Annotated in this window: 54 protein-coding genes (1 of these 54 running past the window's edge); 18 read left to right on the forward strand and 36 right to left on the reverse strand. The window is 59.3% G+C overall.

The features are described from left to right. From IEX40_RS04235 to IEX40_RS04245, 3 genes are all read left to right on the forward strand, one after another. Positions 1-928, forward strand: a 928-nt coding sequence (locus IEX40_RS04235) for an electron transfer flavoprotein subunit alpha/FixB family protein (protein WP_188745873.1), incomplete at its 5' end; no start/stop codon positions are given. 31 nt (positions 929-959) lie between these two features. Further along, on the forward strand, positions 960-2,615 hold the full coding sequence (locus tag IEX40_RS04240) for an electron transfer flavoprotein-ubiquinone oxidoreductase (RefSeq protein WP_188745874.1): 1,656 nt from the start codon (positions 960-962) through the stop codon (positions 2,613-2,615). Positions 2,616-2,784: 169 nt separating this feature from the next. After that, positions 2,785-3,753 carry a helix-turn-helix transcriptional regulator gene (locus tag IEX40_RS04245; protein WP_188745875.1) on the forward strand — a complete coding sequence of 323 codons (969 nt, stop codon included), beginning with the start codon at positions 2,785-2,787 and terminating at the stop codon, positions 3,751-3,753. A 106-nt stretch (positions 3,754-3,859) separates the two neighbouring features. On the opposite strand, the gene IEX40_RS04250 is transcribed toward IEX40_RS04245, so the two are convergent. Then, the gene (locus IEX40_RS04250) at positions 3,860-4,948 is read right to left on the reverse strand and encodes a hypothetical protein (protein WP_188745876.1); all 1,089 of its coding nucleotides are present in this window, start codon (positions 4,946-4,948) and stop codon (positions 3,860-3,862) included. Positions 4,949-5,374: 426 nt separating this feature from the next. Between IEX40_RS04250 and IEX40_RS04255 the strand changes: the two genes are divergently transcribed. From IEX40_RS04255 to IEX40_RS04265, 3 genes are all read left to right on the forward strand, one after another. Beyond that, a complete protein-coding gene (locus tag IEX40_RS04255) occupies positions 5,375-6,535 on the forward strand; it encodes a cytochrome P450 (protein ID WP_188745877.1) in 1,161 nt (386 codons plus the stop codon). 76 nt (positions 6,536-6,611) lie between these two features. After that, positions 6,612-6,932: a 2Fe-2S iron-sulfur cluster-binding protein gene (locus IEX40_RS04260; RefSeq protein ID WP_188745878.1), complete on the forward strand. Its 321-nt coding sequence runs from the start codon at positions 6,612-6,614 to the stop codon at positions 6,930-6,932. Between the two features lies 1 nt (position 6,933). After that, the gene (locus tag IEX40_RS04265) at positions 6,934-8,154 is read left to right on the forward strand and encodes an NAD(P)/FAD-dependent oxidoreductase (RefSeq protein WP_188745879.1); all 1,221 of its coding nucleotides are present in this window, start codon (positions 6,934-6,936) and stop codon (positions 8,152-8,154) included. A 206-nt stretch (positions 8,155-8,360) separates the two neighbouring features. On the opposite strand, the gene IEX40_RS04270 is transcribed toward IEX40_RS04265, so the two are convergent. After that, positions 8,361-8,678, reverse strand: coding sequence for a DUF1840 domain-containing protein (locus IEX40_RS04270; RefSeq protein WP_188745880.1), 318 nt, complete (start codon positions 8,676-8,678; stop codon positions 8,361-8,363). A gap of 193 nt (positions 8,679-8,871) precedes the next feature. Between IEX40_RS04270 and IEX40_RS04275 the strand changes: the two genes are divergently transcribed. Together IEX40_RS04275 and IEX40_RS04280 are read left to right on the forward strand one after the other, a co-directional pair. Further along, a complete protein-coding gene (locus IEX40_RS04275) occupies positions 8,872-9,468 on the forward strand; it encodes a LysE family translocator (protein ID WP_188745881.1) in 597 nt (198 codons plus the stop codon). A 15-nt stretch (positions 9,469-9,483) separates the two neighbouring features. After that, the gene (locus tag IEX40_RS04280) at positions 9,484-10,290 is read left to right on the forward strand and encodes an AraC family transcriptional regulator (protein ID WP_229680573.1); all 807 of its coding nucleotides are present in this window, start codon (positions 9,484-9,486) and stop codon (positions 10,288-10,290) included. Positions 10,291-10,294: 4 nt separating this feature from the next. Here IEX40_RS04280 and IEX40_RS04285 read toward each other — a convergent pair whose 3' ends face one another. Next, entirely contained in the window at positions 10,295-10,474 is a 180-nt protein-coding gene (locus tag IEX40_RS04285; protein ID WP_188745882.1) for a PLDc N-terminal domain-containing protein, read from the reverse strand. 147 nt (positions 10,475-10,621) lie between these two features. Between IEX40_RS04285 and IEX40_RS04290 the strand changes: the two genes are divergently transcribed. The 5 genes from IEX40_RS04290 to IEX40_RS04310 all read left to right on the forward strand — a co-directional run bounded on the left by IEX40_RS04290 (position 10,622) and on the right by IEX40_RS04310 (position 17,192). Then, positions 10,622-11,251 carry a YbhB/YbcL family Raf kinase inhibitor-like protein gene (locus IEX40_RS04290; RefSeq protein WP_188745883.1) on the forward strand — a complete coding sequence of 210 codons (630 nt, stop codon included), beginning with the start codon at positions 10,622-10,624 and terminating at the stop codon, positions 11,249-11,251. Positions 11,252-11,339: 88 nt separating this feature from the next. Continuing rightward, positions 11,340-13,841, forward strand: a complete 2,502-nt coding sequence (locus IEX40_RS04295) for a cation:proton antiporter (protein ID WP_188745884.1) — start codon at positions 11,340-11,342, stop codon at positions 13,839-13,841. Positions 13,842-14,126: 285 nt separating this feature from the next. Continuing rightward, positions 14,127-15,236, forward strand: a complete 1,110-nt coding sequence (locus tag IEX40_RS04300; protein WP_229680575.1) for a methyl-accepting chemotaxis protein — start codon at positions 14,127-14,129, stop codon at positions 15,234-15,236. A gap of 5 nt (positions 15,237-15,241) precedes the next feature. Further along, positions 15,242-16,099, forward strand: coding sequence for a nitrate- and nitrite sensing domain-containing protein (locus IEX40_RS04305; protein ID WP_188745886.1), 858 nt, complete (start codon positions 15,242-15,244; stop codon positions 16,097-16,099). Between the two features lie 487 nt (positions 16,100-16,586). Beyond that, entirely contained in the window at positions 16,587-17,192 is a 606-nt protein-coding gene (locus IEX40_RS04310; protein ID WP_229680577.1) for a TetR/AcrR family transcriptional regulator, read from the forward strand. A gap of 7 nt (positions 17,193-17,199) precedes the next feature. On the opposite strand, the gene IEX40_RS04315 is transcribed toward IEX40_RS04310, so the two are convergent. From IEX40_RS04315 to IEX40_RS04395, 17 genes are all read right to left on the reverse strand, one after another. Next, complete coding sequence (locus IEX40_RS04315; protein WP_188745888.1) at positions 17,200-18,030, reverse strand: AraC family transcriptional regulator; 831 nt, start codon at positions 18,028-18,030, stop codon at positions 17,200-17,202. Between the two features lie 188 nt (positions 18,031-18,218). Beyond that, positions 18,219-19,499 (reverse strand): TRAP transporter large permease, encoded by a 1,281-nt coding sequence (locus tag IEX40_RS04320; protein ID WP_188745889.1) that lies wholly within the window; start codon positions 19,497-19,499, stop codon positions 18,219-18,221. 24 nt (positions 19,500-19,523) lie between these two features. Continuing rightward, positions 19,524-20,021 carry a TRAP transporter small permease gene (locus tag IEX40_RS04325; RefSeq protein ID WP_188745890.1) on the reverse strand — a complete coding sequence of 166 codons (498 nt, stop codon included), beginning with the start codon at positions 20,019-20,021 and terminating at the stop codon, positions 19,524-19,526. Between the two features lie 88 nt (positions 20,022-20,109). Continuing rightward, the gene (locus IEX40_RS04330; RefSeq protein ID WP_188745891.1) at positions 20,110-21,153 is read right to left on the reverse strand and encodes a TRAP transporter substrate-binding protein; all 1,044 of its coding nucleotides are present in this window, start codon (positions 21,151-21,153) and stop codon (positions 20,110-20,112) included. Between the two features lie 228 nt (positions 21,154-21,381). Next, entirely contained in the window at positions 21,382-22,389 is a 1,008-nt protein-coding gene (locus IEX40_RS04335; protein WP_229680579.1) for an FAD-binding oxidoreductase, read from the reverse strand. Further along, positions 22,389-23,417, reverse strand: coding sequence for a 4-hydroxy-2-oxovalerate aldolase (gene dmpG / locus IEX40_RS04340; protein ID WP_188745892.1), 1,029 nt, complete (start codon positions 23,415-23,417; stop codon positions 22,389-22,391). The genes IEX40_RS04335 and dmpG overlap by 1 nt, the downstream gene beginning before the upstream one ends. 22 nt (positions 23,418-23,439) lie before the next feature. Further along, entirely contained in the window at positions 23,440-24,366 is a 927-nt protein-coding gene (locus IEX40_RS04345) for an acetaldehyde dehydrogenase (acetylating) (protein WP_188745893.1), read from the reverse strand. A 14-nt stretch (positions 24,367-24,380) separates the two neighbouring features. Then, positions 24,381-26,222 carry a feruloyl-CoA synthase gene (locus IEX40_RS04350; protein ID WP_188745894.1) on the reverse strand — a complete coding sequence of 614 codons (1,842 nt, stop codon included), beginning with the start codon at positions 26,220-26,222 and terminating at the stop codon, positions 24,381-24,383. A 47-nt stretch (positions 26,223-26,269) separates the two neighbouring features. After that, entirely contained in the window at positions 26,270-27,061 is a 792-nt protein-coding gene (locus IEX40_RS04355; protein WP_188745895.1) for a 2-keto-4-pentenoate hydratase, read from the reverse strand. Next, positions 27,062-28,000 (reverse strand): NAD(P)H-dependent flavin oxidoreductase, encoded by a 939-nt coding sequence (locus IEX40_RS04360; RefSeq protein WP_188745896.1) that lies wholly within the window; start codon positions 27,998-28,000, stop codon positions 27,062-27,064. A gap of 35 nt (positions 28,001-28,035) precedes the next feature. Then, positions 28,036-28,818, reverse strand: a complete 783-nt coding sequence (gene hcaB, locus IEX40_RS04365) for a 3-(cis-5,6-dihydroxycyclohexa-1,3-dien-1-yl)propanoate dehydrogenase (RefSeq protein ID WP_188745897.1) — start codon at positions 28,816-28,818, stop codon at positions 28,036-28,038. 20 nt (positions 28,819-28,838) lie between these two features. Next, positions 28,839-29,390 (reverse strand): 3-phenylpropionate/cinnamic acid dioxygenase subunit beta, encoded by a 552-nt coding sequence (locus tag IEX40_RS04370; RefSeq protein WP_188745898.1) that lies wholly within the window; start codon positions 29,388-29,390, stop codon positions 28,839-28,841. Then, positions 29,391-30,737, reverse strand: coding sequence for an aromatic ring-hydroxylating oxygenase subunit alpha (locus IEX40_RS04375; protein ID WP_188745899.1), 1,347 nt, complete (start codon positions 30,735-30,737; stop codon positions 29,391-29,393). Between the two features lie 13 nt (positions 30,738-30,750). After that, positions 30,751-31,092 carry a non-heme iron oxygenase ferredoxin subunit gene (locus IEX40_RS04380; RefSeq protein ID WP_188745900.1) on the reverse strand — a complete coding sequence of 114 codons (342 nt, stop codon included), beginning with the start codon at positions 31,090-31,092 and terminating at the stop codon, positions 30,751-30,753. A 27-nt stretch (positions 31,093-31,119) separates the two neighbouring features. Beyond that, a complete protein-coding gene (locus IEX40_RS04385) occupies positions 31,120-31,959 on the reverse strand; it encodes a DODA-type extradiol aromatic ring-opening family dioxygenase (protein ID WP_188745901.1) in 840 nt (279 codons plus the stop codon). Positions 31,960-31,965: 6 nt separating this feature from the next. Continuing rightward, positions 31,966-32,250 (reverse strand): extradiol ring-cleavage dioxygenase, encoded by a 285-nt coding sequence (locus tag IEX40_RS04390; RefSeq protein WP_188745902.1) that lies wholly within the window; start codon positions 32,248-32,250, stop codon positions 31,966-31,968. A gap of 20 nt (positions 32,251-32,270) precedes the next feature. After that, complete coding sequence (locus IEX40_RS04395) at positions 32,271-33,089, reverse strand: alpha/beta fold hydrolase (protein ID WP_188745903.1); 819 nt, start codon at positions 33,087-33,089, stop codon at positions 32,271-32,273. 424 nt (positions 33,090-33,513) lie between these two features. Between IEX40_RS04395 and IEX40_RS04400 the strand changes: the two genes are divergently transcribed. After that, positions 33,514-34,278, forward strand: a complete 765-nt coding sequence (locus IEX40_RS04400) for an NAD(P)-binding domain-containing protein (protein ID WP_188745904.1) — start codon at positions 33,514-33,516, stop codon at positions 34,276-34,278. A gap of 130 nt (positions 34,279-34,408) precedes the next feature. Here the strand turns inward: IEX40_RS04400 and amtB are convergent, their stop codons facing one another. The 11 genes from amtB to purU form a co-directional block, all read right to left on the reverse strand. Beyond that, positions 34,409-35,671, reverse strand: a complete 1,263-nt coding sequence (gene amtB / locus IEX40_RS04405; RefSeq protein ID WP_188745905.1) for an ammonium transporter AmtB — start codon at positions 35,669-35,671, stop codon at positions 34,409-34,411. Between the two features lie 35 nt (positions 35,672-35,706). Continuing rightward, a complete protein-coding gene (folD, locus tag IEX40_RS04410; protein WP_188745906.1) occupies positions 35,707-36,591 on the reverse strand; it encodes a bifunctional methylenetetrahydrofolate dehydrogenase/methenyltetrahydrofolate cyclohydrolase FolD in 885 nt (294 codons plus the stop codon). 82 nt (positions 36,592-36,673) lie between these two features. Further along, entirely contained in the window at positions 36,674-38,002 is a 1,329-nt protein-coding gene (locus IEX40_RS04415) for an FMN-binding glutamate synthase family protein (protein WP_188745907.1), read from the reverse strand. A gap of 35 nt (positions 38,003-38,037) precedes the next feature. After that, positions 38,038-38,721 (reverse strand): GltB/FmdC/FwdC-like GXGXG domain-containing protein, encoded by a 684-nt coding sequence (locus tag IEX40_RS04420; RefSeq protein ID WP_188745908.1) that lies wholly within the window; start codon positions 38,719-38,721, stop codon positions 38,038-38,040. Between the two features lie 27 nt (positions 38,722-38,748). Continuing rightward, entirely contained in the window at positions 38,749-39,648 is a 900-nt protein-coding gene (locus IEX40_RS04425) for a class II glutamine amidotransferase (protein ID WP_188745909.1), read from the reverse strand. Between the two features lie 81 nt (positions 39,649-39,729). Beyond that, positions 39,730-41,064, reverse strand: a complete 1,335-nt coding sequence (gene glnT, locus IEX40_RS04430; RefSeq protein ID WP_188745910.1) for a type III glutamate--ammonia ligase — start codon at positions 41,062-41,064, stop codon at positions 39,730-39,732. Beyond that, on the reverse strand, positions 41,061-41,558 hold the full coding sequence (locus IEX40_RS04435; RefSeq protein ID WP_229680581.1) for a hypothetical protein: 498 nt from the start codon (positions 41,556-41,558) through the stop codon (positions 41,061-41,063). Before IEX40_RS04435 ends, glnT begins: the two co-directional genes overlap by 4 nt. Before the next feature lies 1 nt (position 41,559). Continuing rightward, positions 41,560-44,529 (reverse strand): 2Fe-2S iron-sulfur cluster-binding protein, encoded by a 2,970-nt coding sequence (locus IEX40_RS04440; protein WP_188745911.1) that lies wholly within the window; start codon positions 44,527-44,529, stop codon positions 41,560-41,562. Further along, entirely contained in the window at positions 44,513-44,779 is a 267-nt protein-coding gene (locus IEX40_RS04445; protein WP_188745912.1) for a sarcosine oxidase subunit delta, read from the reverse strand. Before IEX40_RS04445 ends, IEX40_RS04440 begins: the two co-directional genes overlap by 17 nt. A gap of 11 nt (positions 44,780-44,790) precedes the next feature. Next, on the reverse strand, positions 44,791-46,032 hold the full coding sequence (locus tag IEX40_RS04450; protein WP_188745913.1) for an FAD-dependent oxidoreductase: 1,242 nt from the start codon (positions 46,030-46,032) through the stop codon (positions 44,791-44,793). Between the two features lie 17 nt (positions 46,033-46,049). Further along, a complete protein-coding gene (purU, locus tag IEX40_RS04455) occupies positions 46,050-46,922 on the reverse strand; it encodes a formyltetrahydrofolate deformylase (RefSeq protein ID WP_188745914.1) in 873 nt (290 codons plus the stop codon). A 445-nt stretch (positions 46,923-47,367) separates the two neighbouring features. Here purU and IEX40_RS04460 point away from each other — a divergent pair, with 445 nt between their 5' ends. Continuing rightward, a complete protein-coding gene (locus IEX40_RS04460) occupies positions 47,368-48,507 on the forward strand; it encodes an aminomethyl transferase family protein (protein WP_188745915.1) in 1,140 nt (379 codons plus the stop codon). 131 nt (positions 48,508-48,638) lie between these two features. Here IEX40_RS04460 and eutC read toward each other — a convergent pair whose 3' ends face one another. The 5 genes from eutC to IEX40_RS04485 form a co-directional block, all read right to left on the reverse strand. Next, positions 48,639-49,442 carry an ethanolamine ammonia-lyase subunit EutC gene (gene eutC / locus IEX40_RS04465; protein WP_188745916.1) on the reverse strand — a complete coding sequence of 268 codons (804 nt, stop codon included), beginning with the start codon at positions 49,440-49,442 and terminating at the stop codon, positions 48,639-48,641. A 14-nt stretch (positions 49,443-49,456) separates the two neighbouring features. Further along, positions 49,457-50,842, reverse strand: a complete 1,386-nt coding sequence (locus IEX40_RS04470; protein ID WP_188745917.1) for an ethanolamine ammonia-lyase subunit EutB — start codon at positions 50,840-50,842, stop codon at positions 49,457-49,459. A gap of 104 nt (positions 50,843-50,946) precedes the next feature. Further along, a complete protein-coding gene (locus IEX40_RS04475) occupies positions 50,947-51,111 on the reverse strand; it encodes a hypothetical protein (protein WP_188745918.1) in 165 nt (54 codons plus the stop codon). A gap of 84 nt (positions 51,112-51,195) precedes the next feature. Further along, positions 51,196-52,524: an ammonium transporter gene (locus tag IEX40_RS04480; protein WP_188745919.1), complete on the reverse strand. Its 1,329-nt coding sequence runs from the start codon at positions 52,522-52,524 to the stop codon at positions 51,196-51,198. 291 nt (positions 52,525-52,815) lie between these two features. After that, entirely contained in the window at positions 52,816-55,167 is a 2,352-nt protein-coding gene (locus tag IEX40_RS04485) for a DUF1989 domain-containing protein (RefSeq protein WP_188745920.1), read from the reverse strand. 306 nt (positions 55,168-55,473) lie between these two features. Here IEX40_RS04485 and IEX40_RS04490 point away from each other — a divergent pair, with 306 nt between their 5' ends. The 3 genes in view from IEX40_RS04490 to IEX40_RS04500 are tightly spaced (each overlapping or abutting the next) and all read left to right on the forward strand, a layout consistent with a single transcriptional unit that may run on beyond the window. Continuing rightward, a complete protein-coding gene (locus IEX40_RS04490; RefSeq protein ID WP_188745921.1) occupies positions 55,474-56,664 on the forward strand; it encodes a sensor histidine kinase in 1,191 nt (396 codons plus the stop codon). Beyond that, positions 56,661-57,374 carry a response regulator gene (locus tag IEX40_RS04495; RefSeq protein ID WP_188745922.1) on the forward strand — a complete coding sequence of 238 codons (714 nt, stop codon included), beginning with the start codon at positions 56,661-56,663 and terminating at the stop codon, positions 57,372-57,374. The genes IEX40_RS04490 and IEX40_RS04495 overlap by 4 nt, the downstream gene beginning before the upstream one ends. Next, on the forward strand, positions 57,371-57,455 hold the 5' end (the start) of the coding sequence (locus tag IEX40_RS04500; protein ID WP_188745923.1) for a PAS domain-containing protein. The gene runs 698 nt beyond the window's last position; 85 of the gene's 783 nt are visible here — the first part of the coding sequence; it begins with the start codon at positions 57,371-57,373; the stop codon falls past the right edge of the window. Before IEX40_RS04495 ends, IEX40_RS04500 begins: the two co-directional genes overlap by 4 nt.

A 57,455-nucleotide genomic window follows, 5' to 3' on the forward strand; every position in this document is an offset into this window, starting at 1 on the left:
GAGCATTCTACTGATCGCCGAACACAACAATCAGGCCCTCAACCCCGCCACCCTGAGCGCCTTGAACGCCGCCCAGCAGATCGGCGGCGACATCACCCTGCTGGTCGCCGGCAGCGGCTGTGGCGCCGTGGCCGATGAGGCCGCCAAGGCTGCCGGTGTCGCCAAGGTGCTGCTGGCCGATGCCCCGGCCTATGCGCACGGCCTGGCCGAGAACCTGTCACAGCTGATCGTGGAGCTGGCCACCGGCTACAGCCACCTGCTGGCCCCGGCCGGCACCACCAGCAAGGATGTCATGCCGCGCGTGGCCGCGCTGCTCGACGTGGGTCAGCTGTCCGAAATCATCAGCGTCGAGTCCGCCGATACCTTCAAGCGCCCGATCTACGCCGGGAACGCCATCGCCACGGTACAGTCGCAGGATGCGATCAAGGTGATCACCGTGCGCGCCTCGGCGTTCGACAAGGCTGCGGCCGAGGGCGGCAGAGCCGCCATCGAAACCCTGAGCCAGACCTGTGACGCTGGCACCTCCGCCTTTGTCGGCGAGGAGCTGGTCAAATCCGAGCGTCCGGAGCTGGCCAGCGCCCGCGTCATCATCTCCGGCGGTCGCGGCATGGGCAACGGCGACAACTTCGCCCTGCTCGAGAAAGTGGCCGACAAACTCGGCGCGGCGATCGGGGCGTCGCGTGCCGCGGTCGATGCCGGCTTCGTCAGCAACGATATGCAGGTGGGCCAGACCGGCAAGATCGTCGCCCCCGAACTCTACATCGCCGTCGGCATCTCCGGCGCGATCCAGCACCTGGCCGGGATGAAGGAGTCCAAGGTGATCGTGGCGATCAACAAGGACGAGGAGGCGCCGATCTTCCAGGTCGCCGACTATGGCCTGGTGGCAGACCTGTTCCAGGCCCTGCCGGAACTGGAAGCCAAGCTTTGATCTGACGCTTGGCTGTTAAGGAGTCGTTGTGATGCGCGAATCGATGGAGTTCGATGTGGTGATCGTCGGCGCTGGCCCGGCCGGTCTGTCGGCAGCTTGTCGCCTGATGCAGCAGGCCCAGGAAGCAGAACAGGAGCTGACCGTCTGCGTGGTGGAGAAGGGCTCCGAGGTGGGCGCGCATATCCTCTCCGGTGCAGTGATCGAGTCCCGTGCTCTGGATGAGCTGTTCCCGGATTGGAAGGCGATGGGCGCACCGCTGAACACCCCGGTGACCGCCGATGAGCTCTATCTGCTCAAGAGTGAGGCAGGGGCGAAGAGGTTGCCCAATGCACTGATCCCCAAGACCATGCACAACACTGGACACGGGCTGAACAACTACGTGGTCAGCCTGGGCAACCTGTGCCGCTGGCTGGCCGAGCAGGCGGAGGCGCTTGGCGTTGAGGTGTTCCCCGGCTTTGCCGCCGCGGAAGTGTTGTACAACGATGATGGTTCGGTGAAAGGCATCGCCACCGGCGATATGGGTATCACCGCGGCCGGTGAGCAGGGCCCCAACTACACCGAGGGGATGGAGCTGCACGCCAAGTACACCCTGTTCGCCGAGGGCTGTCGTGGCCACCTGGGCAAGCAGCTGATTGAGCGCTTTCAGCTCGATACGCAAGCCGATGCCCAGCACTACGGCATCGGCATCAAGGAGCTCTGGGATATCGACCCGGCCAAGCACAAGCCGGGTCTGGTCGTGCATGGCTCCGGCTGGCCGCTCGAAGGCGACACGACCGGCGGTTTCTTCCTCTACCACCTGGAGAACCATCAGGCGGTGGTCGGCCTGATCGTCGACCTGAACTATACCAACCCCTGGCTCAGCCCGTTCGACGAGTTCCAGCGCCTGAAACACCACCCGGTACTGGCCCAGCACTTGGAGGGCGGTACCCGCGTATCCTACGGCGCCCGTGCCATCGCCAAGGGCGGTTTCAACGCCCTGCCGAAGATGGCATTCCCCGGCGGGCTGCTGATCGGCTGCGATGCCGGCACGCTGAACTTCAGCAAGATCAAGGGCACGCACACGGCGATGAAGTCGGGGATGCTGGCGGCGGAAGCGGTGTTCGAGGCGATCGGTGCTGAGCAGGCCAACAGCGAACTGACCAACTTCGCCGACAAGTTCGAGCAGAGCTGGGTCTACGACGAGCTGTTCCGCTCGCGCAACTTCGGCCCGGCAATGCACAAGTTCGGTCCGATCCTTGGCGGGGCGTTCAACTTCATCGACCAGAACCTGTTCAACGGCAAGCTGCCGCTCACCCTGCACGACGACAAGCCGGATTACGCCCAGCTGAAGCCGGCGGACCAGTGCCCGAAGATCGAGTATCCGAAGCCGGACGGCAAACTGAGTTTCGACAAGCTCTCCTCGGTGTTCCTGTCCAACACCAACCACGAGGAGGACCAGCCCAGCCACCTGCAGCTGAAGGATGCCAGCATCCCGATTGCGCAGAACCTGCCCCGATTCGCCGAACCGGCCCAGCGCTACTGTCCGGCGGGGGTGTATGAAGTGGTGGAGGACGAAAACGGTCCGCGGTTCCAGATCAATGCGCAGAACTGCGTGCACTGCAAGACCTGCGATATCAAGGATCCGGCGCAGAACATCACCTGGGTGGTACCGGAGGGCGGCGGCGGGCCGAACTATCCCAATATGTAGTCCGGCCCTACCTGTAAATGGACCTCATATGTGATCGCCCTGAGCGAAGAATGAAAGGGAAGCACCTTTCCAGTATCGAGGCCCAAAAATAAAATTCTTATTTTTAGTATTTACTAACGGCGAAATACCCCACTATTACATAAAAATAATAATTAAAATGAGGTGCTAAATGCCATTTAAGCTTTCAGCCTGTGATCATGAGATCACAGGCGTTTCTCCCTATGTACTCGCCAAATTTTTAATTCAAAAAAAATTTGGTGAGCACCATATCCTTTATAAAGAATCGGCCTCGCCAACATCCAATCTGAAATTTAAAACCTTTGGCCGCTTGTCGATTTCCGAACTGAACTATGGATCGGAGATTCAGCTCAAGATCCCCCCACTGGGAAATTTCTATCACCTTCATGTCATCCTCAGCGGAAGCTGTACCTGGCAACACAACGATCGGCAGCAGCACCTGCGCTCAGGAGACTCGATTATCCACATACCGAGCTCGGAGTACTCCACCACCTACTCTCCAGACTGTATAAAATTGATCGTTCAGATACCGAAGGACCTGCTACAACAAAGCGCAAGGGAGTTTGGCTATCTGACCTCCAACGCACCGATACTGTTTAGAAGCAGCCCCATCTCCTTCCCCAGCTCGGGACCCGCGTTCAATTTGCTGCACGATATTCTTGAGCAGGACGGCGCCAAACTGGGTGAACGTGCTGAACTCTACTACGCGAAGCTGTTTAGCAATGCGATTCTGAATACGTATGACAGCAACCTGAGCCTAAGCGCGTCGCTATCAGGCCCGCATCATCGACATATCGAGCTGATTCGTGAGCATGTACTGGACAACCTGACCACGGATATACCAGTCGATGAACTCGCCCGTATATGCCGGATCAGCCGCAAATCGTTATATAACCTGTTCGAACGGGAGACCGGACTGACACCCTCTTCCTACATTCGCCGGCTGAAGCTGGAGACGATCCACTCGGAACTGAGCCATAACCATAGAGTACGCAATGTGACAGAGGTCGCGTTGAAGTATGGTTTCACCAATCTCGGCCGTTTTTCAGCGCAGTATCGCGAATATATAGGTGAGTTGCCTTCTGAAACCTTGCGCCGCCTTGAACGACAGCCGTTCTAGAGCAGATTTTTCAATCAGTCCGTGTGATATATCAGCGGGATCGGCAGATAAAAAACAACCCGGGGAAGGGGGGCCCGGGTTGTCTTAATAGTCCGATTCAGCCGGATCAGAACTTGTACATAGCCATCACTTCGACCTGCTGACCGGCCGGACGCAGCGAGCTGCCTGCGGAGGACGGCGGGCGGTTTGCGGCGTTCTGGTCACGCCATTCGATACCGATATCCAGGTTCGGCAGGTAGGTGTAGATCAGGTTTACGGCAGTCTGCTTCAGCGTGTCTTCGTCCATGGAGGCCGCGACCTCGTCTGACTCTACCTGGCCATAACGCAGGTTACCGCGCAGCTTGTCGCTGAACTTCTGGCTGATACCTGCCGAGAAGCCTGTCAGGGTTACCAGATCACCGGAAGCGTTCACCTCGGTCACACCGGAGGCACCGGTAGCACCCAGGTAACCCCAGCCAGCATAGACGCCCGCGCCTTCACCGCTGAATGCGCTCAACGCCAGGCTGGTGTTGCCAAACTTGAACTTGCCCGCGACAGACAGCGCAGCACCGAACTCGGACTCACCGTCACCGCTGACGGCCGGAGTAGTGTCCACTTCACGACCGGTGAGCGCCACGTTAAATGCGTGCCCACTCTCGGTACGGTAGGTGTAGGCTGCCACCATATCGGGGAAGTCTGCATCGCTGTAAACCGGATCCTGCAGCGTCAGGCGGAAACCACCATTGGTGTAATGCATGACCAGGTCCGGTCGAATCACCGCACCGTTACCGGCGACGGTACCGATCCCCAGCCCCCAGAAGTTCAGCGTCTCCACATCGAACGGTGCGTTGGCGAAGAACTGGCCGTTCCAGGTCTGGCCCAAGGTCACATTATCGATACTGACAGTTGCGTGACGCATACGCCAAGCGTAGGTGCTGTCGGTCTCGGTATTGTTGTCCCAGAAATCCCCTTCCAGGAAAGCGCGAATCTTGTGCCCCTCGACCATCTTGGTCGCAGAAAAGTTGATACGTGACTGCCGGGCACTGCCTTCAAAGGAGTCTTCGCCATCGTCCGGCATGGTGAAAACGCCTTCAGCTTTGACGTAACCACCGACACTGAAGGTGGTTCCGTTGAACTCTCCCAGCTCAACCGCAGATACCTGCGAAGAGATACCAGCCACCATCACGGCAAGCGCCAGTTTATTTCGAATCGTCATGTTTTTTCAGCCCCTCGTTATTATCTTTTATAAAGGTTGATCTAATATCTCAAAGGGCCGATTTTGCTGATATACAAATAGTGTAATCTTTGTACACAGAGTGAAACAAAACCGAATTCACATAACACACTCGAAAAAACTTATAGACGCGTCATATTTCTTATATCAAAGGAGATAAAAATCCTACGATAACCCAATTCAAATTGAACACCTTAAATATTTAATAAATAAATATGGGTTAAATACCCGTAGCAACAGGTGGCGGAAGCGCCAGCTAGCAGGTAGCGCCCACAAAAACCATACAAAAAATACGTTTCTGTTCGATTTGTACAAGCCATAGGCGTTGAAATGCATTCTTGGACCGAATCACTGCTCATAAAATGAAACCTCGTATCGAATAACAACGACTAAACACGAGGTTGATCAATGTTCAGATTCGACCCTTTCTCCCCGGAGATCGACGCCAATCCCTTCCCGGCGTACAAGACCCTGAGGGATGAATACCCCTGTTTCTGGAGCGAAGAGGCCAATATGTGGGTGCTCTCCCGCTACCAGGATATCGTCATGGCGCTGAACGACTGGGAGACCTTCTCCTCGGCGAAGGGCAACCTGATGTCGGAGATGCCGGGGCGCGCCGGTGCAACCCTGGGCACCTCCGATCCTCCCCGCCACGACCGTATGCGCGCACTGATCCAGAAAGCGGTGATGAAGCGTGCGCTGGACCACATCATCGAGCCCGCCCACGCCGCGGCACGCACTCGGCTGGAAGCGGTCAAGGATAAGCAGCCGTTCGATTTCGTCGAGGACTTTTCCGCCAACTACACCGTCGATCTGATCGCCTACCTGTTCAACCTGCCGGCTGAAAACCTGGAAACGGTGCGCGAGAAGGCGGTGTTGATGGTGCAGTCCGACCCGGTTACCCGCACCAAGTCGCCGGAGCACCTGGCGGCGTTCGAGTGGATGCGCGACTACGCCGACACCCTGGTGGAGATCCGCAAACGGGAGCCGGGCGAAGATCTGCTCAGCCAGTTCATCCTGGCCGAGATCGACGGTGAAAAACTGGAAGATCGCGAGATCCAGCTCACCGTCACCACGCTGATCATGGCCGGTATCGAGTCGCTGTCCGGTTTCATGAGCATGCTGATGAAGAACCTGACCGACTTCACCGACGTGCGCGATGCGCTGGTGGCCGATCCGTCCAAGATCCCCGACGCGATCGAGGAGAGCCTGAGGTTCAACACCTCGGCCCAGCGCTTCAAGCGTTGCGTGCAGAAGGAGATCACCCTGCACGGCCAGACCCTGAAGCCCGGCGATTTCGTCTGCCTGGCCTACGGTTCGGGCAACCGCGACGAGCGTCAGTTCGCCAATCCGGACGTGTACGATCTGGAGCGTAAGCCGAAGGGACATCTGGGCTTTGGTGGCGGCGTTCACGCCTGCCTGGGTACTGCTATCGCCCGCTTGGCGTGCAAGGTCGCGATTGAGGAGATCCTGGCAATGTACCCGACGATTCACAGCATCGAGCAGGAGATCCAGTGGATGCCGTCATCCACCTTCCGCAGCCCGCTGCACCTGTGGCTCAAGGCCTGATCCCCGGCCACTCAACGAAGCGCCCCGGTATCCGCCGGGGCGCTTACCGACAACAGAACATCCGGAGAACAAGAAGATGCCTAAAGTGGTATACGTAGACTTTCAGGGTAACCGCAACGAGTTGGAGGTTGCCAACGGCATGACCCTGATGCAGGGTGCGGTGATGAACGGACTCGACGGTATCGAAGGCGAGTGCAGCGGCTCCTGCGCCTGCGCCACCTGTCACTGCTATGTCGACGAGGCCTACCTCGACAAGCTGCCTGAGATGAGCGAGAACGAGGATGAACTGCTCGATGGCACCGCCAGCGAGCGTCTGGGTACCAGCCGCCTGAGCTGCCAGATCCGCATGGCGGATGACCTGGACGGTATCGTCGTTCAGCTGCCCGAGGAGCAGTAAGATGACAGGCGTCGTCATCATCGGCGGCGGTCACGCCGGTTTTCAGTGCGTCGACAGCCTGCGCAAGGGCGGCTATGCAGGCCCAATCGCGCTGGTCGATGCCGACCCGCACCTGCCCTACCAGCGACCGCCACTGTCCAAAGGCTACCTGCTTGAAGGTGCCGATCCCGACACGCTGCTGTTTCGTACCGCTGCCTACTACAGCGAGCAGTCGGTTAACCTGCATCTGGGCGTCGCTGCCGCCGCTATCGACCGGGAGCGTCACACGGTACAACTGTCCAACGGACTCAGCCTGAGCTATGACCAGCTGGTACTGGCGCCGGGCGCCAGCATCCGCCCGCTGCGAGTTACGGATGAGATCGCCGACCAGGTGCACTACATCAAGGCCCTGGGCGATATCGACCGCATCAGCGCGCAGCTCGGTACGGCCCAGGATCTGGTCGTTGTCGGTGGCGGTTTCATCGGCCTTGAGTTCGCGGCCACCGCCCGCAAGCTCGGCAAGAACGTCAGCGTATTGGTGCGCGGCCCACGCATCATGAACCAGAACGTCACCCCGGAGCTATCCGGATTCATGCTGGAGCAACATCGCGCCCATGGCGCCGATATTCAGCTGAACACCAGCATCGAGACGGTTTCACGCCTCGACAACGGCAGTTTCGAGATCTTGACCACCGATGGTCGCACTCTGAGTTGCGACATGCTCGTGGCCGGTATCGGCGTTACTCCCGATACCCGGCTGGCCGAAGCGGCGGGACTCGAGTGCGATGAGGGGATCGTCGTCGACGCCAGCTGCCGCACCAACGACCCGGCGATATTCGCCGCGGGCGATGCCGTCTCGTTTGCACATCCACTGGCGGACAGGCGGATACGAATCGAATCGGTGCAGAACGCCGTCGACCAGGCCAAAGTGATCGCGGCCAATATTTGTGGTGAACGGGCAGAATACGATTCGGTACCCTGGTTCTGGTCCGATCAGTACGAGTTCAAACTGCAGATGGCGGGGCTGCACCAGGGTTATGACCGTGTGGTGCAGCGCGGAACGACCGAGAGCGGCAAGTTTACCCTGTTCCTGTATCGGGGCGAGCGGCTGATCGCCGTGCACACCGTCAACAAGCCCGCCGATCATATGGCGGCGCGCAAGCTGCTGGCCGCCGGCATTTCGCCTAGCTTCGCTGAAGCGGCGGACGAGAGCCTGAAGCTAAACGGGCTATTGAAACGTTAACGACTAGTACCCGAAGCGGGGCGTTACCGATTAAGTCAGGTGAACTATGCGCCTGACTTCAACCCCGCCAAGGGGGGCGTTCTACTGATAAGATACCTAAGCACCCGGTCGCAACACGGATCATTCAGCCTCTGGCGCTGCAACAAGACGCCCAACATCCGCCTATGAAAATCGAGGGCCTGGTTGAGACGTTGATTCACGCTAACTTACGCTTTATCCCACATCAGATCACACTCATCTTTGGCGGCCGCGGCCAGCAGTTCGAGTAGGGGATAGGCGCGGTTGGCAAGACTCACTTTCTGATCTTCATCCTCTTGGCCTTCCGACATCTCGTCGTCTGTGTCAGCAGGTATCGGCTGTTCGTCGAGTGCGCGTTTCAGTTTGTTCAACGCCTCCGGAATATCGGCGGCCAGGATAGCACCGGGCACGACATCGCGGTGTCCCATCATGCGAATCATGGTCAGTGCTACATCGCCCAACATCGTGATATTGGCATAGGCATCGGTTCTAAAGGTAATGAGCATGAGTACCTCGGCTGATAACGGGAGCGAGCCTTTATAGTGTAGTCGAGCCGGCAGCAGCCACTGCCGGCGAATAGACCGGTTGTTTGTCCACAAGGGAGCCGGTCCTACTGACTTCCGCCATGCAATTTCGTTCAATACCCCGATCTCTTCCGTCGCTAGTCTGATCTCTCCCCCGCTATAAACAGGATGAGAGATGCTGTCAGTACTGATCCCAATGATGATATTCGCGCTGGTCGGCGCGATCACGCCAGGGCCCGTGAATCTGGTCGCGACCAGTGCCGGTGCCCGCTTCGGCAGCCTTCGTGCCCTACCCCATGTGCTGGGTGCCACACTCGGCTACACGCTGGTAGTCTACCTGTGCGGCGTCGGCGTAAACGATCTGCTGAAGCGCTACCCCGTGGTACTCGAAGGCTTCAGCTATGCCGGGGCAGCACTGCTGCTTTATCTGGCCTGGAAGATCACCACCGCCTCACCGACCACTCACGTAGACGAAGGCGCACAACAAGCACCGCGCTTGATTCAGGGCGCCCTGCTGCAGATCCTCAACCCCAAAGCCTGGCTGGTGGCGATTACCGGTGTCAGCCTGTTCGTCAGTATCCATTCCGAGCCGGACCTTTATCTGCTATTGTTTTGTGCGGTCTCTTTTTTGGCCTGCTTTATCGGCGTCGGTTTCTGGGCTTGCGCTGGCCAGTTGATCGGCCGTTTTCTCGCCAGTAGCCGTGCACAACTATACTTCTACCGCTCGATGGGACTGCTGCTTGGCAGCACCGTTATTACGCTGTTCATCTAAAAGGGAGGCATAGGTGTGGCAGAGCCGACTCAGTTTTTTACCCGCAGCCGCGCACTGCCGTTTGTCGAGATGCGCCGCGCCAACCGTTCCAGCGCCTGCTACGACAAGCACTCCCACGACGAGTTCTCCTTCGGCGTCATCGACGAGGGCGCGGCGAGCTATCTGAACCTAAACCAGCGACACGCAATCGCCAAAGGTGACACTGTCACCATCAACCCTGGCGATACTCACTCCTGCAACCCTCAAGCGGGAAGCTGGTCCTACCGCATGCTGTTCGTCGATACGCGGTGGATAGCCGGTCTGCAGCAGGAGCTTTGCACCAGTGCCGACGACTATCGACCCTTCGAGCAGGACTACGAGCGTGATCCCCAGCGGTTTCGCCGCTTCGATGCGCTGTTCCAGGCACTGATCCGAGACGATGACCCGCTCGCTGCCGAGAGCGAGCTAATCGACTGGCTGACACCGCTGTTCAACCCAAGCGGTATCACCGAGCGGCGTGATACGGGACTTGGCTCGCTGATCCCGGTGCGGGAGCTGTTGTTGGACAGACTGGACGAGAACCTGCCGTTGGAGATGCTCTGTGCTACCAGCGGCCTGAACCGCTATCAGCTGATCCGCAGTTTTCAGCGGCACTACGGCATGGCGCCGCACGCCTGGTTACTGGATCAACGCATCAAGCGCGCCAAGCAGCTGCTGCGTGAAGGTACGGCGCTGATCGATACTGCCCAGCGCCTGGGTTTTTCCGACCAGGCCCACTTTCAACGCCACTTCAAGCGGCGCACAGCGGTGACGCCGGGGCAATACCAGGCCTGTTTCGTTTGATTGTTCAGCCCTTGGGCCCGAACAGGAACCAGAGAATCAATCCCAACAGCGGCAACAGCAGAATCGCCACTACCCAGATTACCTTGGCCACGGTGCTGGCCCTGCTCTGGATCGTTTTGATGATCGCCATCACATCCAGTACCAGCAGCAGCAATCCGAATACGCCCGTTACCTCGACTCCCATATCTCAATCTCCTTAAATCCATGAATTTGCTGGCTCCATGCATGACCTTCCGCACCGCCAGATGCTACATTTCATCTCAGCCCCGCTATCCAGGGCAAGCCGAAAAATACAAAAACATTCACGGAACAGAACCGCAGGTGACGAGAGATGAAACTGGTCAGCAACAGCTTTAACGATGGTGCCCCTATCCCGACTCGCTACGCTTTCTGTCGCATGGATCAGCAGACCCACGTGGCGCTATCGGACAACATCAACCCTCATCTGGCCTGGAGCGAAGTGCCCGAAGGCACGCGCTCGTTCGCGCTGATCTGCCATGATCCGGATGTGCCGAGCCAGGGCGATGATGTCAATCAGGAGGGACGAACCGTCCCGGCATCCCTGCCCCGTATCGACTATTACCACTGGGTGCTGTTCAACATCCCCGCCGACGTCACCGAAATAGCGGAAGGCAGCCAATGTAACGGCGTTACGCCACGCGGCAAACAGGGACCGGATGCCCCAGGTGGCATGAGCCACGGCATCAACGACTACACCAGTTGGTTTGCCGGCGACGATGCGATGCAGGGCGTTTACTACGGCTACGATGGCCCCTGCCCACCCTGGAACGATGAGATCATGCACCACTACGTGTTCAGTATCTATGCACTGGATACCGATAATATCGAGGTAAATGGGGAGCTCACCGGGCAGAATGTGTATGATGCGATCGAGATGCACGTGATCGATGGCGCCAGCATCTGCGGCACCTACACATTGAACCCGGCACTCGAACCCTGAGCCCAGCAGAGCCGGGCGCCCTTGTCGCCCGGCTGTCAACGCTTCACGCTCACCGCAACCGGTGGGCTTATGCCGAGGAGCACAGGCAGTGGACGCTATCCACCCCGTACCTGAACTGGTCTGGGCTGTTTTCAGCCTGTTGCTGGTTGCACTCGGCGTTTACCTGATTTCACGACGCACGCGGCTGCCGTTCACGGTCATGCTGGTCATTGTCGGTATTGCAATCAGCTACGTTGGCAGCAACGTACCGGCGCTGGCGCAGGTCGAGGAAACCCTGCGCATCTCGCCCGATCTGATTCTGTTCGTGTTCCTGCCCACGCTGATATTCGAATCCAGTTACAACCTGGATGTCCGACAGCTACGCCATAACAGTGTACAGATACTGGCACTGGCGATTCCGGGACTGCTGTTGTCGACAGGTCTGATCGGTGTGATCGTCTGGCAGGCCTTGGATATTGACCTGCTGGCGGCGCTGTTGATGGGCGCACTGCTTAGCGCCACCGATCCTGTCGCCGTGACCGCCTTGTTCCGCCAGATCGGTGCTCCCGGACGCCTGTCGACACTGATCGAGGGCGAGAGTCTGTTCAATGACGCCACGGCGCTGGTGGTATCGAAGATCCTGCTGACCACTCTGGCCATCGGCGCTTTGTCCGCCAATCAACTTGCGGGAGGCCTGCTCAGCTTCATTACGCTGTTTGCCGGTGGACTGGCGTTTGGTGTAATGCTTGGCTACCTGACCGCTAAGGTGATCGGCTGGATCTACTCCGACCCGATACTGGAGATCGGCCTGACCACCGCGCTGGCCTACCTCTCCTTCCTGATTGCTGAAGAGGTGTTCCAGGTCAGCGGCGTCATGGCCACCCTGGGCGCAGGTCTGACTATGGGGACCTGGGGCAAGCTGCGTGTCGCGACTTCGGTGCGCGTCTACCTGGAACACTTCTGGGCGGTACTGGCCTTCACTGCCAACGCCCTGCTGTTCCTGCTCCTCGGTATGCAGGTGGATCTAAACTCATTGGCATCGGTCTGGGACCTGGTGCTCTGGGTTATTCTGGCCATGCTGGTTTCCCGCGCCCTGGTTATCTTCGGCCTGCTGCCACTGGTCGGCCGCCTGCCCAAGGTCGACCCCATCGGGATCGGCTATCGCTTCATCATGTTCTGGGGCGGGCTGCGCGGCGCCATCGCGCTGGCCATCGTGCTCAGTTTGCCGGAGTACCCGTTCAAGGAGCTGTTTGTCGCCCTGGTAACCGGCGCGGTACTGTTCACGCTCTTAGCTCAGGGTCTGAGCATGCAACCGGTGCTGCGCCTGCTAAAGCTTGATCAGCCGCCGCTGGCCGACCGTCTCGCGCTATTGGAGCGAGAGATCATCGCCCATCAACGCGCCATCCGCCGACTACCGGCACTGCATCAGGGCGGCCTGTTTTCCAGCAGGGTTACTCAGCGCCTGAACCACCGCAGCCATCATGCGATCGAGAAGGCTAAAAAAGAGATCCGGCAGCTTCGCAAGACACAGCTCTCTCATGACCAGGAGTTCAACCTGTTCTTTTTAAGAGCACTGACCGAAGAAAAAAGCTACTACCGGGAGATGTTCGAGCGTGGTCATCTGAGCGAGTCGGTCACCCGGCGCCTGCTGATGACCCTGGAACACCAGACCGATACCCTGCGCTATAACGGTCAGTTCCATAACGGTACCGGCCGTCTTCAATATGAGTATATCGAGCACTGGCTATTCAGCCGTTTCAGCAGTACACCTCTGTTGCACAACCTCATCGAACGTATGCGGATCGCACGTATCGGTCGCTACTACGAAACGGTCTGGGGGCATTTCCAGGGCAGTCGACACGTCCTGCACTCGATTGACGAACTCGCGAGCATTGAGTCGACGCCATCTGATATCGTCGCCCGAGTGCGCGAGCACTACACTCACTGGAACCACCTGGCGACCGACAAGCTGCACCGTTTGAACCATGACTTTCCGGAGTTCGCGCTGCTGATGCAGGAGCGGCTGGGGCGGCGCATCGTGTTGCTGTCGGAGGTCGAGACGACCAGGGAGCAGGCACGCCACGGTGCGATACCCTCAGGGGCCGCCGAGGAGATCGAGGCGGAGTTGCTGCATCAGCTCAAACGGCTGCGGGGACAGCCCGTGCAGAAGATTTATGACGATCCTGAGCTACTGCTCAAGCGCGTGCCTCTGTTCGCCAAGCTGCCCGCACGGCTATTGCGTATAATCGCCAACTCTTGCGAACCGATTACCCTGGAAAAACATGATTATCTCGTCCATCAGGGCAGCCATAACGACACCCTCTATATCGTCAGCCGCGGTACCGTGCGCCTGCAACACTACATCAACGGCGAAGAACACCGTCTGAGTACCTTGATCGCCGGCGACAGTTTCGGCGAGTCGGCGCTGCTCGGCGAAGGCCATGCCGACCTGTCGGTGATCGCACAAACCCCCTCCCGGCTTTACGCCCTCAGCCGAGAACAGCTGCAGACGTTGATGGAGCAGGACCCGGAGCTAAAAAGTCTGTTAGCCGACAGTAACGCTCAACAACAGATTATCCACCAACACAACCAGGACATGGCACCAGAATAGGGCTTGCCCATATCTCACCACGCACCAACCAGGCGCAGAATCAGTAAACAAGGACTTGCCGCTCCGCCAACTACTAGGCAAGAACCCATGCGTAGTCCCGCCTTAGGCTTTTTAATTAACGGATTAGGTCCACTGGCATACACCTTGCTTCTAATTGTGGACTAGCAGTAGTTAAAACAGTCATGTAAGGCAACGACGCCTCCAGCCCCTCTCTTTACAACACCAGCGGGGACTGGGGGCGTTTTCTTTTGGAGAAAGGACAGTATGCGGTGGATCTCCTATCCCGTGCTTCTACTTCTGCACCAATTCGGCATCCGCGGCATGCTCGGATTACTGGCCGTTATCGCCGGCAGCAGCGCCACAGCGTTACTCGACACTCCTTGGTCCCTTGGGCCTTTTCTGTTGCTTAGCGCTTATCTCAGTATCGCCAGCCTCTGGCTTGTTCTGAATGAGATCAGAATGCTGGAAGCTCAGAGCCTGACAATGCAGGAGTCCGCAGATCATAGACAGTCAGCCCAAAGGGAGTACCTGTTGCTAGGTAGCATTGCCCAGGGCATTCAGTTGCAGCTGACGCGTGAGCGCCGCGCGCAGCAGTTACTGCAACAGAAGCTCGACGAAATATCCCACTCCTCCCATGAGCTCGAGCAGAGCGCCGTGCAGGTAACCCGCAGCGCGGAACAGCAGCGGGACGCCGCCAGCACCGCCTCAGCCGCGGTCGAAGAGCTCAATGTCAGCATTCTCGAAGTCACCCATCTCGCCGACAGCTCGCGGCAGAGCAGTATCGAAGCGGGCGCCCAGCTCGAGCAAAGCTGTAGTCAACTGATGGCGCTGATAAAGGGCATATCGGAGATGGCTCAGCAGGCGTTGAGCACCAATGAGCTGATGCGCCAGTTGAGTATCAACTCCCAAACCATCAACGAGATGTCGACGGTAATCCAGGGCATTGCGGACCAGACCAATCTGCTGTCGTTGAATGCGGCCATCGAAGCAGCGCGGGCCGGCGAGAGCGGTCGCGGTTTTTCCGTGGTGGCCGATGAGGTTCGCCGCCTGGCCAAGCATAGCCAGGAGTCAGCCGCCGAGATCAGCCGCACTATTGAGGATATCCAGACGCATATCGTGTCGGCCGGCGAGCAGATGTCTGGCCTCTCGAGCATGGCCGAGATCAGCGTGCACAGCTCCCAGGAGGTACGCGCACTGTTGGATAACGTGCGTGACTTGACCGACAGACTGACCGAGCAGGTCGTTCAGGTCGCGGTCAGCACCGAACAGCAGAGCCAGGCAGTCACTGAGATCGCCACCCTTGCCGACCGGGTATCCCAGGGTAATGCAGAAAACCTGCGTGCCGCCGACCAGGCCAAAACCATAGCCCACCATTTAGCCCAACTCACGGAGTAACCACTATGACTGCACTCCTGAATCTGCCACTTGGCGAAATTACGGCACTCGCCCTGGCGACCGGCGTCATCGCGTTATTCTATGCGCTCTACCGCAGCATGAAGCGTGTAAAGCAGCAGCGCATCAGCGACAACCTGGACCAGCTCAAGTTGCTGCGTCTGTTGCTGGCCGACCTGCAGCGCCATCGCGGGCTCAGCACTGGCCTGCTCTCCGGCGATCAGAGCCTGCGCGCGGATGTCGCCAGTGTCCGGGCACGGGTAGATCAGAGCATTGCGCAGGTGCAGTCGCTGCGCACCAACTATCCACAGGAGTGGAAAAACCTGGTCACGCAGTGGAACGCCCTGCGCAACGAAACGGGACGCGACTCGGAAAGCAACATGCTGGATCATCACCGGCTGATCCGCGACACCATCTTCCTGATCGAGGATATCTCTGCAGAAGTGGACCTCGCCGACGGTCGCCAGGAGCTGGGCTACCTGATCTGTATCTGGCATGAGGTGGTGCAAACAACCGAATGGAGCGGCCAGGCGCGCGCACTCGGCACCGGCATCGCGGCAGCACAGAAGAGCAGTGCCGCTCAGCGGGTACGCCTGCGCTTTCTGCACCAGAAGATAGAGCAGCTGTCGAAAACCGCCTTCACCACGCTGCAACAGAGCTTTTCTAGCCGGGAACGTGTCGCCCAGTGTCAGACTGCGGTGGAGGGCTTTCTGCACTGCATCAACCGGGAGCTGCTCTCCAACGACAAGCCGAAGATCGAAGCGAAACACTATTTCGACCAGGCCACTAACGCGATCAACGAGCTTTTGGCCCTGGTCGATACGGCGCTGAGCGATCTGCAGCAGGTGCACCAGAAAAGCCGTTAGAAAAGCCTGAGCATCCGGGCCAGATGGGGGAACGGATTTGCCTAAGCGTCGGCAGTGACAGCACGACCAACGTCATCGCGAACTGTCCATCGATTACTGGGTTATAGAGGCGCTTCACCGGTGAGTCGAATCACTACTCAAGCCGCAGTGCCATCACTACCGGCAGCAGAAGATAGCTGGTCGCGCTGGCATAGTCCCAGCACAGGGGTTTATTAAGCCTGACGCCCCACACTCAATGCCAATCGCCATAACACTTATATGCGCACTGATAAACATAAATGAGCAACCGCTTTTTCGCTTTTTCGCAAGCCGCAAGCTGTTGAAATAAACATTGAATTGTGTACATTAATACACCTCCGGTACCGGCATTTATCAAACGATAATTTCTATTGCGAAGTATCGTTAGCAAGTATCGCTTGATCGATAATCCACCCTTCGATCGCGGCCGGCACCACTTTTTACTCTTTCCACGACCCACTGAGTGACGATGGCAACAAACAAACTTAGCCGCGACGAATGGATCAAGGCTGCTACTCAGGTCCTCTCTACCAGCGGCATCGATCAGGTACGCGTCGATCGGCTGGCGAAAAAGCTCAAGATTACCCGCGGTAGTTTCTATCACCATTTCGAAAGCCGGATGGACCTGCTTGAGGGGATTTTGAAGGCTTGGCGTTTACGCGCCACCGAAGATGTCATCAATCGCCTGCAAAGCGGCGAAGAGAGCCCGCTGGATCAGATTATCTACCTGATGAATCTTCCGATTAAAGGCACGGGATCAATCGAAGCAGCGTCGGTCGAAATATCGATCCGGGCCTGGGCACGCCGCGATAATATGGCCCGCGAAGCAGTTGAAGAGGTCGATAAATACAGACTGTCATTTATTAAACGGATATTCAAGGAGCTGGGGCATACCGATACCCGCTCCAACGATCTGGCCAATCTGGTGTATGCCTATATCGTGTCCATGTCGCTGATCCACTTCGACAGCAATTACGAGGAGCGGCGCAAAATGGCGGAACGGATCGCCGAGTTCCTGACCTCGAACTGCCCGATCATGTCATGCCCCCAGCGTGAAGCTCTCGCCAACCCGTAGAGTTGCCTCAATGGTGATGTAGACGCCCCCCTCTCAACCGCTTTTTTAGGGTCTGGGAGGGCAGTTCGCCTACGTAAGCCTTGTATTGTTGAGAAAAACGTCCCGGATTACTGAAGCCATATTTCAACGCAATATCGGTAATATTCTCCCGGGTCATACAGTTCGAAATTTCTCGATGTACAGCCATAAGCCGGGCTCGCCTAATATATTCACCCGGCGTCATTCCAAACAGATTATTAAAGAGGTTGTACACCTGCCGCTTGCTGATACCGGCACAGCTGGCCAGCTCTTCCAAACTCAAATCCCCGGCAAGATTGTCGGATATATAGCGTTTGATGATCGCTTCATATTGACCGCCCAAACCATTACTACGCTCTTGAATAGAGGGCTTGTAAAACGTTTCGACGATCAGCAGCAGAATAATCGTGTTATAGCAGGCGGCTATTCTTGTACCGGCTTCGCCGCTAGAGCGGGAGATCAACTCTTCGATATACAGGCTAAGACCGGGACGCTGATTCGGTTCAACCGCGCGCGGCCCCAGCTCCCTCAGCAAGAGGTCAGGCATGATATTCAGCTCAAACAGGCCGTTCTTCAGCACCTCATCCGTAAACGACACCAGGTAGCGACGCCCCGCTCCGTTTAGCTGAAGATCGAACTTGTCTCCGGCTGAGAGGATCATCGCCTGCCCCGGCGCCATCAGGAAGGTACAGCCTCCCCGTCGCACCCTGGTATCGACATCGGCCGACAAAACCAAGAGCTGCTGCCCCTCCCGGATACGCAACGCAAAGCTGCCTTCGGCCATCCCTTGCAAACACAGATAGCCCATGTTCTCGGCCATATGGCAGTTGGTGTACAGCTCAGCCTCATACGCGGCTGAGGGCAGCAGCAGATCGGCGCCTGCGTACTGCTCGAAGAGCTGACGCCAGGACTGGCGAGACGCTTTATCCGTTTGCTTAGGTATATTCAGCATAGATAGAACGACTTCTACTTATATTGAACGTGCCCTCCCACCGCGAAGGATGGGAGTTAATGCACCAACAACAGCGAAATTGACGGAAACAGCACGATCACCCCGAGCCGCAGCATGTCGGCGATAACGAAGGGAAACACCCCCTTGAAGATCACCTTCAGATCCAGCTCCGGCAGCACCGACTTAAGCACGAACACATTAAGCCCCACCGGCGGCGTGATCAGGCTGATCTCGGTGGCGACCACCACCACGATGCCGAACCAGACCAGGTCCATCCCCATGCTGCTGACCACCGGATAGAACACCGGCACCGTCAGCAGCAGCATCGAGATCGACTCCAGCACCGCGCCGAGCAGCAGGTAGATCAGGATGATCACGCACAGCACGCCGAGCAGGTTAAATCCCAGCCCCTCGATCCAGTCGACGATCAGGAACGGGAAGTTGGAGACGTTGACCAAGTTGGCAAAGATCAGCGAACCGATCAGGATGGCGATCAGCGACACGGTGGTGGCGGCCGAATCCTGCAACGCTTCGTGGATTCGGGTCAGGTCGAAGCGACCGCGCAGGAAGGTCAGCAGGATGGCACCGACCACGCCGACGGCCGCGGACTCGGTGGGCGAAAAGAAGCCGAGATAGATCCCGCCCAGCACCAGCAGCACCAGCATGGTGAAGGCCCAGATCTGCCTGACCGCCGAGAAGCGCTCGCGCAGGGGCATCTTTTCGCCGGAGGGACAGGAGCCGGGGCGTGCATAGGAGATCAGGATAATGGTCAGGCAGTACATCAGTATGCCGAGCAGGCCGGGAATGATGCCGGCGATGAACAGCTGGCCGATATCGGTCTCGGTGATGATGCCGTAGAACACCAACGCGATGGAGGGCGGGATCAGGATACCCAGCGTACCGCCGGCCGCGATAGTGCCGGTGGCCACCGACTGGGCATAGCCGTAACGCACCATCGGTGGATAGGCGATGCGCGACATGGTGGCAGCAGTGGCGAAACTGGAACCGCAGAAGGTACTGAAGCCGCCGCAGGCGCCCACCGTGGTGATCGCGAGCCCGCCGCGCAGATGGCCGATCAGGGCGTAGGTCGCCGCATACAGCTCATCGGCCAGCCCCGACTTGGCGACGATATTGCCCATCAGGATAAACAGCGGAATCACCGCGAACTCGTAGGAGAGCACCGTTTCGGTGGCGATGGTGCCGAGCTGGGCGAACGCCGCCGACCAACCCTGATACCAGGCCAGCCCCAGCACACCGACAGTGCCGGTAGCCACGGCGATGGGCACGCGCAGAAACAGCAGCAGAAACAGCACCGCAAAAGAGATCAGCATAATCATGTCAAACTACCGCCATTGTTCTTCTTATAGAGAGTCTTCTTGTAGAGAGTCTTCTTGTAGATGGTGCGCAGGCGCCGCCACCAGCAGGCTGACCCAGGCGATAAGCGCCAGAACCGCAATCACCAGGATCACCTTCCACTTGAGCACGCCCAGGAACAGAAACACGTCACCGAACTTGTAGGATTCGTAGGACTGGATAAACACGGTCACCACCAGTGCGGTGAAGAACGTGCACTCGATCAGATACACCATCCAGTAGATGAAGCGCCCGAAAGAGCCGACGAAGTATCTGTCCAGCAGATCGATGGTCACATGACTACGCGTCTTGTGAACGTGATAGAGCCCGGAGTAGAACATCACCGCCAGCAGGATCGAGACCACCTCGTAGGAGAAGCCCAGCGATACCTTGAACAGGTTTCGCCCCAGTACATCCAACACGATGATCAACGCCATCAGCAGCGCCGCCACCACCGCAACCCTCGAACAGACGCTTTCAAGTACTTTCAGTATTGAAAAAGGCATGGCCCGCTCCTTTAACCGGCCCACCGTCCAGGGGGCGGCGGGGTAAAAAGAGCCCTCTGCCCCGATGGAGACAGAGGACTACTGAGGGTTACTGCTGCGCTTCGATCTCGGACTTGTAGAACGCCATTACCGCGTGGCCGTCGACTCCGTTCTCCTTGGCGACATCGAACCACTGCTCGCGCTGCGGATCGAACACCTTGTGCAGGGCATTCATCAGTTCCGGAGACGCCTCGCGATACTCCCCAGCCAGCCGCTCGGTCAGGTAGTTACGCCCCTTGACGTCGTTCTCGTCCCAGAGCCTACCCATGCGGGCGGACAGTTTTTCGCCGGCGATCCTGTCGATCGCCGCGCGATCCTTCTCGCTGATCTGCATCCACTTGTCCTTGTTCACGACCAAGAAAGCGGAGTTGGAGTAGAGGCCGCCGGGTATATGGGTGACGTGATTGATGTATTTATCCACCTTGAACCCTACCAGCAGTTCGTCCGACAGCGCCGTGCCGTCGATCACGCCACGGGAGAGGAACTCACGCAGCTCCACCAGCGAACCGGAGATCGGCGCCACGCCCAGCTCCTGCAGCGCATTGGAGACCACCGGCGTCTGTACGCGGATCTTCATGCCGTTGAGATCTTCCGGCTTGACGATCGCCTTGTCCTTCATGTGCAGGTTACCGCCGGAGGTGACATGCATCGCCAGGGTGTGCACATCGTTCTGCATGCCGGCCGGTTCGAAGTACTGCTTGAATACGCGCCAGTAGGCGACGGAACTCTTCTCGGCATCCTTGTTATCGAACGGGAACTCGACCATTTCGGTCAGCGGAAAGGCGCCCGGCGTATAGCCGTGCGGGCCCCAGGCCAGATCGGCGATGCCGCTGGTGACCGCCTGATAGTTGCGGGTCGGCGGCGCCAGGGGTTTAGCGGAGGGCTGAATCTTGACCCGCCCCTCGGTCACGGTTTCGACCTGCTGGAAGAAATCGAGCAGGCCATCCACCTGTGACCAGTGGGTGGCCGGGAACCATTGGTTGTAGCGGAGCGTGAGGCTCTCCTCGGCCGATGCAGCGCCGGAGAAGCTCAGCGTCAGTGATGTGCAGAGTGCGGCTACCAGACCACGGCCCAGAGTGCGACGTTGTTTCATGTCATTTCCTCTTAATTATTATCGTTAATGAGACCATGCATTGCGCATAATCAAAAGATACACATATGTATCTTTTATGCAATAAATTATTGGTTTAATAATTTTATGCTTTTATTTTTCAATTACTTACTATACGTACATACAATAAATAAATTATTCACATACGTATGTGTATGCAAATATCCCAGAGCAATCCGCCACCGGGCGCCCCGGCCCGACCGGAGCCGATCAGACGAATGCGTCGCTATGGAAGTTGTTCAGATCCAGATTGCACTTGTCGACGAAATCGCGCCGGGCGGAGCTGACCACAATCGGTGCGCCGCAGACATACACCTCATGCGACGAAAGATCGGGGAAATCGTCGACTACCGCCTGATGGACGAACCCCGTACGTCCACCCCATATCCCCTCCTCGTCCGACAGCACCGGGATATAGGTCAGCCAGGGCAGCTCTGCCGCCCAGTCCAGGCACCTCTGGTGGTGGTAGAGGTTTTCCAGACGCCGCCCACCCCAGTAGAGGTGTACCGGCCGCGTATTCCCGTCACGGATCAACTGTTCGACGATCGCCTTGATCGGCGCGAATCCCGTGCCACTGGCGGTGAGTATGATCGGTGCATCGCCATCACGGATGTAGAAGGTGCCGAACGGTCCCTCTGCGGTCAGGATCGCCTTCTCCTTCAGTTCGTCATAGATGAAGCCACTGACCACTCCGCCCGGCATCTTGCGGATATGCAGCTCGATCTGCCCCGAATCGTCGGTGGCGGCCATCGAGTAGCTGCGTGTGTTACCATCCCTCATCTGCAGATCGATATACTGCCCCGGCATGCAGCGGAACTCGACACCCGGCGCCGGCGCCAGCCGTAGCACCACCACGTCGTCGGACAGGATCTGCTTGGACATGACGCGGACCGGAAACTTCTGGATGCTGATCCCCTCCAGCTCGGTCACCTCTGGCGCGTCGATCACCAGATCGCCGAGCGGCCGCGCCTGGCACATCAGGCCGGTACAGCCCTCCCTATCGCTGTCGATCAGCTTGTCCTGCAGCCCTTCCGCGTAATCCACCAGGCCGGAGACGATAGTGGTACGGCACTCGCCACACTGGCCGTCGCGACAGCTGTGCTTGAGGGTGATGCCCGCCTTCAGCCCCGCCTCGAGCACGCTCTGCCCTGCTTCGACACTGAAGCTCTTGCCGGCGGGTTCCACTCTGACCTGGCTCACTCCTTTAAGATCAGCCATCAGATCAGCCCCTTCTGTTTCGCCATGGTCAGTGCCAGGTCTTCAATCATATCTTCCTGCCCGCCCACAGTACCGCGGCGGCCCAGCTCGACCAGGATGTCACGGGCGGAGATGCCGTACTTCTTCTCCGCGCGCTGGGCAAAGAGCAGGAACGAGGAGTAGACACCGGCGTAGCCCAGGGTCAGCGCATCGCGGTCGACACGGATCGGCTGGTCCATCAGCGGCACGATCAGGTCTTCGGCCACATCCATGGTCTTGTACAGGTCGATACCGGTCGCGCAGCCCATGCGATCCAGTACCGCACAGAGCACCTCCAACGGCGTGTTGCCGGCACCGGCACCCAGGCCCGCCACCGAGCCGTCGATACGGGCGGCACCCGCTTCGATCGCGGCCAGTGAGTTGGCCACGCCCATCGCCATGTTGTGGTGGCCGTGGAAGCCGATCTCGATAGTGTCCGGCAGCTCGTTACGCAGCAGGCCGATCTTCTCCGTGACTTCGTCCGGCAGCATGTAACCGGCGGAGTCGGTGCAGTAGATGCAGTTGGCGCCGTAGCCGACCATCAGCCGGGCCTGCTCGAGGATCTTCGCCGCCGGCACCATGTGCGCCATCATCAGGAAGCCGACGGTGTCCATGTTCATCTCGCGGGCCATGGTGATGTGCTGCTGGGACACATCCGCCTCGGTGCAGTGGGTCGCCACGCGGATGGTGGACACGCCCAGCTCCTTCGCCATCTTCAGGTGATCGACGGTGCCGATCCCCGGTAGCAGCAGGGCCGAGACCTTGGCCTGCTTCATCTTCGGGATCACCGCACCGAGGTACTCCTCGTCGGTGTGGGCCGGGAAGCCGTAGTTCACCGAGGCGCCGCCGAGGCCGTCGCCGTGGGTCACTTCGATCAGAGGCATCCCCGCTTCATCCATCGCCGTGGCGATGCTGACCATCTCGTCGACGCTGATCTGGTGGCGTTTCGCATGCATGCCGTCGCGCAGGCTCATATCGTGCAGACGGACTTTCTTACCTTGCAGATTCATTGTGCATTCCTCCGTCTGTTTATCAGCCGCGTGCCGGCAGTGAACGTTCCGGTAAATCGATAGTGCCGTTCGCCGCTTCTTCGGCGAACATCTCGGCGGTGCGCAGGCCCGCCGCGGTCATGATGTCCAGGTTGCCGGCGTACTTGGGCAGGAAGTCACCCAGGCCTTCGACCTCCATGAAGCAGGAGACGCGGTTGCCGTCGAACACCGGACCGTTGACCAGGCGGTAGCCCGGTACATATTTCTGCACCTCTTTCACCATCTGGTGAACGGATTCGGTGATCGCGTCCTGATTTGGCTCGCCCTCGGTCAGGCAGTGCACGGTGTCACGCATGATCAGCGGCGGCTCGGCCGGGTTGATGATGATGATCGCCTTGCCCTTCTTGGCACCGCCCACCTTCTCCACCGCGCCAGCGGTGGTGCGGGTGAACTCATCGATGTTCTGGCGGGTACCCGGTCCCACGGAGCGAGAAGAGACGGTGGCGATGATCTCGCCATATTCCACCGGTTGCACGCGGGAGACGGCGGCGACCATCGGGATCGTCGCCTGGCCGCCGCAGGTGACCATATTGACGTTCATCTCCAGGTTCTGCGCATGGGCGGCCAGGTTGACCGGCGGCACGCAGTAGGGGCCGATGGCGGCCGGGGTCAGGTCGATCATGATCACGCCCAACTCGTTCAGCTTGCGGCTGTTCTCGGCATGGACATAGGCGGAGGTGGCATCGAAGGCGATGCGGATATCATCCTCGACCACATGCTTGAGAATGCCGTCGACGCCCTCGGCGCAGGTCTTGATCCCCATCTCCCGGGCGCGCTTCAGGCCCTCGGACTCCGGGTCGATACCGACCATCCATACCGGCTCGATCCACTCGGAACGCTTCATCTTCATCAGCAGGTCGGTGCCGATGTTGCCGGGCCCAATGATTACCGCTTTCAGTTTCTTGGCCATGCTGTATTCACCCGTTAAATAATGCTGATCACTGTGTCTTGCGCCTTTTCTGCATACAGGCGCTTCACATCCTCACTGCGCGTCTCGAGCAGGCGGCGCTGATTCAGGTTGCCCTTGTCGGTCACCTCTCCCTGCTCCAGCGACGGCGGCGTTTCCAGAATCAATGCCCTGCATACGCGTTGAGCTGAGCCCTTGGCCTGCTTGGCCATCACCACCAGTTCGTTTTCGAGCGCGCTGCGCACGGCGGCACGCGCCATCAACTCACTGCCGCTCAGCTCGCCCTTGGCATCGCCGGCCAGCTTGCGCATACCGGGCCCCGGCACCAGCATCAGCCCCAGATACTCCCGGTCATGCCCGGTCACCACTGCATCGGTGACCAGGTCGCCGAGGTATTTGTGCACATTGGCGCGGATACCGGCGACGCAGACCCAGGTACCGGTGTTGAGCTTGAAGTCCTCGGAAACACGGCCGTTGAACAGGATCCCCTTGGACGGATCCTCGGCATCGACCAGACGTCCTGCATCGCCTATGCGATAGAACCCCTGCTCGTCGAATGCGGTCGCGGTGGTGTCCGGATCGTGCAGATACTCGTTGAAAACGTTCGGCCCCTTGATTCGCATCTCCAGCTTGGAGCCGTTGGGCACGAAGCGGATCTGCACACCCGGAAACGGCACGCCGATATTGCCCGCCCTCTCCAGCCGCCAATGCACGTTGGTGTTGGCCGGCGCGGTCTCGGTCGCTCCCCAGGAGGTGGTGAAGAACACATCGTTGCCGGTCTCGGCGCACATCTGCTTGAGTTCGTCCCATATGGGACCGGGCAGCGCGGCGGCGGCGTAGAACAGCATGTCCAGACTCCCGAAGAAGCCCCGCTTCAGCTCCTCGTCCTCGCGCAGATAGCCCAGCAACACCTCGAACCCCTTGGGCACGTTGAAATAGAGGTTGGGCTTGATCTCCTTCAGGTTGCGGATGCTTTGATCCATCAACCCCGGCACCGGCTTGCCGTTGTCGATATACAGGGTGCCGCCGTTGCGCAGCACCAGGTTGAAGTTGTGATTGCTGCCGAAGGTGTGGCTCCAGGGCAGCCAGTCCAGCACCCGAGGTGCTTCTCGCTCGATGAAAGGATAGTACTGCGCGATCATCTGCTGATTGGCGCACATCATGCGCTGGGTATTGACGACGATCTTCGGCACCCCGGTGGAGCCGGAGGTGAGCATGTACTTGGCATGGGTATCCGGTGTCAGCGCAGCGAACCGCTGCATCACCTCGGGCCCCGCCTGAGTGTCGAGCAGTTGCTGAATCGGCAGCACGCCGTCGCACTCCAGATGGTTGCGCGAGGCGATGAACCGCTCCACTCCGCCCTTCACCGAACGGCAAGCCGCAAATGCCTCGGCAAACTGCAGCGCGTCGTCGGCATAGACGGCACAGGGCTTAAGCCGCTCGATTATCGAACTCAGGCGTTCGTGGGTTTTCGCTACCAGCGAGTAGGCCACCGATACCGAGGTCACGGGGATGCCGATATGCATCGCCGCCATCATCATCAGCGCGTGATCCACCGAGTTACCCGACAGGATCACCAGCGGTCCTGTATCGGCCAGCCCCAGATCGATCATCCCCTGGGCGATACGATGCACCGAGTTGCGAAACTCCCGATAGCCCAGGGCACGCCAGCCCTCGCCCAGGCGTTCGCCGATAAAGATCTGATCGCCGCGCTCCTCGGCCCACTTCTCCAGCCAATCGCCGACGCAACGGTCGTAGGGCAGCAAAGGGGTTTGCGATTCAAGAATAAAGGAGCCATCCGGCAGGTAGTTCGCTGTCGTACGGGTAGCCGGCAGCGAAGCGAAGATATTTTCACCCATAAGATCACCCTTGTTTTTATAATGAGGGGGCGTACCCCCTGGGTCTGTCAGCGTGCAGTCAGCACCAGGCGTTCAAGCCCTGCAAAGTCGAAAGCGATCTCACAACCCGGCGTGATCGGTACCATCGGCGCCATCGCCCCCGACAGCACGATCTGCCCCCGCTTGATCGGCACCTCCAGCTCGTTCAGCTTTTTCACCAGCCAGTGGGTCGCGTAGAGCGGGTTGCCCAGGCACGCCTCGCCCCTGCCCTTCAACTCACCCTGGGGCGCCGAGATATTCAGCTCGATGGCACCGAAATCGACGCCGCGCGGACTGAAGGTCTTGGCACCGACCATGTAGCGTGCCGAAGAGGCGTTGTCGGCGATGGTGTCGACGATGCCGATCTTCCAGTCGCGCACCACGGAGTCGACGATCTCGATAACGGGAAAGAAGAAGTCGATCTCTGCCTGCAGCTCCATAAAGCTCAGATCCGAGCGATCTATATCGTTCTTGAAGGCAAAGCCGATCTCGCCCTCCGCCTTGGGGGCGATCAGTTGGCTGCAATCGACAGCCTCGCCCTGCAGCAGCTCCATATCGGCGAACAGCACGCCGTAGTCGGGTTGCCCGACACCGAGCTGCTCCTGTACCGCCTTGGAGGTGAGGCCAATCTTGTAACCGACCACCCGAGCACCGTTGGAGATGCGTGCCGCATTGACCCGTTTCTGGATCGCGTAGGCATCGTCCATGTCGAACTGTGGATACTCGGCGGAGATCGGATCGATGGCGCAGGCGTCGGCTCTTGCTCTGATTATCCGCTGCGCGACAGCATTGAACTGCTCGTTAAAGGAGGAATGGGACATTCACAGATACCTCTCCGACAGCTGGTTGATCCGCTGCAACGCCGCCACGAACTCGACATGCATCTCATCCACTATCGCCAGGCAATCCTGCACCTGCTTGATCGCACCGACTCCCTGACCGGCGGACCAGACATCCTTCCACGCCTTGTTGGCGGTGGAAATATCGCCGGAGAAGTCGATCGCCTTGCCTTCGCCACTAGCGTCCGGCGAGATGCCGCACCGCTCCAGGCTGGCCTTCATCCAGTTGGCGGCAACACCGCTGACCGCCTTGGTCTCGATGATATCGTCCATGCCGGAACCGACCAGCATCGCCTTGTACTCGTCGCCGGCAAAACTCTCTTTGGCGGAGATGAAACGGGTACCGGAGACCACAAAATCGGCCCCGGCCGCCAGCATGCCGGCGATATCCGCACCGCGGGAGATACAGCCGGCGATCCCCAGCGGACCGTCCCAGAACTCGCGCACCTCGGCGATAAACGCCAGCGGGTTGTAGCGCCCGGTGTGTCCGCCGGCACCCTGAGTCACCAGAATCAGGCCATCGACACCGGCGGCGATCGACTTCTTCGCCATCCCCGGCGTGATCACATCGGCGAACACCTGGCCGCCGTACCCCTTGACCACATCCATCACCCGCGCCGGGGAGCCCAGCGCCGTAGAGACGATGGAGGGCTGATACTTGCGCACCAGCTCGATCTCACGGTCGAAGCGGTCATAGGTGGAGTGCACGATCATATTGAACAGCCAGGGCAGCCCCTCGCCGCTCAAATCGTCGTGTACCTGCGCCATCCACTCATCCAGTGTTTCCACGGTGCGCGCGTTGGCTGCCGGCAGGCTGCCGACCACACCGGCACGCGCGCTTGCCACCACCAGATCCGGCGACGAGACCAGGAACATGGGCGCCACCAGCAGCGGCAGTCGCGTGGTTTCGAAGAGGTTCATTATTCTTATACTCCTTATATTTTTTACCTGGCGGCTTATCTGGCAACCCAACCGCCATCGCTGTGGATAACACAGCCGGTGGTCATCGGCGACTGCTCATTGGAAGCCAGCACAACATAGAACGCAGCATGATCTTCAGGTGAAGCGATCCGCTTCAGCGGCACCGCATTGGCGGCGTTGTCACGAAATCCGTTGATATGGTTCAGCGGCTGGGCACGGTCCGATATTCCGTCCACCGATTTCATCTCGGTATCGGTGGCCCCCGGCGAGACGCCGTTCACCCTGACGTCCGGCGCCATCTCATAAGCCAGTTGTTTGATCAGGCCGACCACGGCGTGTTTGGCGGTGACATAGAGGATGCCGCCGCCCCCCGGATAGAAGCCGGAGTTGGAGACGGTCAGCACGACCGCCCCCTGGTTGCGCTTGAGCTCCGCCATCGCCGCACGCACGCCGTTCATGTAACCCAGCACATTGACATGAAACAGCTTGTCGAAGCTCTGCTCCAACTGCTCCGGCGCCAGCTTGCGCAGCGGTACGAAGTAGTCGAACAGCGCCGCATTGCCGACGAAGATATCGAGCTTGCCGAAGGCGGCGACCGTATCGGCCACCGCCCGGGCGTTATCTTCGTAGCAGGTGACATCGCCGTGCACGGTGATCAGCTCTTCCGGATAAGCCGCCTTCAGTGACTCTAGCTTCGACTCGTTGATGTCGAGCACGGCCACCTTGGCGCCTTCGCGAATATAGCGCTCCACCACCGCGCGACCGATACCGTCGGCTCCGCCGGAGACCATCGCCACTTTAGCCTCGAGCGTTTTCATGACTTTCACAGGAACGGCGCTCACAGGAAAGTGTTGATATTTTTGCAGGTCAGCGTGGCATTGGGGATCAGGATCAAACGCTGCTTGATCTTGAGTTGCCCCGCCTCCTGCACCAGCACATCCGTGCGGCGACCGTAGATAACATACTGCTCATCGAGGCCGCGACTGCGCACACTCTGGATCACCGAGTGCACCAGATATTCACCATCCGTTTCGCCATAGTACACCTCTATATTGGAAACCTGATGCACGTTACGGGTGGCAGGGTTCTCCGCCCAGGCGGAGGCCTGTTTGAAGCGCGACACGCGACGTGTCAGGTCGCGCAGACCGTCATCGAAATAGGCCATGTGATCCCCGGCGTAGAAGCCGTGTTCGAGCAGATTTTCCCGGCGACGGTTCTCGATACCGGGCATCCAGTAGTGGATATCCTCATGCATCAGCGCCAGCCAGTCGTCGAAACGCTCCTCATCCAGCAGACGGTACTCGTAGGCGAGGAAACAGCTGATCTTGTGGTGCTGTTCGAAAGAGACCGGATGCAGCTGTTCAGTCTGGTTGTCGATCTGTACGTTCATTTATTCAGCCTCCTGCTTACCAAAGTTACGGTTGGGCAGCTCTTTCCAGCTCTTCGCGTTCAGATGATCGAACCACTGCTGGTAGTAAGCACGGGCATTGGCTTCGTTGAGCTGACCCTTGAACACGTTACCCGGCAGGGAGGTGTCGCTGGCCCGGCTGTTCATGCCCAGGCCAATATAGAGATCCTGCGCCGCGGTGACGCGTCCCTTGGCGGTCTTGGTGCAGTACTCCCAGTTTTCGCCATCGTCCATCTCGAACACACCGGTGGGCGAGAAGGTCATCATCGCGCCCTTGCGCCACTTCTCCTTGATCTCCTGCGGTGCGCTCTTGTTGACCACCACCCAGGTAAACAGCTCGATCTTGTTCGGCCCGCGCGGCTGCCAGACACGCACGGTGTTCTGCCCCGCCAGGAAGGAGAAGTTGGGGAAGATGGTGCAGGAGGAGACCGCACCGATCATGTTGGAGCGGAACTCGCCCAGGCGTTCTGCCACCGAGGGTTTGATGGTGTGCAGGTACTTGTTCAGCGCGCTCTCGCCCAGTACCGCCACGTTACCGACCGTATCCAGCGCAAACTCGTAGCCGTGACCGTTCCAGTTGACGGAGTAGGACTCCTCGAAATCGCTGACCTTGGCCACCGAACCGCCCAGCATGGCTCGCGCGGCAGAGTCATGGGTCCAGCCCGCGTGCAGGATATCGCCGACGAAGTTCTCCGCCGCGATCTTCCAGTTGCAGTCGTAGGTGGAGCGGATGCAGCCGCCGACAAACTCGGTGCCGCCCTCCTGGTTGTCGAACAGTGCATCCAGGTACCAGGTCATCGGTCCCAGATACTCCTGCAGCGTGGGCGCTTGCGGGTCGAAGGTGGCGAACACCAGCCCCTTCCAGGAATCCACCTGCGCCACCTCTTTCAGTCCCCACTTGGCCTTGTCGAAATCACTGGCCTCGTAGATGCCGGACTCATGCTGACCCACCAGATTGCCCTGCACGTTGAACGACCAGCCGTGGTAGTTGCAGATAAAGCCGCGGGTAGTGCCGGACTCGGCGAAGCAGACCTTGTTGCCGCGATGCGGACAGGCGTTCAGAAACACCTTGATGCCGCCATCCTTCTGGCGGATGACGATCACCTCGTCCTCGCCCATGGTGGTGGTGACGTAATCGCCGGTATTGGGGATCTGTGACTCGTGTGCCACAAACAGCCAGCAGCGGGCGAATATCTTCTCCAGCTCCTGCTCGTAGATCGCCTGGTCGTAAAAGATCTTCCCCGCGATACGGCCATTCTCGATATCGCAGACATCCTTCAGGTTCTCCAGGCTGTCTGTCACATCGATTGTTTTTATTATGTTACTCATCAGTCGTTACCCTTTAGCACTTTGCGATCAAGGCTGATTCGGCTACTTCAACGAGGGCGTAGATCGCATCGCCCTCGACTTCTACCGGGTAGGTGCGCAGGTCTGTTTCGCAAGGGAAGCCCTGTGCCCTACCCGTCGGGATATGAAACTGTCCCCAGTGCACGGGACAGGTAATCATCTCCTCTTCTATATCCCCCTCGGCAAGCGAGGCAGTGGCATGGGTGCACAGATCGGCCGTTGCATAGAAATTGCCGCCCAGGTTGTACACCGCGATATCGCCGTGCTCGCTGTTGTCGATCCTCTTGACCTGGTTTTCCGCCAGCTCCGAGATTTTGCAGAGATATACTTTGTCCATTACCGCCTCACGCTACTTTCAACTCGATTAAACGCGCAGTTCGATCAGGCCCAGCCCGGTGACCCAGGCCGGTACCGGCTGGTACTCCACCAACTCGCCATGCGCCGCGCCGGACGCGGCCATGGCGCAGATAAAATTACGGATCTCCATAGCGCCGTTGCCGCCCTGCTCCAGGATCTCCTCGTTGGTCAGCGACGCCAGGCCATCGATATCCATCGAGCAGCACAGATCGATAACACGACGATCGAACTCCTCGTTTACCTGACCGGACTCCTTGGTGCCGACCCAGTGGCTGATGCCGCCGCTGCCGATAAAGGCCACCTTGTCGTCACTATCGAACGCCAGCACCGCGTCACGGATCTGCTCGCCCAACTGACGGGCACGATGAGTGGTGATAAAGGGATCCACCGCCGCGGCCAGATAGACCGGCACCGCCTTGATCTCACGTCCGCTCAGTTCTGCGGCACGCTTCACAATCAGCTGGTAGGGGATGGAGAAGGCATGATCGGTGGTAAAGGAGCGTGCCACCGCCCAGTCGAAACCGGACTCGGAGCCATGCTCGGCGATCGCCGTGGCCAGCGCCTCGTTGTTGGCGATCTGCTCCTTCTTCAGCCCCGGCAACTGGTCCAGCGGCCCCTCGACATGCCCGGTGGCGATGCAGTACTTGGGCAGGCAGGTGGTACCGAACAGCATGTAGTGGTCGTTACCGACTATGACTACGGTGGTAGCACCACTCGCGGCCAGACGCTCCGCGCAGTTCTCGAACGCGCCCCAAACCTTCTCCGCCTGCTCCGCCGGCGCCGCATCGCGCGCCACGAACATCACCGGATCGTGCGGTACCAGAAAGCCGCCGACTATCTCTGCCATCTTCACTTACCCCTTGATTGAGCCTGAGTACCCGGATTCGGAGCCGAGCTTCTTGTTATAGGTGGACATCTGTCGATCGGGGGACATCTCGATCCAGTACCCCAGGGTCAGCAGCGGACTGACGCCGGCCTCCTGCAGAGCCTTGACGTCGAACTCCAGGATCATGCGGACATCCTCCGCACCCAGCGGAAACCGGCTCAGGTACTGGGTCGGGTTCTCCTTGAATTTCACCTTCGAGAACCGGTCTACCGACAGATTCCACAACACCCTTTCAAGCACATCTCGTTTCATTGAAATCACCCGCCTATCAATCACCCAGCAAGAAAGCCGGTTACGATGTTCAGGAACTTCTGCTTCTGCTCGGTCTGCACCCAGTGGCCGCACTTGCCGAACACATACAGATCGCTGTTGGGGATGTTCTCCGACAGGATGCGACCGCACTGCACCGGCACCACACCATCCTCCCGACCGTGCAGTACCAGCGTCTGTGCGCGGATGTTCTGCACTGCCTTCTCCGGGAACGCCTTCACCATCGTCTCGCCCTCATCCGCAGGCTTCGGGATCAGCTTGCGCAGCGCATCCTGAGCACCGCCGCGGGCACTGGCCTCATAACGGGACTGCACCAACTCATCGGTGATCAGGTTCTTGTCGTAGGGGAAGAGCTCCATCAGCGCGCGCATGTTCTCCAGCGACGGCTCATACAACCAGGCGCCGGCCAGGCCCTTGGTCTGCACAAAGGTGCCGGCCGGCGTACCCAGCAGCACCAGCTTGTCGAGACGCTCCGGGTTGAACAGCGCCAGACCGATACCCACAGCCCCGCCAAAAGAGTTACCCACCAGCGATGCGCGATCGATCCCCAGCGCGTCCATGAACTCAACCAGATGGTTGACCCAGAACTTGATGTCGTAGGTGGTACCGTCCTTGAACTCGGTAAAACCGAATCCGGCGATGTCCGGCACGATGACATGGAACCGCTCGGCCAGCTGATCCATCACACCGCCCCAGTTGGTCCAACCGGATACACCGGGGCCGGAGCCGTGCAGCAGCAACAACGGAGTACCCTGGCCGCATTCGAAGTAAGCCGTATTGTGACCGGCCGCCTGTACGTACTTACGATCTGTCTCGTGCATCGCAAAACCCCATGAACATACACAACTGTATTGCGAATATAATCACACAATTGATATGCGTCAACATGGAATGTCAAAAAACAACCAGCGCCAAAAACACCACAAGGGACAATCCAAAAACAGGAATATTATTTTTTATCATTAATATTCAATTATTTAGTAAAAATAACGACATATTGAATCGACGCAACAGGATGGAGGGACTAGAAATTTTTTTGCTGCTTGATGCTTACATACGAGTTAGCGGAACTGAATCCATACAAATAGATACATACATGTAGCTTTCAGAAAGAGATAGACAGAAGGACTCAGACTCGCCGGACATTCCCCAAATTGAGTTTGAGTGAATACTGCAATTCGTTGTCAGGCTTGGCAGAATCGTCTGAGCACGACTCACCAAGCAACCCAACAAGGATCAACGCCTATGTCTGAGCAACTCGGAATCCTGGGTACAGGCCATCTGGCCACCTATGTTGTCACCGGCCTGCGCAACGCCGGCGATAACCGGCCGATACTGCTGGCGCCGCGCAACCGGGAGCGAGCTCTGCATTTGCAACAGGAACAGGCATGCGAGATTGCTAAGGACAACCAGCAGGTAGTCGATCAGTGTCCGATCCTGCTGCTGGCGGTAAGGCCCGCTCAGGTCGACGCGCTGCTGAAGGAACTCAGCTTCAAGCCCGGTCAGCTGATCATCTCCTGCGTCGCCGGCGTACCTCTGCGGGAGCTTAGCAATGCGGTCGCACCGACAGAGGTTGTACGCACCATGCCGCTGGCCTGCGCCGAGGTCGGCTCGGGTGCAGTCCCCCTCTATCCTGCCCATCCCAAGGCCAATGAACTGCTGGGCCGACTGGGCAAACTCCTGGCATTCGATAGCGAGGCGCAGTTCGAACTCGCGGCGACCGCCGCCTGCATGAACGGTTGGGTCTACGCATTCCTTGATGAACTGAGCGGTTGGCTCGCCAAGCAGGGTCTGACCGACGCCCAAGCCCGTGACTTAGTTACCCATTCGGTGCTGGGCGCTGCAGACCTGGCGGCCGCCAAGCCGGAGCTATCGCTGAGATCAATCTGCGACTCCATCGCCACAGAGGGCACCTTTACCAGGCTGGGGCTGGATACTTTGGAGCGGCAGAAGGCATTTCGGCCCTGGCAGGAGGCTTGCCAGCAGATCAAGGACGCGCTGGATAAGTAGAGGCTTTGCAGCAAGGAAAGCAGGCAGTCAGAGAAGGCATCTGACCCTGTGCACTCTTGATGCTCTAAACCATCAAACGATAAAAAGGCCCCGAAGGGCCTTTGATGGAGGGCTAACCAGAGGTTTCTGCTTAGCGGTTAACGTGCTCAGGACCGAACTCCGGATAGGCGTGCATGCCACATTCGTGTAGATCCATCCCTTCGGCTTCCTCTTCGGCGCTGACACGCAGCCCCATGACCGCCCTGATAACCAGCAGCACGATATAGCTGGCGATGAACATCCAGGCGAAGGTGGCCACGGTGCCAATCAGCTGTCCCGTAAAGGTCGCGTCCGGATTGGAGATCAATACTGCGAAGATGCCCCAGATGCCGGCGGCACCGTGCACGGAAACCGCACCGACCGGATCATCCAGCTTGAGCTTGTCCATCAGCAGTACGGAGAACACGACCACAACGCCACCTACCGCGCCGATCAGACTGGCAACACCCGGCGAGGGCTGCAGCGGTTCGGCGGTGATCGCCACCAGTCCGGCCAACGCACCGTTGATGGTCATGGTCAGGTCAGTCTTACCGAACAGGTAACGCGCGACCAGTGCCGCCACTACCATTCCAGCAGCGGCTGCGGCGTTGGTGTTGACGAAAATCTTCGACACTGCGTTGGCCTCTTCGACGTTGGCGATCTTCAGTTCGGACCCGCCGTTGAAGCCGAACCAGCCCATCCACAGGATGAACATACCCAGTGTCGCCAGCGGCAGGTTGGCACCGGGGATCGCTCGCACCTCACCGTTGCCGCCGTAACGCCCCTTGCGTGGCCCGACCAGGATCACCGCCGCCAACGCAGCTGCCGCACCGGCCATGTGTACTACCACGGAGCCAGCGAAGTCCTGGAAACCGAGCTGATAGAGGAAGCCGCCCCCCCATTTCCAATAGCCTTCAACCGGGTAGATCACCGCGACCATCACCACAGCGAATACCAGGAAGGGCCAGAGCTTCATCCGCTCTGCCACTGCACCTGATACAATCGACATGGTCGCGGCCGCAAACACCGCCTGGAAGATAAAGTCGGCCATGGCTGAGTAATAGGGCGCATCGTCACCGCCTGCGGTGACATCAGCGGTGCTGTTGTCGGCACCGAGCAGGAAGTCGATACCCGGTATCACGGAGTTAACCGGATTCGCGGGATACATGATGTTGTAACCGACAACGAGATAGACAATACAGGCGATGCCGTAGAGCAGCGCATTTTTATTGAGAATCTCGACCGTATTTTTAGCCCGCACCAGTCCCGATTCGAGCATGGCGAACCCCGCCGCCATCCACATCACCAGCGCCGTGCACATGAGGAAATAGAAGGTATCCAAGGCATACCCCAACTCCAGCACCATTGTTTCCATAAACTGCATCTCCAAGTGTTCTCATCACGGGGTAGTTACATCTGGCTGCACCCAACGCCAACAGCCGCTTCCACCGCCTCACACGCCTCCAGCGTGTTCTGCAGCAGACAGGCGATGGTCATTGGCCCGACACCGCCAGGCACCGGCGTAATGGCAGCCACTTTCTCCCTGGCCGCATCAAACTCCACGTCCCCCACCAGCTTGCCGGTGTCGAGACGATTGATGCCCACATCGATCACCACCGCACCAGGCTTGAGCCATTCGCTCTTGACGAAGTGTGGAATCCCCACCGCGGCGATAACGATATCGGCCTGTGCCAGTTCGGCGGGCAGATCCTGGGTTTTGGAGTGGCAGATGGTGACGGTGGCCCGCTCCATCAACAGCTCCAGCGCCACCGGACGCCCAACGATGTTGGACGCACCGATCACCACCGCCTTCTTGCCCATCGGATCAATACCGTAGGCGTCGAGCAGGCGCATGCAGCCGTAGGGCGTGCAGGGGCGCAGCGTCGGTGCCTTGCCGGCAAGTCGGCCCAGATTGTAGGGATGGAAACCATCCACATCCTTGCTCGGATCGATCCTTTCGATCACCGCCTGCACATCGATCTGCTTGGGCAACGGTAGCTGCACCAGAATGCCGTGGATCTCCGTATCCGCGTTCAGGCTGTCGATCAGTGTCAGTAGATCGGACTGTGTGGTTTCCATACCCATGCGGTAGCTGCGCGAGAGGTAGCCCACCTCTTCACACGCCTTCACCTTGCTACCCACATAAACCTGTGATGCCGGGTCCTCACCGACCAGCACCACCGCCAATCCGGGCGCCGGAAGCCCCCGCTCCAAACGCTGTTTTACCTTTTCGGCTATCTCTTTACGCAGCTCGGCCGCCACCGCCTTGCCGTCGATCAGCTGGGCTGTACTCACGGTTATCTCCTGATAATTCTCTCTACTGTGATGTAGCGAGAGGGCTGCGCCGCACCGCGCGCCCTCTAACGGACTATCCGTATCAGAACTTCTGGCCCGGAATCCAGCTGGTACCAGCCAGCGGCACCCGTGCCATCGCCGCGGACTCCACGGTCAGTGCCACCAGATCCTCCGGTTCCAGGTTGCGCAGGTCGTTCTTACCGCAGGCGCGGGCCAGAGTCTGCGCCTCCAGGGTCAGTACGCGCAGGTAGTTGGCCAGCTTGCGACCGCCCTCCACCGGGTCAAGGCGCTTCATCAGCTCTGGATCCTGAGTGGAGATACCGGCCGGGTCCTTGCCCTCCTGGTAGTCGTCGTAGAAACCGGCGGCGGATCCGATCTTTTTAAACTCCTCATCGTACATCGGGTGGTTACAGCCCAACGCGATCAGCGCCGCGGTACCGATCGCCACCGCATCGGCGCCCAACGCCATGCACTTGGCCACGTCGGCACCGTTGCGGATACCACCTGAGACGATCAGCTGCACCTTGCGGTGCATGCCCATCTCCTGCAGCGCCTGAACCGCCTGCGGAATCGCCGCCAGTGTCGGGATCCCCACGTGCTCGATAAACACATCCTGAGTGGCGGCGGTACCGCCCTGCATACCGTCGACCACGATCACGTCGGCACCGGCTTTCACTGCCAGTTTCACGTCGTAGTAGGTACGGGTCGCACCCACCTTGATGTAGATCGGCACCTGCCAATCGGTTATCTCGCGCAGCTCCTGAATCTTGATTGCCAGATCATCAGGACCGGTCCAGTCCGGGTGACGGCAGGCGGAGCGCTGGTCGATCCCCTTCGGCAGGTTACGCATCTGCGCAACACGGTCGGTGATCTTCTGGCCCAGCAGCATACCGCCACCGCCCGGCTTGGCACCCTGCCCCAGCACCACCTCTATGGCGTCGGCCTTGCGCAGGTCGTCCGGGTTCATACCGTAACGGGACGGCAGGTACTGGTAGACCAGCTTCTTGGACTGACCTCGCTCTTCCGGCGTCATCCCGCCGTCACCGGTGGTGGTGGAGGTACCGGCGATGGAGGCACCTCGGCCCAGCGCTTCCTTGGCGTTGGCAGACAACGCGCCGAAGCTCATACCGGCGATGGTGACCGGGATATCCAGCACGATCGGTTTCTTGGCGAAACGGGTGCCGAGGGTCACCGAGGTGTTGCACTTCTCACGGTACCCCTCCAGCGGGTAGCGGGACATGCTGGCACCGAGGAACAGCAGGTCATCGAAGTGCGGCAGCTTGCGCTTGGCACCGAAGCCACGGATGTCATAGATGCCGGTCTCGGCGGCACGACGAATCTCGTGCATGGTGTTACGGTCGAAAGTAGCCGATTCGCGCAGACCGTCTTTTACATTGATATCGTTGCTCATGTTTAAATCCTCTATCAATAGGGTCGGCCGGCTGCTTAGTAAGCGCCTGCGTTATCGACTTTGAACGTATACAGCTGACGGGCTGAGCCGTAGCGCTTGAAGCTGGTCGGATCCTCATCGACACCGGCGCGATTCAGCAGCGCGGTCAGCTCGTCGATATGCTCCTGACGCATCTCCTTCTCGATGCAGTCGGCACCGAGCGACTTCACGCTACCCTTGACGTAGATATGCACCTCGTACAGCGAATCGCCCAACGCGTCACCGGCATCGCCGCACACCACGAGGGAACCGGACTGGCCCATGAAGCAGCTCATGTGACCGACGCTGCCCTTAACCACGATATCCACCCCCTTCATGGAGATGCCGCAGCGGGCACCGGCATTACCCTCGATCACCAGCAGACCACCCTGCGCAGTGGCACCGGCAGCCTGGGAGGCATCACCCTTGACGCGCACGGTCCCGGACATCATGTTCTCCGCCACCCCCTGCCCCGCGTTGCCGTGGATGGTAACGGTGGCTTTCTTGTTCATGCCGGCGCAGAAGTAGCCGGCGTGGCCGAGGATATCCACCGCCATGCTCTGATCCAGACCGACGGCGATGTTGTGCTGCCCCTTCGGACTGAGCACCTGCCATTCACGCTCGGTACACTCCCCCGCCTGTTCATGCAGCGCCTGGTTCAGTTCACGAATGCTGGATTCGGCAAGATTGATCGTTTTCATACTCGTTACTCCTAACCTAAACAGAACTTAGCTGCGTTCCCAAACGTAGAAGGTGGCCGGTTCCGGCTCCCACACCTTGGCGTTCTCGATACCCGGCAGGGTGGTCAGTGCCTGGTATTCTGAGGCCATCGCCACGTAATCATCGGTCTCGGCGAGCACTGCCGGTTTGCAGGCGATCGGGTCGCGCATGACCGCAAAACCGTTGCGGGTACCAATGGTGAATGTGAAGAACCCGTCCAGATCTTCCAGCGCATGTTCCAGCGCCTCCTTCAGGCTGTCGCCCTCGCGCAGACGCCAGGTCAGGTAACCGGCGGCCACTTCGGAGTCGTTCTCGGTTTCGAACTTGATACCTTCGCGCTTCAGGTTCTCGCGCAGACGGTTGTGGTTGGACAGCGAGCCGTTGTGCACCAGGCACAGGTCCTGGCCGGTGGAGAAGGGATGCGACCCCTCCATGGTGACGGCAGACTCGGTGGCCATACGGGTATGTCCGATGATGTGGCTGCCCTTCATGCCCGCAAGGTTGAACTTGCTGGCGATCTGTTCCGGCAGCCCCACCTCTTTCAGGATCTCGATCGACTGGCCGACGCTGAGGATCAGCACTTCGGGCGCCATCTCTGTCAGGTAAGCACGTACCGAGGCTTCATCCGACGCCACCTTGAACACGGTGACGTTGGCATTCTGCATCCAGTTCAGCTCGACGCCCATGTTGCGACGGATATCGTCCGCCAGCGCTTCCCAGTTATACGCGTTGTCCGGGTGGCGCAGTGTCAGCTTGACCCAGCCCTCGCCCACTTCGTCGCCGTAGATCGCGAAACCGGCACTGTCAGGACCACGGTCGGTCATGGCGATCAGCATCGGCTCGAACAACTCGCCCAGTTTGCTCTCGAGCGCCGGGTTCTTCAGATAGAGTCCAACAATTCCACACATATGCTTTACCTCTCGCCGGCCCGTTACGCGGGTCGGCTATCAAAAAATGTTGAGCTATGGCCGTAAACAGAACGCTGGTGATTAGAAGAACTCGGCGTAATGCTTCAGCTCCCAGTCGGAGACATGGCGGCTGTACTCGATCCACTCGGCACGTTTCACCTTGAGGAACTCGGAGACGATCTCCTTGCCCATCTTCTCGGTGAACAGGGTGTCCGCCTCCAGCGCATCAAGGGATTCGTTCAGGTTCTGTGGCAGGATCTCCACACCCTTGGCCTTGATCTGATCGAGAGTCAGGCTGTAGAGGTTGATATTCATCGGGTCGCCCGGGTCCAGCTCGCGCTCAATACCATCCATACCGGCGGCGATCAGTGCCGCGTGTACCAGGTAGGGGTTGCAGCCGGAGTCCGGCAGGCGGAACTCGAGGCGACCGTAAGGCACCCGCACCATGGCGGAACGGTTGTTGTCTCCGTAGCAAACGTAGGCCGGCGCCCAGGTCGCGCCGGAGCTGTTACCGCCGACAACCAGGCGCTTGTAGGAGTTAACGGTCGGCGCGGCAAAGGCACATATCGCCTTGGCGTGCGCCAGAATGCCGGCGGTAAAGTGGTAGGCCATCTTGGACAGGCCCATGCCGTGTTTATCGCTGGGATCGTGGAACAGGTTTTTGCCGTTCTCGTCGGTGATCGACAGGTGGAAATGCATCCCGTTACCGGTACGATCCGATGCCGGCTTGGGCATGAACGAGCAGACCATCCCCAGCTTGTTGGCGATCTCGCCGGCGGCCATACGCACGAAGGTGAAACGGTCGGCGGAGGTCAGCGCATCACTGTAGGTGTAGTTGATCTCGAACTGACCGTTGGCGTCCTCGTGATCGATCTGGTAGACATCGAAATCCACCGCCTGTAGCGCTTCCACCAGCTGCTCCAGGAACTCACGGGAGCGAGACAGCCCCTTGTAGTCGTAGCAGGGCTTGGCCAGCACATCGCTCTCGTCCACCGGCGTCAGCGAGCCATCGTCGGCCCGGTTGAACAGGGAGAATTCAGGTTCGAGACCGGTGTTCAGCGTCCAGCCCCGCTCGGCCAGCGTGGCCAGCTGTGTCTTCAGCACCACACGGGAGCAGTAGGGATGCGGGGCGCCATCGACGTACCCATCACAGGCGATGCGCGCATAGCCCGGCTGCCAGGGTACGGCACTGAAGGTGTTCAGATCGCCACGGGCCATGAAATCCGGTCCGTGCGGCTCCATCCCCAGTCCCCAAACCGCGAAACCGGCAAAGCCTGCCCCCTTCTCCACCACGTCCATCAGGCAGTTGGCCGGGACCGATTTGGTTTTGGCCACGCCGTGAATATCGACGAACTGGGCCAGGATATATTTGATGTCGTTGTCACTGATGACGCGTTCGATATCTGCGGGCTTCATTGTGCATCTCCTTCATTTGATTCGATGTCACCCAGTTCGCTGAGCAGGGTGCTGAATGTGTCGCTCATGTAGTGGTCATAACCGCTGTCGAAACCGATCAGCAGGGCGCCGTTGGCTTCCAGATAGAGCCAGCAGTTCACACCCACCACTGACGCCATCAGCCAGTCACCCGGCTGCATCTGGCGGAAATCGTATTGGCAGACCTGTGCCATCAACTCGATCCAGCGCTTGCCCTTGAGGGCGAACACACGATCGGCGCGTGGGAAACACCAGTCATAGGTCGGAAGCAGCTGCGGATCGGCGATGTAGGCCATGTATTCATCGCTGCCGGTACGGGCGACGAGCGCCCCATCCGACTCGACGGCACTCAGCACCGCCTCAGGCAGCGGCAGACCGGCGGCGGTAATCGCCGCCTGGCTGCCGGGGCCGGTGAGCAGGTAGCCGCGCAACCGATCGCGACAGGTCAGGTTCAGGTTACTCATCAGGCCAGTCATCTCATGCCACCTCGGTCAGATCTGCGGTTTGACGCGTGCCATCGGCGTCGTAGAAAGGTGTTGCACAGGGCTCCAGCGTGATCAGCGCCCCGCTATCCACCCGCGCCTTGAGCGGCTTGGCCTGATCGGCCAGCGGCAGATCCACCATCGCCAGGCCAATCACCCGGCCCAACGTGGGGCTGTAGGCGATGCTGGTAATGCGTCCGGCAATCTCGCCGTTTTCGATCAGCAGATGGCACTCCTTGGGCAGTTCACCGTTGCTCTCCCCGGTGAATCCCTGCGGCAGACGGAAGCCGATCAGTTTGCGCTGGCAACGCTCCTTGAGCAGGGCCAGGGAGGGTTTGCCCGTGAACCAGGGCTTGCTGGCCAGCGGCACCGCCCAGCCCATGTTGGCCTCGAACGGATTGGTCAGGCCGTCGGTGTCCTGCCCGACGATGATGTGGCCCTTTTCAAGCCGAAGTACACGCTGCGCCTCGACACCGAAGGGACGGATGCCGTACGGCTTGCCCGCTTCGATCAGGGTCTTCCAGATCTCCAGTGCGGCATCCGCCGGCATATGGATTTCGTAACCCAGCTCGCCGACGAAGCCGACCCGGATCAGGCGTACCGGGTAACCGCACAGGGTGCCTTCACGCAGTCCCAGATAGGGAAAGGCATCCTCGCTCAGATTCACGTTGGTCAGCTGTGACAGCAGCTTGCGCGACACCGGCCCCGCAAGGTTAAGTGCGGCCAGCGAACCGGTACGGTTTACCAGGCGTACATCAAGGCCCAGCTCCTGCGTTTTCATCGACAGGGTACGAAAGGCGGCATCGGCATGGCTGGTGGTGGCGGTGACGTAGAAACGGTCCTCGGTGATCCGGCCGACGATGCCGTCATCGACAATGACACCGCTATCGTCGACCATCAGCGCGTAGCGGGTCATGCCCTGCTTGATGGTGGACATCTTCATCGTGTACACCACGTCCAGCAGTTTGCCCGCATCAGGCCCCATCACCTCGATCTTGCCCAGGGTGGACACATCGATGATGCCAAGACTGCTGCGTACAGCCTGCACCTCCTGCAGAATTACCCGCTGACGTTCAGACGCTGAAACAGCACCAGAGGCGGCGTTAGGTAGAGTGCCCACGTCGGTTCGAGGTAGATAGTACTCGGGGCGCAGCCAGCGACCCGCTTCCATCATCTTGGCGCCGTTGGCCTCATGCCAGGAGTGCATCGGGGTCAGACGCTCGGGACGGAAACGGCGTCCCGCCAGGGCGCTGACCGGTACCGGGTGAAACATCGGCCGCGCGGTGGTCGAGCCGGTCTCGTCGATGCTCTTGTGGTTGATCTCGGCCAACACGCGAATGCCGTTCATATTGGCGTGTTTGCCCTGGCTCGGGCCCATACCGTTGGTGGAGAAGCGCTTCATCAATTCGATATTGTCGAAGCCCTCTTTCGCTGCGTTAAACAGGTCCTTCAGCTGCAGGTCTTCGTCGTAGTCGACAAAGTTCTTGCCCTTGGGATGGCTGATGATCGGCCAGTCATGACTGTGGGCGCGATCATCGCGGAAACGGCCTATATCCGACTCCACTGTTTCTCCACGCAGTTCAGCCACCGCCTCTTTCGCAGCTCGCTCGCCGTCGGCCAACCGCTGTTCCAGCGTAAACGCACCATTGAGGCGACCGCAGGCATGAATACCCTTGGGCAGCTGCTGCGGCAGAATCTGCTGGGCTTTCTTGTCGTAGGCCATCTTGCTGCCGGCCTGATACAGCATCTGCGCTGCCGGCGCCCAGCCCACACTCATCAATAGAAGATCGCAGGGGATGGTGCGGGTCTGGCCGCTGTCACAGCTACGGCCATCGAAGGGCGCTACGACCACCGCCTTAAGGCTGGTCTTGCCCTTGGCTTCATAGATCGCACTCTGCTCGATAACCGGTACGCCCTTCTCTTGCAGTTGGGCCGCCCAGTCACCGCGCTTGTCGAGCCACTCCAGATCGACGACGGCGGCAACGTCGACACCCGCCTCGATCAGGTCCAGTGCGGCACGGTAGCCTTCATCGTTGGCGCAGAGTACCACCGCACGCTGTCCTGGCTTGACCGCATAGCGAGCGATCAGGCGTTGGGCAGCGGAAGCCAGCATGACGCCGGGCAGGTCGTTGTTGCGGAAAACCGAGGGTTGTTCCATGACGCCGGTGGCCATGATCACGCCTGCAGCACGCATCTTGGTGATCCCTTTTGGTCCCACCAGCGGCACATAGTGATCGGTGTACCAGCCGCAGGCGTAGTGCCCGCTCAGCACACGGATGTTGGTATGTTCGACGACCCGCTGCTTGAGCTGGCTACGTACCGCAGCAGCAGACGGTTCGTTGACCAGCTGGTAGTCCAGGCTGCCACCAATGTGCGGGTTCTCATCCACCAACACTACATCGGCACCCGCATCGGCAGCACTCAGTGCCGCCTGCATACCGCTGGCACCGCCGCCGATTACCAGCAGATCGCAAAAGCCGTACTTCTTCGGCTGACGAGTGGCACTCCAGTCCGTGGAGATCTCGCCCAGACCCGCCTTTTCACGGATCAGCCGCTCCCAGAACGGGAAAAACTTTTTCGGCTTATGGAAAGCCTTGTAGTAGAAGCCCACCGGCAGGAAGCGGGACAGCAGGCCAATATAGCTGTCCCGATCGTTGCTCAGCGTGCCGTTGACGTTACAGGCGCGCAGCGCCAAACCATCATCGACCGGTGTGACATCGCCACGAATATTGGTCGCCTCACCGCTCTGGAACAGCGCATTGACATCGTGGTTGGCCATCGACAGCACACTGCGCGGGCGATGGTATTTGAAGCTGCGACCAAGCAGTTTCTGCCCGCCCGCCAGCAGCGCTGAGCTGATGCTGTCGCCCTTGAATCCACTGAACGTTTGCCCTTCGAGAGAGAAATTCAGGGTTTCAGAGCGATTGATCCACTCCAGGGATTGGGGCTCAAGCCGGTACTTCATAACGCACCTCATTAGCATCGACGAAACGGATCACCTCATCGGTCAGTGTGTTGCGATCGACGATGAACCAGCGCCCCGTGGGACGGTGATACCAGCGCTCGCGCAGCACACCGGGCTCGCCACTGCGGTTGAACACATAGTCGGCCCAGGTCGCGTCATCGCCGTTGACCGGCGGAATACGCACCTCGCCCAGGTAATCGAATTCGCTGATCGGTCGTTTGCCGATCACGGGACAATCCAACAGTTTCATGCGCCGCCTCCTTAATGCCCGACCGATGCCGCGCCCTTTTCACCGACCAGGTCGAAGTCGGCGAAACGGGACAGGCGGAAGGGCTCGATCAGTTCATGGTTTTTGTCGTTGGCGACGGTCCAGGCCATGGTCTTGCCGCTGACCGGCGTCGCCTTGAAGCCCCAGGTGCCCCAGCCCGCATCCAGGTAGAAGCCATCTATCGGGGTCTTGCCCATGATCGGCGCGAAGTCCGGGGTGATATCGGACATGCCGGCCCACTGACGCATCACTTTCATCCGGCTCATAAACGGGAACAGGTCCAGCATCTGGTCCGCCAGCCCCTCGACGAAGTCGAAGCTGGAGCGGGTCGAGTGCAGTACCGACGGGTCTACCGAGGCCCCCATCACCAGTTCGCCACGGGAGGACTGGCTGACATAGACGTGCAGGCTGCCGGAGACCACGATAGTGTCCATGAACGGCTTCACCGGCTCGGACACGCACGCCTGCAGCGGGAAGATCTCGATCGGCGTGCGCAACCCCAGCATGCTGGTAATGCGCGGCGTAGAGCCCGCCACCATGGAGATCACCTTGTTGCAGCTGATCGCGCCACGGTCGGTATCCACGCCGACCACCTTGTCACCCTGGGTACGGATGGCGGTGACGCGGGTTTTCTGGTGAATCTCGACACCGCGGTTGTGCGCTCCACGGGCATAGCCCCAGGCTACCGCGTCGTGACGGGCAACAGATCCGGGCGCGTGGTACAGCGCTCCCATCACCGGCGCATGGCCGGCGCAGTCCAGATCCATATAGGGGACCTCTTTGGCGATCTCTTCGCGACCGACCACCTCACTCTCGATCCCCTGATGCTTGTTCACCTCGGCGCGCCAGCGCATGGTGCGCAGGGCGCTGTCGGTGTGGGCCAGGGTGAAATGACCACGGGTTGAGTAGAAGATGTTGAGGTCGAAATCGTCCGCCAGATCCTCGAACAGCTTGACGCTGGTGTCGTAGAACTTCACACCCTCAGGCGTCAGATAGTTCGAGCGCACGATGGTGGTATTGCGGCCGGTGTTGCCGCCGCCGATATACCCCTGCTCAAGCACGGCCACATCGGTGATACCGTGCTCCTTCGCCAGGTAGTAGGCACAGGCCATACCGTGACCGCCGCCACCGATGATGACCACATCGTAGTGCGACTTCAGCGGTTTGCTGTCAGGGAAGAAGCGCGGTTCGTTATGCTCGCTCTTCAACCCGTATTTCAATAAGCGCCAGGGCATCTGTTAACTCCCGGTTATCAACCGAACACGACTGTTTTGTTGCCATATACGAGGACCCGATCCTCGATGTGGTAGCGCACCCCTCTTGCCAACACCGCTTTCTCCACATCCTTGCCGAGCCGCACCATATCCTTGGTGGTGTTGTGGTGAGTGACGCGCTGAACGTCCTGCTCGATGATCGGGCCCGCATCCAGCTCAGAGGTGACGTAGTGGCAGGTGGCGCCGATCTGTTTCACGCCGCGTTCAGCCGCCTGATGGTAGGGGCGCGCACCGATAAACGAGGGCAGGAAGCTGTGGTGGATGTTGATGATCTTGTTCGGATAGATCTCGCACAGCTCTTCCGGAATGATCTGCATGTACTTGGCCAGAACGATCAGATCCGCATCGGAAGCAGCGATCTGCTCACGAACCGCCTGGAAGTGCGGCTCCTTGTTGCTCATGTCCACCGGCACATGCACGTAGGGAATGCCATGCCACTCGACATAGGAGCGCAGATCGTCATGGTTGGAGATGACGCAGGGAATATCGATATTCAGTTCGCCCGCACGCCAGCGGTAAAGCAGATCCGACAGACAGTGCGCTTCCTTCGACACCATCAGCACCACACGTTTACGCTGGGCCGAGTCGGTGATGGTCCAGGACATGTTGAACTGCTCAGCCAGGGGCGCAAACTTCTCCTTCAGCGTGTCCAGCTCGAACGGCAGGGAATCCGCCACCACTTCGTAACGCATAAAGAATGTACACGCCTCAGGATCGGCGAACTGGTGCGCTTCACTGATCCAACCTTTGTACTCTGCGATGAACTGGGTAACCGCTGCGACGATACCGACGGTATCGGGGCAGGAGATGCTGATTCGGTAACGCCGGGTGTTTTGGGGATCGAGAGCCATGTTCTCCACCTACTTTCTCATTGGGAAAATAATTTTCACAAAGATAAAGCAAGCTCTTTGCCAACTTTCGCCATCCGACGAAAATTTTTTCTCACCACCACCTAAGGGACTGAAACCACTGATTTTATGAATATTATATTCTTACAGGTAATACACTTCTGCTCGCATTAATATCACTGCTCATTCGCCATCGCGGAAAAAGCTGCACCAATTGGCAGCAATACCGCACCACCGCGATGCATCGCCAATATTTGACCCAAAATCGACCACAACGTGATCACTCCTGCTTCACCCTGGTTCAGAATCTAACACCAACAATTGTTAGGAATATTTATTTCCTATTGGTAATCATCACCTTAACCATTGTGGCCCAACTATTGCCTTTCTTTTAGGGAATAATTTATCCCCAACAAGAATTAATCACGTCCTATATAAGGAGACGACAATGGCAAACTCATGGCGCCTCGCTGCCCTGGCCGATCGCCATCGCGCGCTGGGATCCAATCTGGAGGATTGGAACGGGACCCCTACGGCCTGGACCTACAGCAACAGCGGCTACACCCTGGCCGACGAGCATGAAGCGATCCGTACCAAAGCGGGCCTGATGGATGTGTCGGGACTGAAGAAGGTTCACTATGTAGGCCCCCATGCGGAGAGCCTGCTGGAGTGGGCTACGACACGGGATATCTCGAAGCTCTACCCGGGCAAGGCGGTATACGCCACGATGCTCAATGACGCGGGCAAGTTCATCGACGACTGCGTGATCTACCGCATGGGTCCAAACGCCTTTATGGTGGTGCACGGTACCGGCAGGGGCTACGAACAGCTGACCCAGGCCGCTCTGGGCAAGCAGGTAGCGGTAATCTTCGATGACGACCTGCACGACCTCTCACTGCAGGGGCCCGCCGCTGTCGATTTTCTCGCGCAGCATATTCCCGGCATCCGCGACCTGCCCTACTTCCACCATACCCATGCCAAACTGTTCGGCTGCCCGATCACCGTGTCCCGTACCGGATACACCGGCGAGCGTGGCTACGAGATCTTCTGCAAGGCTGCCGATGCAGCGAAGATCTGGGACGGTATCCTGGCCCAGGGCAAGGATTTCGGTATCATCCCCTGCTCCTTCACCGCACTGGACTGGCTGCGGGTAGAGAGTTACCTGCTGTTCTATCCGTTCGACAACTCCGAGTACTACCCCTTCGACGATGAGCCCGCCGGCGATACGCTTTGGGAGCTGGGGCTGGATTTCACCGTATCCAAGGACAAGACCGAGTTTTGTGGCGCCTATGAGCACTTCCGTCTGCAGGGCAAGGAGCGGTTCAAGATATTCGGTGTGCTGCTCGACGGCGAGCAGGCCGCCGATGCCGGTGACGAACTCTGGGCCGACGGCAGGAAGGTGGGGGTCATTACCTGCGCCATGTACTCGCGCCTGACCGGCAAGTCGATGGCGATCGCCCGGCTGGAGGTCCCCTATGCAGAGCAGGGCACTCCGCTTCAGGTAAAAGGCAGCCTGGCGGTATCGGCGATCGCCCATACCCTGCCCTTTGACGATCCGGAAAAACAGAAACGCACAGCCAAGGGGTAGCGCCAGGCACCTCGGGGGTAAGCAGGGCCGGTCGCTCATCGACCGGCTTTTTTTTGTCCCAAGTGCAACAGAAATATCCCTGCCGGACTCGGGGCACTGGAACGACGATAAAGGCTAGTCAGATGAAACGATCATTCCAGCAGAAAATTCCTGCTCCCCGTTCCATCCAGAGCATCCGCATCACCAGATTCATCCTTGAGAGTCACACCGGAAAGTTTGCGCCTTTGCGATTCACGAATCAGCCACATCAGCCGTTCGCAACTTTCTGCCAGAGGTAACCCTGCCGGGCGAACGTTAGAGATGCAGTTGCGTGCCGCGTCTGTCAGACCGACACGCGGACCGTATGTGTAGTAGATCCCCAGACTGTCGGGGGAACTTAAACCGGGACGCTCACCCACCAGTAAGACCAGCAGACGGGCCCCCAGCAGCTCGCCGATCTCGTCACCGATGGCTACGCGGCCCTGCTCCACAATACAGACAGGACCAACACTTAACCCCTCCGCCTTCAGTGCGCTGTCGACACGCCGCGCCATCTCACCGGCATGGCTCTGCACCGCAGTGGAGGAGAGACCATCGGCAATGACGATACAGGCGTCGCTGGCCGTCTCCCCTTCGGCAAAGGTTTTCAACCGCGCAGCCGAGTCCCCATCGAGACGACGTCCAAAATCCGGCCGTTTTAGATAGGTCTGACGGTCGCCGGCACGGCTGTGCAGGGCAATCACCTCCAACCCGGCGTCGATCAGCTCACCGGCCAAGCGCATCAGATCCAGGGGGATATGCACGGCATCGCGCGCCAAGGCATGACTGAGTTGAAATGCCAACTGCTTGTCGGTGGGCTGGCTGATACCGACGCGCCCAAGCCCGATACGGGCATTGGTGTGTCGTTTCAGACTGGCCCAGGGGTTCTCGGTAACGATCGATGATTTTTCGGTCATGGCACTCACCTCTCTCACAACCGGTCCGCGATATGAGCAAAGGGGGCGGGCAGCTGGTTTCCGGTCGCCAGTCGACCTTCGCCATCGAAGATCCCCATCCGCTGCAGCCAGGCCTCGAACTCCGGTGCCGGCTTCTTGCCCAGCACTTGCCGCGCGTAAAGTGCATCGTGGAAGGAGGTGGTCTGGTAGTTGAGCATGATATCGTCGGAACCGGGTATCCCCATGATGAAGTTGATACCGGCAGTGCCCAGCAGCGTCAGCAGCATATCCATATCGTCCTGGTCCGCTTCGGCATGGTTGGTATAGCAGATATCGCAGCCCATGGGCACGCCGAGCAGCTTGCCGCAGAAGTGGTCTTCGAGTCCAGCACGGATGATCTGCTTGCCGTCATACAGGTACTCCGGGCCGATAAAGCCGACCACCGTATTGACCAGGAAGGGATCGAAGCGGCGCGCCACGGCATAGGCGCGCACCTCACAGGTTTGCTGGTCGACACCCTGATGGGCGTTGGCCGACAACGCGCTGCCCTGTCCTGTTTCGAAGTACATGACGTTGTTGCCCAGCGTGCCACGGCCCAGCTCCAGCGCTGCCCGGTGCGCCTCATCGAGGATCGCCAGATTGATACCGAAGCTGTCGTTGGCGGCCTGGGTGCCGGCGATGGACTGGAACACCAGATCCACCGGCGCACCGCGGTTGATCGCCTCCAGATGGGTAGTGACATGGGTCAGTACGCAGGACTGGGTGGGGATCTCGTAGCGTTGGATCACATCATCCAGCAGTTGCATCAGCCTGGTCACGGCGTGGTAGTTGTCGGTGGCCGGGTTGATTCCCAGCACCGCATCACCGTTGCCGTACAACAGCCCGTCCAGCAGGCTGGCGGCAACACCGGCGGGATCGTCGGTGGGATGGTTGGGCTGCAGTCGGGTAGACATCCGCCCCTTGAGTCCCACCGTATTGCGGAAGCGGGTTACCACCTCGCACTTTGCAGCGACCAGGATCAGGTCCTGCACCCGCATGATCTTCGACACGGCGGCCACCATCTCCGGCGTCAGACCGGGTGCCAGCGCCTGCAGCACTGGGGTCGTCGCCCGCTCCGACAGCAGCCAGTTACGGAACTCACCGACGCTCAGGTGAGACACCGGCGCGAACGCCTGCCGATTGTGGCTGTCGATGATCAGCCGCGTCACCTCATCGCTTTCATAGGGGATCAACGGCTCCTCAAGAAAGCGCTTCAGCGGCACCTCGGCCAGACAGAGCTGAGCCGCCACCCGCTCGGAGGCGTTCTCCGCGGCGATACCAGCCAGACAGTCGCCTGAGCGGAGCGGCGTAGCCTTTGCCATCAGACTCTTCAGGTCTGTGAAGCGATAACGGTTGCCACCCAGATCGATACTATATGCCATAGCGCTACCTCGGCCTTCTGCACGCCCGTTGGTGCAGCTTCGATAACAGATCCTGAACAACAAAAAGCAGCCCGAGCGGGCTGCTTTTCAGCATAGCAACATCACTACTTGTGCTTGTCGAACGCGTCTTTTTCGTGCTTCATGATCGACAGGTTGAGATAGAGGTAGATACCCACCGCTGCTGCCAGACTAATGGCTATACCCATCGGGCTGTCAGCAAAGGTGAATACGGCGGAAGCGCCTTCCCAAGTGGTGATCGGACTGCTCATGATTCACTCCTTTCGTTTTCAAAGATCTGTGTCGATTCGAACCACTACCCGTTGACCAGACGCAGCGGGCAGCGATTCAGCCGATCAGGCCAGTTGATTTTCCTGGCCGGGTTTCAGGGTGTTTTCCACAACCGCGTTAGCTGGAACAGTCTCCGGATAGGGCTTGGCCGGGATTTCGACCAGGTCCAGACCCAGTACTTCGACGTGCGGCGGCACGCGCAGCATGCTCATTTTCTTCATCACGTAGGAGATTCCCCAGCCCGGGATAAAGCCAACCAGGGCCATGATCACAGCACCGAGCAGCTGGCCGGAGAAGGAGATCGGCGGCAGATCACCAACGTTCGGGTAGCCAGCACAGAACACGCCAACCATGACCACTCCGTATAGACCGCAGAAGCCATGCACGGCAACGGCACCCACGGCATCATCCACGCCCAGCTTGTCGACCAGACGACCGATAATCGGCATCAGCGCACCACCACTGGCCGCGACAACGAATGCCAGGCCCGGATAGTAGAGATCAAGCCCCGCCGCTACGGAGATGATGCCGCCCAGACCGCCAGACATGGTCCAGAACGGCTCTCGGGAGGTCATGTAGGCACCGAGTACGCCGCCGGCGAAGCCCATCAGGGTATTGAAGGCGAAGGCGGACAGGTTTGTTGGGTTACCGTATATAGTGGTCCATCCGGTGTCGCCACCGTTGAAGATGATGCAGCCACCGAGGAAGCCGAAGAAGCCGACGATGATCATCATCAGACCGATCAGTGACATCGGCAGGTTGTGCGGCGGAATGTACATCGCGACGCCATCCTTGAACTTGCCGACACGAGCGCCGAGATTCATCAGCACGCCGAGGGCGAAGAAGCCGGCCACGGCATGCACGACACCAGAGGCACCCACATCGTGATAACCCAGCTCGGTCAGCAGCCAGCCGTCCGGATGCCAGCCCCAGGCTCCGGCCAGAATCCAGACTGCGGAACCGAGAATTGCGGCCAGAATCAGGAACGCACTCAAGCGAATCCGTTCGATCACCGCACCCGACAGGATGGAGCCGGTGGTGGCGCCGAACAGAGCGAAGGCAGCGAAGAAGATACCGGTACCCATGTCGGTAACGTCAGGGCCCATACTGGTGCTCCACGGCAGCGCGGCAGAAGCGTCAATAGGAATAAAACCGTTCGGGAAGGCGTTATAGATCCACCAACCGAAGAAGTAGAAGGTGGGAATGATCACCGACAGCGTCAGGATATTCTTCATCCCGGAGGTCAGTGCGTTCTTGACGCGAGATGCGCCAATTTCATAGGCCAGGAAGCCCGCATGGATCATGAACATGATGGCGGTACACCACCAGTAAAACACTTCGACATTCATCGACTGATGCATCTCGAAGGTGCTTTGCAAGGTTTCAACACTCATCGGCTAATCCTCATTAATGCACATAGTTTTATGATTGCTGACAGCCACCATTTAATAACCGTCAGGAATTTTATTTTCTGCAAAAGAAAGCAACCCCTATGCCAACCTTGCATTTTTCCGCCGCATTGACTGCGGTCTTATCCCATCTCTCTGTTTTTGCAGTCTTTTAAACTTCACCGCCTTTGGTCGCCCACTCAGACCAGGGGTTGAACAGGCGCAGATCACGGAAAGATCAGCGAAAAACGAGCATTTTTTGAACACCATGCCCTCTTTTCGACCATGTCGGCCTGTTCAGCTGCGCACCCTGATCCGCTCCGGATCGTGGAACGGCAACGCCACCACCTGACCGGGCAGTCGCTTCTGCTGACCATCCAGCTGCCCCACCTCCAGCCGGGTGCCGGGCTCGGCAAACTCGGGCATCAGCCGCACCAGCGCGATGGTCTTGCCGATCAAAGGTGAACGCGTCGCACTGGTCACAACCCCAACCGGGAAGCGGCCATTGAACAGCTGATCGCCGTGGCTGATCAGATCCTCGCTATCGAGTACCAGCCCCATCAGCCGCTCCCGGTCGCTGGCCGGAATGCGCGCCAGCGCAGTGCGGCCAACGAAATCCTCCTCCTTGCTCTTCAACGGCACGGTAAAACCGATGCCGGCGGCGTAGGGATCGGTCTCCGGGCAGAACTCGTAACCGGCGAAGATCAATCCGGCCTCGATGCGCAGCATGTCCAACGCATCGAACCCCAGTGGCGCCAGTCCAAGAGGCTGGCCCGCCTGCCAGATCGCATCCCAGAGCTCAGCTCCCTGATCCGGGTGGCACCAGACCTCGAAGCCAAGCTCGCCGGTATAGCCGGTGCGCGACACCATGACCGGTATCCCCTGTGGGCCGCCGAGTCGGCCGACGGTAAAGTGGAACCAGGCAAGACTCTCCACTGGTGTGTGCGCTTCGGGTGTCCAGATGATCTTGCTCAACAGTGCGCGACTTTGAGGCCCCTGCACGGCCAGGTTGTGCAGCTGATCGGTGGACTCCTGCACACGCACCCGGTAGCCCTCGCGCGCGGCCAGCTCGCGCAGCCAGATACCGGTGTAGGGGTCACCGCAGATCCAGCGGAACGCCTGCTCCCCCATGCGGAACAGAGTGCCATCATCGATCATGCCGCCGGTTTCGTGACAGATCGCCGAGTAGACTACTGCACCTATCGCCAGACGGCGCACGTTACGGGTCAGCGCCTTTTGCAGCAGCGCCTCGGCATCGGGCCCGGTAACCTCAAACTTGCGTAGCGGAGACAGATCCATCACCGCGACCCGCTCACGGCAGGACAGATACTCCGCGCGGGCACCAAAGCCGTCGAACTCGGTGGGTACCCAATAACCACGGTACTCGGTGAAGTGTCGGGTCAGCGCCGAGGTGCGGCTGTGGAAAGCGGTTGGCTTGGTCATACGGGCAGGCTCCAGCGGGGTGGTTCGGGTCGCGATAGCGCGTGGAAATTCAGCGTCGGCGGCAAAGATGCGTATATGGATATCGGTAGGACACCAGCCATTGGCCGGATCGATGTCGTCCGGGCAGGCGGACGATACGCAGAGCAGATCGCGACTGGCACGCATCAGCACGTAATCGCCGGGACGCGACCAGGGCTCATCCATGCCGATCGTGCCGCAGGGCTGCGCCTGGGTGTTGAAAAAGAAGTTGATCGCCGGCCAGCCTGCCCGCGGCCTTACCCCATAGGGCTTGAGCGCCCTATTGAAGTTGGCGGTGCAACTGATGTGACCGAAGTAGCCTGCGTCCTCGTAGTACTTCGATGTGCAGGCGAACAGAAAGCTGTCGTGGCGACCGACAGTGTCCTGCACCAGCTCCAGCATCGTCACCATATTCTGGTCGGCGAAGCGGGAATACAGTCCCGGCTGCGGCAGCGCTACCCCCGCCAGGGTACGGGTGGCGGTGCTATCCAGCACGATCTCGTCACCTCGCTTGATCGCGTCCAGATCGAAGGCGATAAAGTCCGAGCACTGTTTGCCGGCCACGTCGCTAACCTGTATCCACTCCCCCGCCTTCACCTCATAGGCACGGGCACTGGAGTGAGGCACATGGATCTCGCGAATGGGTAACGGCTGATCGTCGCTATCAGTGGCGGGCAACGGCAGGTCGGTCAGCGGCGCCGATCGATAACGATGCTCGATAAGCAGCTCACCGGAAGCGACGTGCTGGTCTACCGCCATATCGAGACCCGGCGCCAGCAACAGCAACGTGACCGGACTCGCATCCGGCGGCAGTACAAGGCTAAACGGCAGCTGCCCGGCGTCCAGCTGCCAGCCCTGCGCGAGCGCCGGGTCTGCAACGCCGAACCGTTCCAGCTGTCGATGCAGCCGTTTGGCGCTGGCACCGGACTGTGCCAGTTGCGCCCGGTATAAGGAGGCGGGTTCGACCACGTCCGGCAACAGCGCTGCAACCTGATCACGGGAATAGTCATCCAGCGGCAGCAACTCGCAGCACTGGATCGCATCCGGTGAAACGATCTCGATACTCTCACCCGATCGTAGCGACAGCCAATGCGCGCTCTGGCCCGGTATGCGATGGGTTCTGTGTTGGGAGGTCAGTCCCCAGACAGCGGGTATCTCTCCCCCATCGACTGGCACGGTGGGATTCATCTGCGATTCTCCTTTCGGGTCGGCCACTCGAATAGCCGGGGTAGCGCTCAGGCAGTTCGCCTCATCCAGGTGCACAGGACACTCACAAGATCCAGCCTGGTGCACCGAAGCGCTCACCGATGTGACCGAGAAAAACAATAACTGATGGGAAAAAATGTTTACTTACAAGAGTTAATGATTCAATGCACAAGAGGGGATACCCCAAAGGGGTTAGTCCCCCTTCGCTGGCATGTTTGCTGCAGCAAGACCGCTATCGCGCAATCGGATCGGAAGCAGAAAGATCAACGAGTTAACACGGAGAGGGTGATGGACAGAGCTGAACGGCAAGTAGATTTAAGACCGATTGGCTGGGTACGTCGGCTGCTGGGGCAGACGGGCAGCGACCGTCGGAACGTGCTAGCTGTCACCTCTCAACGGGGCACTCAAGAGTCCCAACTGCAAAGCCTCAGCCTCTCGCTGGCCGCCTGTTCCGATCCCGTTGAAGCTCTGCCAGACCTGCTACAGCCGTATGAGAACACATTGAGCCTGGAGCACGAATGCCGACTCCTGCTCGCCGCCAAACTGCCCGGCCATGCCGATGTCCGCCTGATCACTACCGCGCACGGAGAACTGCCGACAGGTCTGCCTGCGTTTCTGCGCTATCAGTTCAGCGGTCCGCTCAAGGCCCTGGATGCCCGGCAACCCCACGCGATCCCCTTTCCCGGCAGCAACCTGAATCTGCAGTTGATCAAGCTGAACATCTCTGAACTCGATGCAGGATTGTTGCTTGTCAGTGAGTACCCGCTCTCCGGCATGAGCCGTCACCATATGATCGAGATCGCCAGCGCTCTGTCTCAGGGTCTCGGCGTCTGGGCAAAGCACCAACGGCGCCTGGAAAAGGCGGTCAGCAGCGAACGTCGCGCCCACGCCGCCGAGTTGCATGACTCGCTGGCACAGATACTTGGCTATCTGCGGCTGACCACCTCTCGCCTCGACTCCCGATGCAGTAAATGCAACCAGCCGGAGCTACAGGCACTGGCCGCCGACCTGTCACAACAAACCAAACACGCCTATCGACTGATGCGCGACCTGATCAGCAGCTCTCGACTGACCCTTGAAGGTGGCTCTCTGCACACGGCACTGGCTGCCGCCGTCGAGGAGTTCGAACAGCGCAGCGGCCTGGTGTTCGAATTGGATGATCGCTGCCAAAACCTGGAACCGGACGAGAATACCGCCATCCAGCTGGTGATGATCGTCCGCGAAGCGCTGTGTAACGCGGTACGTCACGCCCATGCCAGCCACCTGCGCGTACAGCTCCTGCCTTCTGGGCCGAACGCGCTGCTACTGCGCATCGAGGATAACGGCCAGGGGATCGACCCTTCACGCAAGCGTCGCGACAGTTTCGGTCTCGGCATCATGCAGGAGCGCGCGGCGCGCATCGGTGCCCGCCTCAAGATCGACAACCGCCCCGGCGGCGGCACCCGCCTTGAGCTGACAATGGATAATAAAGAGCCATGAGCGATCACTCCGAACAGCAGAACCTGGACTGGCACGAACCCGCTGACCCTGTCGCCAATGTCGTGCTGGTAGATGACCATCCTCTGTTCCGTCGAGGCGTGGCGGACCTGCTCAACGAAAGCGGTCGCTTCAGGGTACTGGCGGACTTCGATTGTGCAGCCGCCCTGCTCGGCGAACTCGACCAGTTGCAGCCTGATCTTGCACTCATCGATATGCATATGCCGGGAGAGGACGGGTTGTCACTGTTGATACAACTCAAATCGCGCCTGCCCGATCTACGGGTAGTGATGCTGACCGCCTCAGACGACAGCGACCATCTGTTGCAGGCGATCCAGTCCGGCGCCGACGGCTACCTGCTCAAGGAGACCGATGCTGACCTGATCCTGCAGCGACTGGAGGGGGTACTCGAGGGAAAGGTAGCACTGGACGACGAAGCGCTGTTGTTGCTGACCCAGCGTCTGAGGGAACCGGCGAGCAACCCTTCGCCACATCACTCATCGACACTGGATGAGATCACTCTGCGCGAACGGCAGACACTGGCCCTGATCGCCTCGGGAATGAGCAACAAGTTGATCGCCCGCGAACTGGGGATCAGCGACGGCACGGTCAAGGTGTATGTCAAAGCGCTGCTGCGCAAGCTCAATCTGCACTCCCGACTTGAACTGGCGGCCTGGGTTCATGCCCATCCGGAGGTGGAACTAGCACCATGAGCCTGCTCGATTTTGCCCTGCGACGTCGTAGCGAAGCAGACACACTCTCCCCGTCCACCCTGCTCGACAGTCTCGACGAGG

The sequence above is a fragment of the Marinobacterium zhoushanense genome (assembly GCF_014641945.1).
GTDB classification, from domain to species: domain Bacteria; phylum Pseudomonadota; class Gammaproteobacteria; order Pseudomonadales; family Balneatricaceae; genus Marinobacterium_D; species Marinobacterium_D zhoushanense.

Bases quoted from the DNA above. Each gene is read 5' to 3' on its own strand.
- IEX40_RS04485 (WP_188745920.1), bottom strand. From the start codon at position 55,167: ATGAATCCCACCGTGCCAGTCGATGGGGGAGAGATACCCGCTGTCTGG.
- IEX40_RS04250 (WP_188745876.1), bottom strand. From the start codon at position 4,948: ATGACGATTCGAAATAAACTGGCGCTTGCCGTGATGGTGGCTGGTATC.
- IEX40_RS04450 (WP_188745913.1), bottom strand. From the start codon at position 46,032: ATGCCCTGGCGCTTATTGAAATACGGGTTGAAGAGCGAGCATAACGAA.
- IEX40_RS04375 (WP_188745899.1), bottom strand. From the start codon at position 30,737: ATGAGTAACATAATAAAAACAATCGATGTGACAGACAGCCTGGAGAAC.
- IEX40_RS04475 (WP_188745918.1), bottom strand. From the start codon at position 51,111: ATGAGCAGTCCGATCACCACTTGGGAAGGCGCTTCCGCCGTATTCACC.
- IEX40_RS04460 (WP_188745915.1), top strand. From the start codon at position 47,368: ATGGCAAACTCATGGCGCCTCGCTGCCCTGGCCGATCGCCATCGCGCG.
- IEX40_RS04350 (WP_188745894.1), bottom strand. From the start codon at position 26,222: ATGGGTGAAAATATCTTCGCTTCGCTGCCGGCTACCCGTACGACAGCG.
- IEX40_RS04385 (WP_188745901.1), bottom strand. From the start codon at position 31,959: ATGGCAGAGATAGTCGGCGGCTTTCTGGTACCGCACGATCCGGTGATG.
- IEX40_RS04265 (WP_188745879.1), top strand. From the start codon at position 6,934: ATGACAGGCGTCGTCATCATCGGCGGCGGTCACGCCGGTTTTCAGTGC.
- IEX40_RS04275 (WP_188745881.1), top strand. From the start codon at position 8,872: ATGCTGTCAGTACTGATCCCAATGATGATATTCGCGCTGGTCGGCGCG.
- IEX40_RS04255 (WP_188745877.1), top strand. From the start codon at position 5,375: ATGTTCAGATTCGACCCTTTCTCCCCGGAGATCGACGCCAATCCCTTC.
- IEX40_RS04290 (WP_188745883.1), top strand. From the start codon at position 10,622: ATGAAACTGGTCAGCAACAGCTTTAACGATGGTGCCCCTATCCCGACT.
- IEX40_RS04380 (WP_188745900.1), bottom strand. From the start codon at position 31,092: ATGGACAAAGTATATCTCTGCAAAATCTCGGAGCTGGCGGAAAACCAG.
- IEX40_RS04305 (WP_188745886.1), top strand. From the start codon at position 15,242: ATGACTGCACTCCTGAATCTGCCACTTGGCGAAATTACGGCACTCGCC.
- IEX40_RS04310 (WP_229680577.1), top strand. From the start codon at position 16,587: ATGGCAACAAACAAACTTAGCCGCGACGAATGGATCAAGGCTGCTACT.
- IEX40_RS04390 (WP_188745902.1), bottom strand. From the start codon at position 32,250: ATGAAACGAGATGTGCTTGAAAGGGTGTTGTGGAATCTGTCGGTAGAC.
- IEX40_RS04435 (WP_229680581.1), bottom strand. From the start codon at position 41,558: ATGACTGGCCTGATGAGTAACCTGAACCTGACCTGTCGCGATCGGTTG.
- IEX40_RS04325 (WP_188745890.1), bottom strand. From the start codon at position 20,021: ATGCCTTTTTCAATACTGAAAGTACTTGAAAGCGTCTGTTCGAGGGTT.
- eutC (WP_188745916.1), bottom strand. From the start codon at position 49,442: ATGACCGAAAAATCATCGATCGTTACCGAGAACCCCTGGGCCAGTCTG.
- amtB (WP_188745905.1), bottom strand. From the start codon at position 35,671: ATGGAAACAATGGTGCTGGAGTTGGGGTATGCCTTGGATACCTTCTAT.
- IEX40_RS04370 (WP_188745898.1), bottom strand. From the start codon at position 29,390: ATGAACGTACAGATCGACAACCAGACTGAACAGCTGCATCCGGTCTCT.
- purU (WP_188745914.1), bottom strand. From the start codon at position 46,922: ATGGCTCTCGATCCCCAAAACACCCGGCGTTACCGAATCAGCATCTCC.
- IEX40_RS04260 (WP_188745878.1), top strand. From the start codon at position 6,612: ATGCCTAAAGTGGTATACGTAGACTTTCAGGGTAACCGCAACGAGTTG.
- IEX40_RS04490 (WP_188745921.1), top strand. From the start codon at position 55,474: ATGGACAGAGCTGAACGGCAAGTAGATTTAAGACCGATTGGCTGGGTA.
- hcaB (WP_188745897.1), bottom strand. From the start codon at position 28,818: ATGAAAACGCTCGAGGCTAAAGTGGCGATGGTCTCCGGCGGAGCCGAC.
- IEX40_RS04445 (WP_188745912.1), bottom strand. From the start codon at position 44,779: ATGAAACTGTTGGATTGTCCCGTGATCGGCAAACGACCGATCAGCGAA.
- IEX40_RS04400 (WP_188745904.1), top strand. From the start codon at position 33,514: ATGTCTGAGCAACTCGGAATCCTGGGTACAGGCCATCTGGCCACCTAT.
- glnT (WP_188745910.1), bottom strand. From the start codon at position 41,064: ATGAAGCCCGCAGATATCGAACGCGTCATCAGTGACAACGACATCAAA.
- IEX40_RS04395 (WP_188745903.1), bottom strand. From the start codon at position 33,089: ATGCACGAGACAGATCGTAAGTACGTACAGGCGGCCGGTCACAATACG.
- IEX40_RS04415 (WP_188745907.1), bottom strand. From the start codon at position 38,002: ATGAGCAACGATATCAATGTAAAAGACGGTCTGCGCGAATCGGCTACT.
- IEX40_RS04440 (WP_188745911.1), bottom strand. From the start codon at position 44,529: ATGAAGTACCGGCTTGAGCCCCAATCCCTGGAGTGGATCAATCGCTCT.
- IEX40_RS04315 (WP_188745888.1), bottom strand. From the start codon at position 18,030: ATGGCCGAGAACATGGGCTATCTGTGTTTGCAAGGGATGGCCGAAGGC.
- IEX40_RS04245 (WP_188745875.1), top strand. From the start codon at position 2,785: ATGCCATTTAAGCTTTCAGCCTGTGATCATGAGATCACAGGCGTTTCT.
- IEX40_RS04270 (WP_188745880.1), bottom strand. From the start codon at position 8,678: ATGCTCATTACCTTTAGAACCGATGCCTATGCCAATATCACGATGTTG.
- IEX40_RS04360 (WP_188745896.1), bottom strand. From the start codon at position 28,000: ATGAACCTCTTCGAAACCACGCGACTGCCGCTGCTGGTGGCGCCCATG.
- IEX40_RS04335 (WP_229680579.1), bottom strand. From the start codon at position 22,389: ATGGCTGATCTTAAAGGAGTGAGCCAGGTCAGAGTGGAACCCGCCGGC.
- IEX40_RS04495 (WP_188745922.1), top strand. From the start codon at position 56,661: ATGAGCGATCACTCCGAACAGCAGAACCTGGACTGGCACGAACCCGCT.
- IEX40_RS04240 (WP_188745874.1), top strand. From the start codon at position 960: ATGCGCGAATCGATGGAGTTCGATGTGGTGATCGTCGGCGCTGGCCCG.
- IEX40_RS04320 (WP_188745889.1), bottom strand. From the start codon at position 19,499: ATGATTATGCTGATCTCTTTTGCGGTGCTGTTTCTGCTGCTGTTTCTG.
- IEX40_RS04480 (WP_188745919.1), bottom strand. From the start codon at position 52,524: ATGAGTGTTGAAACCTTGCAAAGCACCTTCGAGATGCATCAGTCGATG.
- IEX40_RS04345 (WP_188745893.1), bottom strand. From the start codon at position 24,366: ATGGCCAAGAAACTGAAAGCGGTAATCATTGGGCCCGGCAACATCGGC.
- IEX40_RS04425 (WP_188745909.1), bottom strand. From the start codon at position 39,648: ATGTGTGGAATTGTTGGACTCTATCTGAAGAACCCGGCGCTCGAGAGC.
- dmpG (WP_188745892.1), bottom strand. From the start codon at position 23,417: ATGAATCTGCAAGGTAAGAAAGTCCGTCTGCACGATATGAGCCTGCGC.
- IEX40_RS04420 (WP_188745908.1), bottom strand. From the start codon at position 38,721: ATGAAAACGATCAATCTTGCCGAATCCAGCATTCGTGAACTGAACCAG.
- IEX40_RS04285 (WP_188745882.1), bottom strand. From the start codon at position 10,474: ATGGGAGTCGAGGTAACGGGCGTATTCGGATTGCTGCTGCTGGTACTG.
- IEX40_RS04470 (WP_188745917.1), bottom strand. From the start codon at position 50,842: ATGGCATATAGTATCGATCTGGGTGGCAACCGTTATCGCTTCACAGAC.
- IEX40_RS04330 (WP_188745891.1), bottom strand. From the start codon at position 21,153: ATGAAACAACGTCGCACTCTGGGCCGTGGTCTGGTAGCCGCACTCTGC.
- IEX40_RS04355 (WP_188745895.1), bottom strand. From the start codon at position 27,061: ATGTCCCATTCCTCCTTTAACGAGCAGTTCAATGCTGTCGCGCAGCGG.